The sequence below is a fragment of the Hyphomicrobium sp. genome, assembly GCF_003987855.1.
GTDB lineage: Bacteria > Pseudomonadota > Alphaproteobacteria > Rhizobiales > Hyphomicrobiaceae > Hyphomicrobium_B.
This window is the reverse complement of record NZ_RXIZ01000015.1, coordinates 563795-613332: the sequence shown is the minus strand read 5'-3', so window position 1 is coordinate 613332 and position 49538 is coordinate 563795. Positions and strand designations below refer to the sequence as shown.

At 58.6% G+C, this 49538-nt stretch carries 42 protein-coding genes, 1 tRNA gene and 1 pseudogene; 24 read left to right on the top strand and 20 right to left on the bottom strand.

The window, feature by feature from the left end; all coding sequences use genetic code 11:
- From EKK30_RS15880 to EKK30_RS15860, 5 genes and pseudogenes are all read left to right on the top strand, one after another.
- A pseudogene (locus EKK30_RS15880) lies at positions 1–480 on the top strand (hypothetical protein); the annotation flags it as partial.
- Between the two features lie 467 nt (positions 481–947).
- Positions 948–2627, top strand: coding sequence for a methyl-accepting chemotaxis protein (locus tag EKK30_RS15875; RefSeq protein WP_290986521.1), 1680 nt, complete (start codon positions 948–950; stop codon positions 2625–2627).
- Between the two features lie 36 nt (positions 2628–2663).
- Entirely contained in the window at positions 2664–3119 is a 456-nt protein-coding gene (locus EKK30_RS15870) for a chemotaxis protein CheW (protein ID WP_290986520.1), read from the top strand.
- Between the two features lie 133 nt (positions 3120–3252).
- Positions 3253–6120, top strand: coding sequence for an ATP-binding protein (locus EKK30_RS15865; protein WP_290986519.1), 2868 nt, complete (start codon positions 3253–3255; stop codon positions 6118–6120).
- Between the two features lie 115 nt (positions 6121–6235).
- Positions 6236–7318 (top strand): HD domain-containing phosphohydrolase, encoded by a 1083-nt coding sequence (locus tag EKK30_RS15860; protein ID WP_290986517.1) that lies wholly within the window; start codon positions 6236–6238, stop codon positions 7316–7318.
- 11 nt (positions 7319–7329) lie between these two features.
- Here EKK30_RS15860 and EKK30_RS15855 read toward each other — a convergent pair whose 3' ends face one another.
- Positions 7330–7881 carry a hypothetical protein gene (locus EKK30_RS15855; RefSeq protein WP_290986516.1) on the bottom strand — a complete coding sequence of 184 codons (552 nt, stop codon included), beginning with the start codon at positions 7879–7881 and terminating at the stop codon, positions 7330–7332.
- 116 nt (positions 7882–7997) lie between these two features.
- The gene (locus tag EKK30_RS15850; RefSeq protein WP_290986514.1) at positions 7998–8198 is read right to left on the bottom strand and encodes a hypothetical protein; all 201 of its coding nucleotides are present in this window, start codon (positions 8196–8198) and stop codon (positions 7998–8000) included.
- Between the two features lie 370 nt (positions 8199–8568).
- Between EKK30_RS15850 and EKK30_RS15845 the strand changes: the two genes are divergently transcribed.
- The 3 genes from EKK30_RS15845 (at position 8569) to EKK30_RS15835 (ending at position 10214) form a co-directional block, all read left to right on the top strand.
- Positions 8569–9111: a sigma-70 family RNA polymerase sigma factor gene (locus EKK30_RS15845; protein ID WP_290986513.1), complete on the top strand. Its 543-nt coding sequence runs from the start codon at positions 8569–8571 to the stop codon at positions 9109–9111.
- Complete coding sequence (locus EKK30_RS15840; RefSeq protein WP_290986512.1) at positions 9108–9746, top strand: ChrR family anti-sigma-E factor; 639 nt, start codon at positions 9108–9110, stop codon at positions 9744–9746. Before EKK30_RS15845 ends, EKK30_RS15840 begins: the two co-directional genes overlap by 4 nt.
- Positions 9747–9908: 162 nt before the next feature.
- Entirely contained in the window at positions 9909–10214 is a 306-nt protein-coding gene (locus EKK30_RS15835; protein ID WP_290986511.1) for a hypothetical protein, read from the top strand.
- A 72-nt stretch (positions 10215–10286) separates the two neighbouring features.
- Here the strand turns inward: EKK30_RS15835 and EKK30_RS15830 are convergent, their stop codons facing one another.
- From EKK30_RS15830 to EKK30_RS15820, 3 genes are all read right to left on the bottom strand, one after another.
- Positions 10287–10706: a universal stress protein gene (locus EKK30_RS15830; protein ID WP_290986510.1), complete on the bottom strand. Its 420-nt coding sequence runs from the start codon at positions 10704–10706 to the stop codon at positions 10287–10289.
- 128 nt (positions 10707–10834) lie between these two features.
- Entirely contained in the window at positions 10835–12754 is a 1920-nt protein-coding gene (locus tag EKK30_RS15825; RefSeq protein WP_290986509.1) for a PAS domain-containing hybrid sensor histidine kinase/response regulator, read from the bottom strand.
- A 272-nt stretch (positions 12755–13026) separates the two neighbouring features.
- Complete coding sequence (locus tag EKK30_RS15820; RefSeq protein ID WP_290986508.1) at positions 13027–13527, bottom strand: Crp/Fnr family transcriptional regulator; 501 nt, start codon at positions 13525–13527, stop codon at positions 13027–13029.
- 185 nt (positions 13528–13712) lie between these two features.
- Here EKK30_RS15820 and EKK30_RS15815 point away from each other — a divergent pair, with 185 nt between their 5' ends.
- The gene (locus EKK30_RS15815) at positions 13713–14594 is read left to right on the top strand and encodes an alpha/beta hydrolase (protein ID WP_290986507.1); all 882 of its coding nucleotides are present in this window, start codon (positions 13713–13715) and stop codon (positions 14592–14594) included.
- A gap of 196 nt (positions 14595–14790) precedes the next feature.
- A complete protein-coding gene (locus tag EKK30_RS15810; protein ID WP_290986506.1) occupies positions 14791–15720 on the top strand; it encodes a CysB family HTH-type transcriptional regulator in 930 nt (309 codons plus the stop codon).
- Between the two features lie 79 nt (positions 15721–15799).
- Here the strand turns inward: EKK30_RS15810 and EKK30_RS15805 are convergent, their stop codons facing one another.
- Genes EKK30_RS15805 through ssuD form a run of 3 tightly spaced genes read right to left on the bottom strand, consistent with a single transcriptional unit; the run spans position 15800 to position 18601 of the window.
- Positions 15800–16606, bottom strand: a complete 807-nt coding sequence (locus EKK30_RS15805; protein ID WP_366927352.1) for an ATP-binding cassette domain-containing protein — start codon at positions 16604–16606, stop codon at positions 15800–15802.
- Between the two features lie 25 nt (positions 16607–16631).
- Positions 16632–17432 carry an aliphatic sulfonate ABC transporter permease SsuC gene (gene ssuC, locus EKK30_RS15800; protein ID WP_290986505.1) on the bottom strand — a complete coding sequence of 267 codons (801 nt, stop codon included), beginning with the start codon at positions 17430–17432 and terminating at the stop codon, positions 16632–16634.
- Positions 17432–18601, bottom strand: coding sequence for an FMNH2-dependent alkanesulfonate monooxygenase (gene ssuD, locus EKK30_RS15795; RefSeq protein ID WP_290986504.1), 1170 nt, complete (start codon positions 18599–18601; stop codon positions 17432–17434). The genes ssuC and ssuD overlap by 1 nt, the downstream gene beginning before the upstream one ends.
- A 252-nt stretch (positions 18602–18853) precedes the next feature.
- Between ssuD and EKK30_RS15790 the strand changes: the two genes are divergently transcribed.
- The 3 genes from EKK30_RS15790 (at position 18854) to EKK30_RS15780 (ending at position 20891) form a co-directional block, all read left to right on the top strand.
- On the top strand, positions 18854–19831 hold the full coding sequence (locus EKK30_RS15790; protein ID WP_290986503.1) for an aliphatic sulfonate ABC transporter substrate-binding protein: 978 nt from the start codon (positions 18854–18856) through the stop codon (positions 19829–19831).
- 490 nt (positions 19832–20321) lie between these two features.
- Entirely contained in the window at positions 20322–20525 is a 204-nt protein-coding gene (locus EKK30_RS15785; protein WP_290986501.1) for a hypothetical protein, read from the top strand.
- A 75-nt stretch (positions 20526–20600) separates the two neighbouring features.
- Positions 20601–20891 carry a hypothetical protein gene (locus EKK30_RS15780; RefSeq protein ID WP_290986500.1) on the top strand — a complete coding sequence of 97 codons (291 nt, stop codon included), beginning with the start codon at positions 20601–20603 and terminating at the stop codon, positions 20889–20891.
- Between the two features lie 540 nt (positions 20892–21431).
- Here the strand turns inward: EKK30_RS15780 and EKK30_RS15775 are convergent.
- Positions 21432–21614: a hypothetical protein gene (locus EKK30_RS15775; RefSeq protein ID WP_290986499.1), complete on the bottom strand. Its 183-nt coding sequence runs from the start codon at positions 21612–21614 to the stop codon at positions 21432–21434.
- 412 nt (positions 21615–22026) lie between these two features.
- Between EKK30_RS15775 and EKK30_RS15770 the strand changes: the two genes are divergently transcribed.
- Complete coding sequence (locus EKK30_RS15770) at positions 22027–25401, top strand: AAA family ATPase (protein ID WP_290986498.1); 3375 nt, start codon at positions 22027–22029, stop codon at positions 25399–25401.
- A 172-nt stretch (positions 25402–25573) separates the two neighbouring features.
- Here the strand turns inward: EKK30_RS15770 and EKK30_RS15765 are convergent, their stop codons facing one another.
- Positions 25574–25810, bottom strand: a complete 237-nt coding sequence (locus EKK30_RS15765; RefSeq protein WP_366927351.1) for a hypothetical protein — start codon at positions 25808–25810, stop codon at positions 25574–25576.
- A 344-nt stretch (positions 25811–26154) separates the two neighbouring features.
- On the opposite strand from EKK30_RS15765, the gene EKK30_RS15760 reads away from it, so the two are divergent.
- From EKK30_RS15760 to EKK30_RS15735, 6 genes are all read left to right on the top strand, one after another.
- Positions 26155–27114 carry an MBL fold metallo-hydrolase gene (locus tag EKK30_RS15760; protein WP_290986496.1) on the top strand — a complete coding sequence of 320 codons (960 nt, stop codon included), beginning with the start codon at positions 26155–26157 and terminating at the stop codon, positions 27112–27114.
- Positions 27115–27205: 91 nt separating this feature from the next.
- A complete protein-coding gene (locus EKK30_RS15755) occupies positions 27206–28102 on the top strand; it encodes an alpha/beta hydrolase (RefSeq protein ID WP_290986536.1) in 897 nt (298 codons plus the stop codon).
- Between the two features lie 7 nt (positions 28103–28109).
- The gene (locus EKK30_RS15750) at positions 28110–28448 is read left to right on the top strand and encodes an SH3-like domain-containing protein (RefSeq protein ID WP_290986495.1); all 339 of its coding nucleotides are present in this window, start codon (positions 28110–28112) and stop codon (positions 28446–28448) included.
- A gap of 2 nt (positions 28449–28450) precedes the next feature.
- Complete coding sequence (locus tag EKK30_RS15745; protein ID WP_290986494.1) at positions 28451–29119, top strand: nitrile hydratase subunit alpha; 669 nt, start codon at positions 28451–28453, stop codon at positions 29117–29119.
- A complete protein-coding gene (locus EKK30_RS15740) occupies positions 29112–29435 on the top strand; it encodes an SH3-like domain-containing protein (RefSeq protein ID WP_290986493.1) in 324 nt (107 codons plus the stop codon). Before EKK30_RS15745 ends, EKK30_RS15740 begins: the two co-directional genes overlap by 8 nt.
- A gap of 93 nt (positions 29436–29528) precedes the next feature.
- Positions 29529–30350 (top strand): alpha/beta hydrolase, encoded by an 822-nt coding sequence (locus EKK30_RS15735; protein WP_290986492.1) that lies wholly within the window; start codon positions 29529–29531, stop codon positions 30348–30350.
- Between the two features lie 379 nt (positions 30351–30729).
- On the opposite strand, the gene EKK30_RS15730 is transcribed toward EKK30_RS15735, so the two are convergent.
- On the bottom strand, positions 30730–36459 hold the full coding sequence (locus tag EKK30_RS15730) for an autotransporter outer membrane beta-barrel domain-containing protein (protein WP_290986490.1): 5730 nt from the start codon (positions 36457–36459) through the stop codon (positions 30730–30732).
- Between the two features lie 816 nt (positions 36460–37275).
- Between EKK30_RS15730 and EKK30_RS15725 the strand changes: the two genes are divergently transcribed.
- Complete coding sequence (locus EKK30_RS15725) at positions 37276–37440, top strand: hypothetical protein (protein WP_290986489.1); 165 nt, start codon at positions 37276–37278, stop codon at positions 37438–37440.
- Between the two features lie 133 nt (positions 37441–37573).
- Here EKK30_RS15725 and EKK30_RS15720 read toward each other — a convergent pair whose 3' ends face one another.
- Positions 37574–37975, bottom strand: a complete 402-nt coding sequence (locus EKK30_RS15720; RefSeq protein ID WP_290986488.1) for an ester cyclase — start codon at positions 37973–37975, stop codon at positions 37574–37576.
- Between the two features lie 233 nt (positions 37976–38208).
- On the opposite strand from EKK30_RS15720, the gene EKK30_RS15715 reads away from it, so the two are divergent.
- On the top strand, positions 38209–38568 hold the full coding sequence (locus EKK30_RS15715) for a helix-turn-helix domain-containing protein (protein WP_290986487.1): 360 nt from the start codon (positions 38209–38211) through the stop codon (positions 38566–38568).
- A 374-nt stretch (positions 38569–38942) separates the two neighbouring features.
- Here the strand turns inward: EKK30_RS15715 and EKK30_RS15710 are convergent.
- The 5 genes from EKK30_RS15710 to EKK30_RS15690 form a co-directional block, all read right to left on the bottom strand.
- Positions 38943–39017, bottom strand: a tRNA-Glu gene (locus tag EKK30_RS15710).
- Positions 39018–39128: 111 nt separating this feature from the next.
- Positions 39129–40961: a single-stranded-DNA-specific exonuclease RecJ gene (gene recJ, locus EKK30_RS15705; protein WP_290986486.1), complete on the bottom strand. Its 1833-nt coding sequence runs from the start codon at positions 40959–40961 to the stop codon at positions 39129–39131.
- A gap of 118 nt (positions 40962–41079) precedes the next feature.
- Positions 41080–42081: a class II fructose-bisphosphatase gene (glpX, locus tag EKK30_RS15700; RefSeq protein ID WP_290986484.1), complete on the bottom strand. Its 1002-nt coding sequence runs from the start codon at positions 42079–42081 to the stop codon at positions 41080–41082.
- A gap of 30 nt (positions 42082–42111) precedes the next feature.
- A complete protein-coding gene (locus EKK30_RS15695) occupies positions 42112–43437 on the bottom strand; it encodes a homoserine dehydrogenase (RefSeq protein WP_290986483.1) in 1326 nt (441 codons plus the stop codon).
- A gap of 8 nt (positions 43438–43445) precedes the next feature.
- Positions 43446–44672, bottom strand: a complete 1227-nt coding sequence (locus tag EKK30_RS15690; RefSeq protein WP_290986482.1) for an LL-diaminopimelate aminotransferase — start codon at positions 44670–44672, stop codon at positions 43446–43448.
- Positions 44673–44972: 300 nt separating this feature from the next.
- Here EKK30_RS15690 and phaC point away from each other — a divergent pair, with 300 nt between their 5' ends.
- Positions 44973–46865, top strand: a complete 1893-nt coding sequence (gene phaC, locus EKK30_RS15685; protein ID WP_366927350.1) for a class I poly(R)-hydroxyalkanoic acid synthase — start codon at positions 44973–44975, stop codon at positions 46863–46865.
- 24 nt (positions 46866–46889) lie between these two features.
- On the opposite strand, the gene EKK30_RS15680 is transcribed toward phaC, so the two are convergent.
- From EKK30_RS15680 to EKK30_RS15670, 3 genes are all read right to left on the bottom strand, one after another.
- Positions 46890–47210: a hypothetical protein gene (locus EKK30_RS15680; RefSeq protein ID WP_290986481.1), complete on the bottom strand. Its 321-nt coding sequence runs from the start codon at positions 47208–47210 to the stop codon at positions 46890–46892.
- Between the two features lie 21 nt (positions 47211–47231).
- The gene (locus EKK30_RS15675) at positions 47232–48521 is read right to left on the bottom strand and encodes an O-acetylhomoserine aminocarboxypropyltransferase (protein ID WP_290986480.1); all 1290 of its coding nucleotides are present in this window, start codon (positions 48519–48521) and stop codon (positions 47232–47234) included.
- 83 nt (positions 48522–48604) lie between these two features.
- Complete coding sequence (locus EKK30_RS15670; RefSeq protein ID WP_290986479.1) at positions 48605–48811, bottom strand: hypothetical protein; 207 nt, start codon at positions 48809–48811, stop codon at positions 48605–48607.
- Positions 48812–49212: 401 nt separating this feature from the next.
- Here EKK30_RS15670 and EKK30_RS15665 point away from each other — a divergent pair, with 401 nt between their 5' ends.
- Positions 49213–49434 carry a hypothetical protein gene (locus tag EKK30_RS15665; protein ID WP_290986478.1) on the top strand — a complete coding sequence of 74 codons (222 nt, stop codon included), beginning with the start codon at positions 49213–49215 and terminating at the stop codon, positions 49432–49434.
- Positions 49435–49538: the final 104 nt, after the last annotated feature.

The window sequence follows — 49538 nt, the reverse complement described above, 5'->3', positions numbered from 1 at the left end:
GAGGCCGGCGGTGCCTACGAGATTTGGTCAGGCCGCAATCCGGTCGCTTCCGGATCAAGCGCGTTCGACCTTCTCGGCGGCGTTCGCTACTGGCATCAGGACTCGGACGTCTCTGCCACCACCGTCACCTCGGTGAACACATCCGGACTTGAATTCCAAAACGGCCGGTGGTTTGCAAAGTCAGGATCGGTCGATTGGGCCGACCCATTCGTGGGCTTCCGCGTGCGCAATCACATAGCGCCTGGAGAAGATCTCGTTCTTCGCGCCGACTTCGGGGGATTTGGAGTCGGAAGCGATTTCTCCTGGCAAGTTCTCGCCACCTACAATTGGCACATCTGCATGCTCTACGGACATGCGCTGGACGGCTACGTGGGGTACCGAGCGCTGTCGGTCGATTACTCGCAAGGCTCCGGCACCTCGAAGTACGAATACGACGTGCTGCAGCAAGGTCCAGTGGTTGGTTCGACGCTGCACTTCTGAAGAACGCGGAGACTCGCGGCGTCTATGCGCGTGCGGCACCAGGCCGAGATGACCTGATGCCGCTTTTCTCTGGGTGTTTGCCTCGGTCGCTCCAAGGCGTGTGCTCGCGACGGGGGTGGCGCGAGCTTACCCAGAGATCCTCCGGCGAGGGAAACCGGAGGCCGACTCGCAACCTCATCGCAATAGGATGTGAAGCATTGATTGCAATCAATTTGACCGCGGCGATCTGCAAATCAAACCATACAAATCAGTGACGATGCGGATCTATAATGGCCGCTAGTCCGATTCCTTTTTGCAACGTCCGGGAAATATTACATGTGGAATGTATCTGGATCAGGTTCACATATTGCCCGCCACGCGCGACGCGACATAGAGAAATCTTGACGTGACTTTGGAATTCGGAGGATTCGCTGCGCGATTAGTCTTCAGTTCGCGACGTTGCTCACTGAGCGCCACAAGGATTGAAGATGAAGAACGACGCCCAACAACAACAGAATATTCAAGACCGGCTTGCATTCATTGAACTCGACGATGACGCGTGCGCAAGCATTCGAAGCATCAAGGCCATTTTGGACCGTGAACTTCCGGTCGCGCTCGATCTGTTTTACAAAACGATCCAGAAGACCCCCGAGACGCGGAAGTTCTTCAATTCCCAGAAGCACATGGATTCTGCGAAAGGCTCCCAGGTCGATCATTGGAAATCGATCAGCGCCGGAAACTTCGACCAGCGTTACGTCGCCAACGTCCGCAAGGTGGGGCAAACGCATGCGCGCATAGGGCTTGAGCCTCGGTGGTACATCGGCGGTTACGCGATCGTCGTCGAGCATCTGATCAATAGTATCGTTACCGAGATGTGGCCGAAGAACTCGATGTTGGGGCGCCCGAAAATCGGGCCCGGGCAGGTCTCAGCGAGCCTAAGTGCACTCATCAAAGCGATGATGCTCGACATGGATCTTTCCATTTCGATGTATGTCGAAGCTGCTGAAGAGGCGCGCCGAAAGCTGGAGCGTGAAGCGGCACAAGAAGCGGAGCGCGTCCGGGCGGAAGAAGCGAAGCGCGAAGCCTTGCGCCAAAGCGAAGAAGAGGCGGCCAACCGTGAACGCACAGCCGTTCTGACCGCAATGGGCGCGGCTATCGCCAGGGTCGCCAACAAAGATTTAACCTCGAGAATAAACGAGGATTTGCCGCCGGCTTATCGCGAGCTACAGACGGAATTCAACGCCGCGATAGAGCAAGTCGAGACAGCCATGCAGCAAGTGGTCGCCGGCACTGGAGGAATGGTGTCTGGCACGCAGGAAATCTCCTCCGCGGCTGACGATCTGTCGAGACGGACGGAGCAGCAGGCTGCAAGTCTTGAAGAAACCGCGGCCTCCCTCGAGGAGATCACAACGACGGTAAAAAAGACCGCGCAAGAGTCGGCACATGCTCGCGATACGGTTAGCAGCGCCAAGAGCGCAGCCGAAACAAGTCGCGACGTCGTACGCCAGGCTGTCGATGCGATGGCCGAGATCGAGAACTCGTCCAAGGAAATCGCGAAAATCATCGGCGTTATCGACGAAATCGCATTCCAGACCAACCTTTTGGCGCTCAATGCGGGTGTCGAAGCCGCGCGCGCAGGAGATGCGGGACGAGGATTTGCGGTTGTCGCCTCTGAGGTTCGCGCCCTCGCGCAACGATCCGCTGAGGCCGCTAAGCAAATCAAGACGCTCATTTCCCGTTCGAGCGAGCAGGTCGAGCATGGCGTTCACTTCGTATCCGATAGCGGTCGGACATTGGAGCAGATCATTTCACATGTGATGAGCATCAACGAAATGATCCTGTCGATTGCCCACGCCGCCGAGGAGCAGGCCACGGGCCTGGCTCAAGTCAATGTCGCCATCGCGGAGCTTGACCAGACGACACAGCAGAACGCCGCGATGGTCGAAGAGACGACTGCGGCCTGCCATACGCTTGGTCAACAAACTGACGAGTTGCAGAGGATTGTGAATAGCTTCGCCCTGACGCAGCACGGCACTTCGGCGCTGCGACATACCGCTGATCACATGAGCCGAAAGATCGCGCCAAAGCCCCTGCGGGCGAGCAAGCCAGCGCAACCAAAGTTGAAAGCTGCATCGGGCGGCGAAAAGGCGGATTGGGAAGAGTTTTAAGACGCGCCTTCCGAACAACAAACAAGGATAAATGACATGCAACTCGCCGAAAGAGCGAACGGAAGTTCCGCTGAAGTCTTAGCCATCAAGCTGCGCGATCAAACGTTTGGTATCGACGTCATGTCGGTTCGGGAAATCCGGGGGTGGACCAGTCCCACCCCCCTTCCCCACGCGCCGAACTTCGTTTCAGGAATTATAAACCTTAGAGGTGTGGTCCTGCCGATCATCGATCTGGCAGCGCGCCTCGGATTTCCGTCAACCGAACCAACTTTGCGACATGCCATCGTGGTCGTTGAGGTGCTCGATCAGGTGGTCGGCATTTTGGTGGACGGTGTTTCCGATATCCTTTCGATATCTCCTTCCGACACGCAAGCGACTCCGGAAGTGGCATCCGCGAGTTCAAAAGCCTTCATTCGCGCTGTCGTACCAAGCGACAGCTCGATGATTGAGCTGTTGGCCCTGGATGCCGTCGTGCCGGCCCACTCGTCATAAAGTACGAGAGCCATTCTGATTTACGCCAGAAGTACAAGGTCCGATTAAGCTTTGTAGCGACGTTCAGTATACCGAATTATCCGGTGCTTAATCGAATTCAACTACGGTGCATAGCGGGAGGTTAATACTCGCTATGCCGCACCGTCAGGCGCAGAAGTTCCTTCAGAACTCTGTCGAAATTCCAATATTCGTAAGTCTTGCCGCGGCGGTTATCGTCGTGGTGGGGACCTTTTTTGCTGGCTTGTCCTACTCGCGCCAGCATTCCCGGACGGAAGATGCGGAAGCAATTTCCGGCGTATTTCGACTGTTGGGTGATTCACGAGCCCGAGAGCTCAAGATGGAAACGGTGTGGAGCGACGCATATGTCAACTCCCGTTCTCTGAACCTCGATTGGATGAATTCCTTTTACGGTGCCTACCTCAGCAATCTGTTGGACTATGACGAAATCTACGTTCTGGACGATGGCAACAAGCCGGTCTTTGCGTTTCAAGATGGTCAACGTTCGGAGCCTAGCTCGTTCGACGCGAAGTGGCGCCCGATAGACGATTTGGTCGCAACTCTCAGGTCCCGGAACAGTCGCGTTGCTCACGACAGCCACCCAGCGACCACGGCATTCGACCTGGGCAAAGGCCAGATCGCAGAGCACCGCATCGTCTCAGACGTGAGGCGAATAGGAAATCGGCCGGCACTTGTGATCGTGGAAACAATCGTGCCCGACGCAGCCCAGCCAGGCCAGATTGCAGCTCGGCCGTTCCTTCTCGTTGCCGTGGACTACCTCCTGTCCGATGAGGTGAGCGAACTCGGCCGTCGCTTCGGATTCCAAGATCTTCACTGGACCGAGGTCAATAAATCCGGCCGTGACGAACTCGTTGTTCGCGCCGCCAATGGCACGCCGGTCGGCACGCTGGTTTGGTCAAAAGCGGATGCCAGCGGCAAATTCGCCGCGCAGGTTTCGATTGCCGTTGCGGTGGCTCTGGCTCTATTCGCCGGCATCGCATTCCTTGCTGTCCGCCGAGGACGACAAGGCGCGGCAATTCTGAAACGCAGCCTCAACGCGTTGTCGTCGCTCAACGAGACGCTGGAACGCAGGGTCGCAGAGCGCACGAAGGAACTCGAGGTGACACTCGCCAATATCGATCAGGGCGTCATCATGGTGCAAGCCAACAACGAGTTAGCGGTGGTCAACGCGCGGGCCGAAGAAATCCTGGAGGTTGCCTCCAAGCGAGAAGTTGCCATCTTCCTGAAAAACCTTCGGACCGGCGCTGAGCTGCCGGAATCATTAGATACCAGCGATGACGCTCAGAAAAGCTTCCCTGAAAATTGCCAGTTGCGGCGACCGAGCGGACGGATTGTCGAATGGCGCTGTCATAAGCTCGCCAGCGGGGGCAGCGTCATCACGCTCGGCGACATCACGACCCAAGTGGGCCGTCAGACGCAGCTCGAGGAAGCCATTAACGCCGCGAACGTGGCAATCACCACGAAGTCGCGCTTTCTTTCGACAATGAGCCACGAGATGCGGACGCCCTTGAACGGGGTCATCGGGGCTCTCGAAATCCTCCGCAGAACGAGCCTTAGCCTGGAACAAGCGGAAGCGGTCGAGATCGCCACGGAATCGAGCGAAGCATTGCTCGTCCACATCAACGACGTTCTCGACTTCTCCAAGATGGAGGCTGGCCGGCTGAGGCTGTCTTCTGAGGCTTTCGATCTCGGTAAGCTCGTCGGCAGCGTCTTGGATATCGTCACCCCTCAAGCGGAGGCGCGAGATAACCATCTCGGATCAGAGATGGTCGGCGAACTTCCAAAGTTCGTTCGCGGAGACGCGGTGCGCGTCCGCCAGGTCCTTCTCAATCTCGTTTCGAACGCCAACAAGTTCACACGCCAGGGCTCGGTCAAGATCCGGGTGCTACGAGCAGGTGGAAGCGAAGAGTCGCCCACCATGGAAGTTCAGGTCGTCGACAGCGGCATCGGCATTTCGGAAGAACGGTTGAAAGACCTGTTCCAAGAATTCTCGATGCTTGACTCCACCTACACGCGCAACAGCGGAGGGACAGGGCTCGGGCTCGCGATCTCCAAGCGGCTCATAGAGGCTATGGGTGGCACGATCGGCGTATTCAGCAAGGAAGGCGAAGGCAGCACATTCTGGTTCAAGCTGACTTTGCCTCGCGCGAACGAAGGCGAGGTCAAGAAAACATCCACGGGGCGGCGCATGTCGGGTCCCGTGGAAAAGCGGCTCATCCTGCTCGTCGATGACAACGTGACCAATCGCATCGTCGGCAAGCGGCTCTTGGAAGCTGCGGGTCATCGCGTCCATACGGCGAACAATGGGCGCGAAGCTGTCGAAGCTGCCAGCGCAACCTTATACGACATCATCTTCATGGACATATCGATGCCGGAGCTCGACGGCCTGGAAGCTACGCGTCAGATACGGACGTTGGCTCCTCCCTACAGCGACGTCCCTATCGTGGCGCTGACCGCCAACGCAATCGCTGGCGATCGCGAAAAATTCTTGGCTGCGGGCATGAACGATTACCTGACGAAGCCATTGCGCGTCGGCGGCATAGAGGATGTGCTCAAGTCACTGCCGGCCAAGGCGCAGGCTGAGGGACTCACAGCCAAGAGCGAGCCCCGCGACGACCAAGGCGACTTGCTCGATCTCGCATCGCTTTCCGATCTTTTGCTCGCGACCACGCCAGACACAGTCCGGATGATCGTATGCGAATTCGTCGAGGAAATGCATGATCGGCTCGCCGAATTGACGGTTGCGCGCGCAAATGCCGATGCGCGGGAGCTATCGCGCCTTAGTCATGCGATCGCTGGCGCGAGTGCCAGCGCCGGCGCGCGTCAACTGCGGGAACTGGCGAGAAGTATCGAGCGCCTGTGCGCCGAGGAAAACATGTCGGATGCTTTAAGCGGCAGCTTGGCATTCGAAGACATGCTGCTCCGGACGGAAAAGGCTTTCGCCGATTATCTTGATGGCGTCGCCAGAGAGAAAGCCGCCTAAGTTGACAGCGCAGCGTGACGCAAATCAAAAAGAAACGGATAAGCCTTTGAATACCGATTTGCCCCCTCAAACCAAAAGACGAGCGCCGACGACGGCGGCAGCCGAAGGACCGGTCATGAAGGTTCTGATCGTGGACGACAGCTCCACCAACGTCGCCATGATGAACGCGCTTGTGCGGGTCGCCGGTGCGGAACCGTTTTCATTCAACGATCCGGTCAAGGCGCTCGTCGAGGGCGGGAACATCCAACCCGATCTCGCGATCGTCGATTACATGATGCCGGGCATGAACGGCATCGAACTCACAGCAGCCCTCAGAATGGAGGCATGGGGTCGAGATATTCCCATCGTCATGATCACGGCGAATGAGGAATCGGTGGTCAGACACAGAGCGCTAGAAGCGGGCTCGACCGACTTCTTACGTCGCCCCATCGATCCAATAGAAGTCAAGGCGCGCCTAAAGAACCTTTTGAAATTGCGAGAAGCTCAGAAGAAAATTTCCGACAAGGCGAGTTGGCTGGCTGACGAGATCGAAAAGGCCACACGCGTCATCAGCGATCGTGAAGCAGAAATCATCCTTCGGCTGGCTCGCGCTGCGGAGTATCGCGACGGCGATACGGGCTCGCATATCCTGCGGATGGCCCTTTATTCATCGGTCGTCGCGCATGGGCTCAATCTCGACAATGCTCTTTGCGATTTAATTTATCGCGCAGCACCTTTGCACGATGTGGGGAAGATCGGCATCAGCGATCTGGTACTGCTAAAGCCAGGACCGCTTGATCCTGAGGAGCGGATAGAGATCGAGAAACACACCCTCATCGGAGAAGCCATCCTCTCGGGAAGCACTTGCGGGCTCATCGAGATGGCAAGTGAGATAGCCGCTGCTCATCACGAGCGATGGGACGGCACCGGTTATCCGCGCAAGCTTAAGGGAGAAGACATTCCGCTCACTGCGCGGATCGTTGCGGTCGCCGACGTCTTCGATGCGCTCACATCGAAGAGGCCCTACAAGCGCGCATGGTCCTTGGAAGAAGCGCGGGACGCGATTATCGCGGGCAGCGGTTCGCAGTTCGATCCGGCGTGCGTCGACGCTTTTCTGCAGAACTGGGATGTTATCGTTGGGGTCTTCTTGGCCAACAATACGGATGGGGATACGCCCGCCGGCGACGAACTAAATTCTCTTCAGCAGGCGACGAATTGAAAGAGAACGATCTAACTGACCATCCAATCGATCTGGGAGAGCGTGCGGCAGCTAGGGCAAATCTCATAGACTACGTCCAATATGCCGCCATCTTTCACCACGCCTTTGACATGGCTTTCTTCATTTTCATCTAGGTCTTCCCAGCCCGCTCCCCAGAATACCTGATTGCAGATGCTGCATCGGGGGATCGCCTGCACGAAGCTATCAGCGGCTCTGAATTGCAGTCGGGATGTGAGCGCTCTGTCCTCTATTAGACTATGCGTCAGCAGCAAGCCGTCGCCGGAAATCAAGCTTGCTTCCATGACCCAGCGACGACGCCGGCCAGGCGCGTCGCAACGGTATGGCAATTTAATTCGCTTTCCTCGTCGAGCGCCGTCCAACATGGACTTCACATAGGTCGCTGTCGCGAGGCCGCTAACGTGCCACAGAAGATTCGTACCAACGGCGCGCCTAGCTTCGAGATCTTCTGCGCATCCATACGAACCGGGAAAATGGACACCGACTATGTTGTTATCATAATCTAATCGATAGGCGATGCCGGGAGCCTCGGCCTGTTTCAGCATGTCGCAATCTGCATTTTCTGGATATCAACGGAGCGAGACGGAGCTCAACTCAGCTCCGCCTCGTGCGTTCCTTTACAATATTCTTAGCTCAATCTGCGTCAACGTGGTCGCAGAACTCAAATCTTGTTCTCGCTGGACGCGCCGCAACGCCAACGGGCGATTTGCCAGCCCGGATGCTCCTTGGCCCAGAAGCCGAACTGAAGAGGCGCTTGCATCAGGCATGCCATCGAGCTGCTATCGTCCCCGCTGTCGATCTTGAATTCCCGGCATACGCTCGGATCGCGGAGAAGGCAGGCGGACAAGTAAATCGCGAACATCTTCTGCTCCGTTTTTTCCCATCAATACGGAGCGGCCAGCTTGCAGGATCACCTACGCGGGACTTTCATTTCCTTGGAAGCAGGAGAGAAAAAATGCGGGACCGTGGCAAGACAAGCCCCGCAAGTTGACAGTGACACACCTGCCCGATTTCTCGAGCCAGCGTGACCCCAAATACGAGCGGAGGTGATTGGCGGATCACGACTTGTCAGCCATCGCGCGCGAGCGCCGGCTAATCGATTATCCACTTTCGCAAGGTCTGGTGCCTGCCTCTAGTCGCCCGAGGCGGCGCGATTTACATTACAAGGCGCTAGAAAGCTGTTAAGTGCTGCGCAAAGCCCGCCTCGGGTGCCGCCCAAGATTTGAAAGACGATGTCAGATCGCGAGAAGCTGGAACGGATCGCTGCCAATAATGATCCACAAGCGTATCGCGCGCTTTTCGAAAAATTTGGTCCGATCGTAAAAGCGTTCATGATGCGGCAAGGCACAGACGCCGCAACCGCGGAAGAGCTTGCCCAAGAAACCATGCTGAACGTATGGCGGAAAGCCTCGCTATATTCCCTGGACAAGGGTTCGGTCACCACCTGGATTTTTGCGATCGCACGTAATCTAAGGATCGACCAGCTACGTAAGGAAAAGACATGGGTCGAGTTGCCCGATACTTACGTGGAGCAGGCAAGCTCAGAGATCGCCGCTGATGAGGCAATCTCGAGCGAGCAGGAACGCCAGAAAATAAAGCAAGCCCTAGATGGGTTGCCAAAGGAGCAGCGCGAGGTGGTGGTTCTGTCCTTTATCGAGGGCCTGCCCCATCGAGCTATTGCCGAGCGGTTGCAGCTTCCGGTAGGCACGATCAAATCGCGGATTCGCTTGGCCTATTTGAAACTTCGCACTGCCGTCGGGGATCCGGACGAATGACTATCAAATTCCATCCGGCACCGGAGAACTTGCTGAGCTGCGCTGCGGGCAGCATGCCGGAAGCGCTCGCGGCTGTGATGGCCAGTCACATGGCGATGTGCCCGCGCTGCCGTCATGAGTTGGCGGTTTTCGATAAGGTCGGCGCGACGCTGCTGGAAGAAATGCCTCCCGAGACGGTGGGGACCGCTCCGGCGCTGCCAGGAAGCGCTCCCGTGGCCGCAACAGGCGGCGCCCAGCATGTGGAGCACGGCGACGTCCCTGAGCCGTTGAGAGCGGCCGTCGGTCCGCGCCTTGATCGCATAAAATGGCGGCGCCTGGCACCGGGCGTGTGGTTTCATACCGTATCGTTATCGGAACACTCCAAAGCATCGCTGCGGTTCATCAGGGTCGCGCCCGGGCTCCAGCTTCCAGATCACGGCCATAGCGGCTCCGAGTTGACGCTCGTGCTTCAGGGGGCTTTCAATGACGCGTTCGGATCCTATGGGGTCGGCGACGTCCTGGAGATGGATGAAGGCATCGAGCACTCGCCTGTCGCCGCGCCAGGCGGCGATTGCATTTGCCTGATCGCTTCCGAGGGTCCGGCCCGTTACAATGGTTTTCTGGCGCGTCTTGTACAAAAGCTCACGGGAATCTAAAGCGACGCCCCCCGGCCAATGCGTTGGCCGTGATCCAATCCCAGCTATCCCTCGTAGGTTGGCTAGGTCGATGGACGTGGGGCAGCCATGCTTAAAGCAATACGATTTGCGTTTTTTGCTATGGTTTTGAGCTGTTTGCCTGCGAGCGCGCAGGCCCCTCTCATGAGTGCGCGCGATGCGGGAGCCCGGTACGCTCAGGCGCAGGGGGCTGCTGAGACGTGTCCTGGTTTTCGCGTCGGTAAAGCAGCTGAGGGGTTGAAGGCGAATTATCAAGGCGACGATCTTAAGGCGTTCAATGATCAGAGCGCTAAGATCTATGAGGCTTGGCAGAAAGTGAAAAACTGCTCACGCCCTCTCGACCCGAACCCGTGCCGCATCATGATCCAGATGAGCTGCCAATCGGCGGCTGCAGAGATCGGCCCCGGCGGCACTGCGGTTCCGGATCTCATTGAATTGAATGCTCAGTAAAGCACGTTTGCGCCGCGGGTCTCGGCGCCCCTTATCGAGCGCCAAGTTGTCCCTGCAGCATTCCGCGTTCGGCTACCTAGCAATCGTTACGGGGCAGTGCGCGCGGGCGACAACGTCACTCGACACCGAACCCAACATGAAGCGGGTTATGGCGCCCTTGCCGCCGGTGCCAACGACGATGTGATCGATGCCATTGTCTTCAGCGTAAACGACAATCGAGCGAGCCGCATCGCGCCCCTTGACCGTAATTGTCTTGGCTCCCGAAACGCCTGCTTTCTTCGCTACCGCGGCGGCATCGCTCAGCACGCGATTGGCATCGGCATCTTCCCAGGAGTAGATCTTGATGCCGCCTCTTCCCTCGCCGCCGACGGGCAGGTTGACGGCGAGGATCGTCAGCTCCGAGCCAGTCGCCTTGGCGAGTTCAGCGGCTTGAGCAACTGCACTTTTTGAATGCTCGGTATCGTCGACCGCGCACAACACCTTATGCGTCATTTGCTTTCTCCTTAGACTTTAACGAGGAGTTCGATGACTGCAGGATGGCGCTTAAAGCCGTTGATCGACTTGATTGTAGTCAAAACTTCGCCAGGCCCCGCCCGCGGCCGCGACGAGATGGCGATGCCCTATCCCACGGATACCGGGCTCGCGGTTTCGGACTTTAGGACTTGCGCCGTGCCCTGAGGCGTCGCCCGGCCAACCTCAATCTGCGCAAGCGTTCGGGCAATGTCGCGAAGCCTGACGGGCTTCGCCAAGTAGCCATTCATCCCGCGGGCGAGGAAACGCTCTCTGTCGCCGACGACGGCGTGAGCCGTCAACGCGACGATCGGAGTGTCCGCGTTGTAGCGCGATAGCGATCGGATCATGCGGGTCGCTTCAAGCCCATCCATATCGGGCATCGATATATCCATGAAGATCGCGTCGTACTTGCTCCGGTCGGCCAAATCGACTGCCTCCTTGCCGCTCGATGCCAACACCACCGAATGGCCGGCCGAGAGAAGAAGCTGGCTCGTTACGAACCGGTTCGTGCGGTTGTCGTCGACGAGCAGAATGGCGAACCTGCCAACCGGCTCAGCGGAAGTCGTCTCGACTTCGCTGGTCTCGTGGTCCTCGCCATTCGCGCACGGCAGAGACAAGCGAAACCAGAACCGACTGCCGACTCCAGCTTGGCTGCTGACCCCGATCTCGCCGCCCATCATCTCAATCAGCCGTTTGGAAATCGCGAGGCCGAGCCCCGTTCCGCCGGTGCGCCGCGTGTACGAGGAGTCGACCATCGAGAACTCGCGGAACAGGTCGTTCAGGCGTTCCTCGGGAATTCCTATCCCAGTGTCGCGCACTGCAAATTCGAGCAAGGGACGTGCGTCATCGCCGCCGATCCGTGCGACGGACACGCTGATTTCGCCTTTACGGGTGAATTTCGCAGCGTTCGAGACGAGGTTGAGCAGTACCTGCTTCAGTCTTATCGCATCACCAGACAAGCGCTTGGGTAAGCCCTCGTCGAGAATCAATCGAATTGTGTTTCCAGCCTTTTGCGTTTGCGGCTCGACAATGTGGCTTACGGAATTCAGAAGCGCGACCAAATCGAACGCTTGCGGATCTAGATCAAGCTTGTCAGCCTCGAGCTTCGAGAAATCCAAGACGTCGTTGATATGTACCAGGAGCGCTTCACTCGACTCCTTCGCACGCTCGACGAGGTCCTTCTGCCTTTCCGTCAATCCCTCTTGATCGAGCAGTTGGAGCGCGCCGAGCACGCCATTCAACGGTGTGCGCATCTCGTGGCTCATGGTGGAAAGAAAGCCCGACTTGGCGCGGCTGGCCGCTTCGGCAATCTCAATGGCGCGGCGAAGCTCGGTTTGCGCTTTCCCGAGTTCTTCCTCACGCAGCTTTGTTGGCGTGATGTCGGAGCGAACGCTGAAATATCCCGTCAACTTTCCTTCAGCGTTCTTCTCGGCAACGTTGGTCGCTTGCACCCAGTATAGCGAGCCGTCCTTTTTCCGATTACAAACTTCGCCTTGCCAGACGCCATCGCGCTTCAAGGTTTCAATCATGTTGGCCCAGAACGCTTTGGGATGCGTGCCGGAATTCACGATGCCATGGGTCCGCCCAATGATTTCCTCGCGGGAATACCCGCTCATTCGAATGAATTGGTCATTCGTATAGATGATGCGGCCGCGGGTATCCGTTTTCGTATACGAGCAATGCTGATCCAAGACTCTCTTCTGTAGCTCCGCGTCCGCCAGGGCCGCGGTAAGCTCTTTTTCTCGCGCTCGACTCGTCTCCAAGGCACTCGATAGTGCAGCTTCCGCAGCTGCCGTCCGCAAGATGAAGGGTTTCAGCAAGATGAAATAGGATAGAGGCGCCGCAATCGCCGTCAGCGAACCGGCGTCAATGGCGGCCTCGATCAACGGATAATTCGAAAAATCGACGTTAGCCAAAAGGACCATGATTAGCCCTTCTGTCACGAAGATGATCGCGGCCATGCCGAGGATCAGTCGCGTCGCTGCCCGGAGGTCATGATGTGAGCCCAAGGTGGCTTTGTATGACATCGTCGTAGAGCGTTTCCGAACTGATAATCTCCGCGCGCGGCTTAGCAAGCACCAAGCAGCCGAAGCCAGGCCCTGATGCAGGCTCATCAAGCCGGCAAATCGCTACGCATACTGAAGATCAATGCTTACCACATCATTGCCCCGTCGCTGTTTGAACAGCGAAAACTGCAGTAAGTCTGAGTTTCCTCAGCGTTTCAGACTTTCGCAATATTCGTAAACGACCCCTCACCTGCAGGTGGCTTTGGCCGCCGAGGCCATTTGCTTCAAAGGGTTCAGACCCAGGCGCGATCCGCAGTCCCTTCCCCGCTTTCGGGCAGAAATTCTGTTCGCTGATTGAAAAGCATTTCGTTTGCCTGCCGAAGCCGTCTGCAGACCTCGCGGCCCATGTTCATCTGGATGAGCGCAAACTGCTTCAGGTCATGCGCATAGAGGCGATAGAGATTTGAGGCTGTAATTTCGATGGCAGCACTTGCCTCTAACGCATATACGGACGCGCTGCGCGAACAGTGATCAATGACCGCCATCTCGCCGAAGCAGTCGCCAGCCTTCAACGTACCCAGCACATAGTCCCGCCCATTGTGTTGCTTGGCCACCGCGACGGTCCCGCTTTCGAGAACGAACATCGACTCGCCGTTCTGGTGCTCGCGAAAGAAATAGTCGTCTTCGTCCACCCGAACAATTTGGCAGCACCCCAATAGAAATTCCAAAACGTCACTTCGGACACCGCCAAAAATCGCCATCTGCTGAAGGAGCTCAATCCGTCGCGCGTCCATGGGCGAACACCTACGCTAAATCGTTGTGCAGCGCGTACGCGCTCCGCTCATATGGCCTGGGAAGATAGCTCGTGAGCAGAGACTTTCGCGTGAAATCAAACTAGCATTGCCCGACATCACAAGCGAGCCTGTAACCATTGCGGTTAGCTACCGGAAACTGCAGCAAGATCACCGAGGAGCTGTCTTTGTTTGAAGGATTTAGCTCGGATCTGATCGATGTCGGTGGCGGTATGCAAATTTTTTCGCGGGTGAAAGGGTCCGGGCCGCCGCTTCTTTTGCTACATGGCTATCCGCAAACGCACGTCTGCTGGCACAAGATAGCCGAACCTCTGGCAGAACATTTCACCGTCGTCGTCACCGATCTCAGAGGCTATGGCGCATCGAGCAAGCCTGCCGATGGGCCAGCCCATGTCACCTATTCAAAGAGGTCCATGGCCGATGATCAGGTTCGGGCGATGGCCTCGCTTGGCTTCGAACGATTTTATCTTGCTGGACACGACAGAGGGGGCCGGGTCGCTCACCGCCTTGCCCTTGATCATTCCGACCGGGTTCTTCGGCTCGCGGTCCTCGATATCGCGCCTACGGCAACCATGTACGCGAACACGAACCGCGCCTTTGCCGAAGCCTACTATCATTGGTTCTTTCTCATTCAGCCCTTTGATATGCCTGAACGCCTCATTGGCGCGGAGGCCGAATATTATTTGCGCAGAACCTTGAGCAGCTGGTGCAAGCGCGAGGGCGCGATCAGCGAGGAGGCGATGGGTGCTTACATTTCCGCATTCACCAGGCCGGGTGCCATCCACGCGGCCTGCGAGGATTATCGCGCGGCGGCCACTATCGATCTTGAGCACGATCGCTCCGACGACCTAGCATCGCGCCGAATTTCATCGCCTATGCTCGTGTTGTGGGGTGGTCGCGGAACGGTTGGGCGCCAGTTCGACGTGGTTGCGTGCTGGCGCGAGAAATCTACAGCGCTTGTCCACGGCGAAGCATTCGATTGCGGACACTTCCTACCGGAAGAGGCGCCGGAAGAGACGCTAGCGGCCTTTATGAAGTTCTTCGGTTGAAAGCGAGAGGCATCGATGCCGGCTTACGATAGGCGCTTCAGATCGCTCAACTTGTACCGAAGCTAATGCGTGGGGCACGTTCGTAATCAGCATTTGTTATAAGCAAAGCAAAATATATTCATTCCGGCCTCTGCAAAGACGGATAATCTGCAAACATCCCGGACTGTCCGCCGAGAAGCTGAGGGCCTACACAGGCATGAACTTTCAACAGCTGCGCATTATTCGCGAGACCGTGCGGCACCGCTTCAATCTAACCGAAGCAGCTAACGTGCTTTTCACGTCTCAATCAGGCGTCAGCAAGCATATCCGGGACCTGGAAGAAGAACTCGGGGTCGAGATTTTTGTGCGGCACGGCAAGCGTCTTCTTGGCCTGACGGAGCCCGGGAAAGAAGTGTTCAAGATCGTCGAGAGAATGCTCGTCGATGCCGATAACCTCTCGCGAGTTGTCGCGGACTTTGCCGAAGGCGAGGACGGCGTTCTGAGAGTCGCGACCACTCACACGCAGGCGCGCTACACGCTGCCGCCGGTGATCGCGAGGTTCAAAACAGCCTTTCCCAAGGTGAGACTCAATCTTCAGCAGGCGAGCCCCAAGGATTTACCCGGCATACTGCTGGAGGGCGACGCGGACATCGCAATCGCAACCGATACTCTGGAAGATCATACCGGTATCCTCGCATTTCCCTACCACACATGGGACCATGCCATTGTCGTTCCGCGCGGCCACGCATTGACCAAAGAAAAGCCTTTGACGCTCGCCGCTATCGCCGAGTGGCCGCTCATTACTTACGATGATGGGTTGACCGGTCGTCGCCGCATCGATGAGGCCTTCGAGGCGGCGGGTTTGACACCCGACATTTCCATTACTGCTCTCGATGCGGACGTCATCAAGGCATACGCGGAACTGGAAATGGGCGTCGGCATCATTGCCTCAGTTGCATATGATCGCGAATATGACCGCAAGCTCGTCAAGCTCAGCGCAGACGACCTGTTCAGGCCGAGCACCTCGAGCATCGCGATCCGGCGTGGGCGTCTGCTCCGGAGATACGCTTACCGCTTCATCGAGCACTGCAATCCGTCGGTCACTGAAGACGTTATTCGAGCTTCGGACAATAGCGTCGCAGAATAGCCGAGAACTTCACATGCTGAAGCGTACGCTCGTGCCTCTCCAACGGCGCTTTGATGAGGCCGGCACCTTCACCGGATCGCTAGACTCCCTGAAGAATTCGATCCTGTAGCGCCGATAATTGCACGTCGCTCCTGCGGCGCGGCCTTTCCACGGTGATGTCCACGTCGAAGGTCACCCTCCCCTCGTTCATCACCACAACCCTATCGGCAAGCGCGACAGCTTCAGCGACATCGTGAGTGATCAGCACGGTCGTAAATCCGTCGCGGAACCATAGTTTCTCCAGTAGCCCGTGCATTTCTGATCGCGTGAGCGCATCGAGAGCACCGAAGGGTTCGTCAAGAAGCAGGACGCCCGGTTCTCCGACGAGCACACGCGCCAGCGCGACGCGCTGGCGTTGTCCACCAGATAGAACAGCGGGCCAGTCGTTGGAGCGATCGGCAAGACCAACGTCGCGGAGTGCTTCCAATGCCTTGTCGCGCCAGCCGGGGGTGCGGGCGATGCCAACGTTGCTCAACACTGTTTGCCAAGGCAGAAGACGAGCGTCCTGGAAGAGCAGCTTGACTGTGCGCTGAACCCCTTCGACTGCGGCACCTCCAATGGACACTCGACCCTTTGTCGGACGGTCGAGTCCAACGATCAGGCGCATCAACGTAGACTTTCCGACGCCAGAGCGACCGACGATCGCAAGAAACTGTCCTGCCGGCACTTCGAGATTCAAACCTCGCAGGACCTGCCTTGTGCCAAAGGAAAGATGCAGATCCTCAAGTACGAGCCTTTCGCCTTTTCGCCGGCGCTCGTCCAAGTGCGAGCGCGTCGATCCCGCTTCAAGACGGTCGACGGGCTGTGAGACAAACGCGCCGTGGACACTCTGAACTCGTTGCAACATGATGTCTGCTCCGCAGCCCGCTCTCTCAATTTGTAGAGGCCGAGGCGTGATAGGCGGGATGCCAAGCGAGCACCCGATGTTCGATCAGTTTTGTGGTGGCGTCTGCCGCTTTCCCGAGAAGCGCATAGATCAGAACGCCGAGAACCACGATGTCCGTCTGGAGAAATTCGCGCGCATTCATTGTCATGTATCCGATGCCCGATGACGCCGAGATCGTTTCTGCAACGATGAGCGTCAACCACATGATGCCTAGCGCATAGCGCAAACCGATAAGAACTGAAGGCATCGCGCCTGGCAGAAGCACTCGCCGGAAAATTGCGAACTTTCCCAGGCCGTTCACTTCCGCCATTTCGATCAACCCGCGGTCGATCGTGCGCATGCCGTGATAGGTATTGAGGTAAATGGGAAAGAAGGTCCCTACCGCCACAAGGAAGATCTTCGCGGTCTCGTCAATGCCGAACCAAAGGATGACCATCGGGATGATGGCAAGATGCGGCACGTTACGAAGCATCTGCAAGCCCGAGTCGAGCAGCAATTCCGCGATGCGCGAAACGCCCGTAAGAACGCCAAGAAGAAATCCGAGACCGCCACCTATCGCCAGACCAAGCATCGCCCGCTCGAAACTGATTACGACGTTGCGTCCAAGTTCGCCGCTCTTCGCGCTGGCCCAGAATGCAACCGCGACTTGGCTGGGAGCAGCCAATGTGCGTGCCTCTATGAAGCCCAAACGTGCGCAAAGTTCCCATATGACCAGGACTGCGAGCGGCACAAACCACGGGACGACCTGCGCAGCCGCTTGCCGGAACGGCAACTGCCCGAAGCGCATCAGGATTGCCCTCGCTGACGTTCTGCCGGCGAGAAGTCATTGGCAATCGTCTCCCCAACGGGTCCGCGTCTCTTGCGAGTTGTTCGCATCGTTGGCGCAAGCGGCAAAAGCGGAAATACCAACTCGGAAAACCGATAGGCTTCTTCCAGATGCGGGTAGCCCGAGAAGATAAAGGTATCGATGCCGATCCGCATGTACTCCTTGATGCGCTCGGCGACCGTTTCCGGATCGCCCACGAGGGCGGTTCCAGCTCCGCCGCGAACGAGGCCGACTCCGGCCCAGAGATTTGGACTGACTTCCAGTTTCTCGCGCCCGCCGCCGTGCAACGCTAGCATGCGCTTCTGGCCGATAGAATCCATGCGTTCGAAGGTCTTCTGCGCGGAAGCCAGAGTCTCGTCATCCACGTGTTTCAGGAGGTCGTTCGCAGCGCGCCAAGCTTCATCGTTGGTTTCACGAACGATCACGTGAAGACGGATACCAAAAGAAAAGCTGCGGCCTTTGGCATGCGCCGCTCTCTGCGCCGCATTGATTTTCTTTGCGACTTCCGCAGGCGGTTCACCCCACGTGAGGTACTTGTCGATCGTCTCGGCCGCAACGGCAATGCCGGCCTCCGACGAGCCGCCGAAATACAATGGCGGGTGCGGCGTCTGCAGCGGTGGAAACAGCAACCGACCGTCTTCTATCTTTATATGCCGGCCCTCGTAATCAACACGGCCGCCTGCGAGAAGCGCCTTGTAGACATCGAGGAATTCCTTGGTGACTGCGTATCGTTCGTCATGGGCAAGGAAGACGCCGTCGCCCTTGTTTTCGACGGGATCACCGCCCGTGACGACGTTGATCAGAAGTCGTCCATCCGAAATACGATCCAGCGTCGCGGTCATTCGCGCAGCGACTGCCGGCGATAGCAGCCCGGGCCGCACGGCGACGAGAAAGCGAAGATCACGCGTCTGCGGCAGAAGCGCCGCCGCAATCACCCAGGAGTCCTCGCAGCTTCGGCCCGTCGGCAGAAGCACCCCATAATAGCCGAGCTTATCGGACGCGTCCGCAATCTGGCGCAGGTAACTCAGGTCGACTTCTCGCCCCCCGAAGGATGATCCGAGATACCGGCCGTCGCCGTGTGTCGGAAGAAACCAAAGTATGTTGGCAGTCGAAGAGGGCGTAACTGTCACGCACGTTGTTCCTGATGTCGTTCTTGCATCCAACCATGGCGGCCAACGCAAAATGCGCCGAAGAGTGATCGCCTCTCCGTCGCGCTGGCCACCGTTGGCTGCAATCTTGGACGGCTCTCCGATTGGGAACAAACAACAAAAAGAGATTAGCTTTTCCAAATTTATTGGTGGCCATGGATCGATCGCGCCTCGACAACACCAGCCAGTTCAAACGATCGGCAGCATGGGCTGTCAAACAAGAAGGCTATGACCATGGATCGTCGTCAACTGCTGCAAGGCGCGGTCGTGCTCGGCATCGCGCTCACGACCTCTGCGGGCGTCTCATCAGCGGCAGATCAATCCTCAACCGTCAGGATCGGGTATCAGAAATCTTCGACGCTCATTGCGATCCTGCGGAGTAACGGCGAGCTCGAAAAGGGCCTTGCGGAACTCGGCATCGCCGTCAAATGGTCGGAGTTCTCGAGCGGCCTCCCCCTGTTGGAAGCACTGAACGTGGGGGCTGTCGATCTATCAGGTGATGTTGCAGACACCGTGCCGATTTTCGCGCAGGCTGCCGGTGCGAAGTTGACGTACTTCGCAAGCGAAGCCCCATCACCAGCGGCGCAGGCACTTTTGGTGCAGGAAAGCTCACCGATCCACTCGGTGGCCGAGCTTAAAGGAAAGAAAGTCGCCGTTACGAAGGCATCAGGCAGCCATTATCTCCTGATCGCGGCCCTATCGAAAGCAGGCTTGAAGTTTTCCGATATTGAGCCCGCCTACCTTACGCCGGCAGACGGTCGCGCCGCGTTTGAAAAGGGCGCAGTGGATGCCTGGGTGACATGGGATCCCTACGTCTCGGCTACGCTCAAGCAGACGCAAGCCCGCGTGCTAGCCGATGGAGCCGGCATAGCGAACTATCGACGGTACTATCTGGCGTCGACGAACTTCGCTTCCTCCCGCCCCGATGTCCTAAGGCTGGTGTTCGCCAAGCTTCAAAAGACCGGTGAATGGGTGAGGAAAAATCCCGAAGTGGCAGCGCAGCTGTTGGCTCCCACATGGGGGCTGGATTCGGGTGTCGTCTCACTTGCCAACAGCCATCGGAGCTACGAGGTCCGCCCCGTAACTTTGGAGAGTCTCGCGGAAGAGCAGAAAATTGCCGATGTATTCTTCGAGCAAGGCGGCCTTCCTAAGCGGGTGGATGCTGAATCCGCCCAGATATGGTCGCCCGACAAGCAAGCGTCGGTGCGATAACGCAGTTGCGCCCGACTACACCGTTGAACACCGCGTCTTGCGCGGCTTCGGGCCTAGTGTGGCTTCCGCACTGGTGTTGAGTTGACTTGCTGTCCGTGTCGACAAACGGCTGGGAGAACGCCTGAACGTCTCTCCGTGACGCCATTTGTGCGTACTTACCGGACATCGCAGCGGCCGGCTTGATCGGGATTAGCGTGTCCGCGAACACCAAAATCGCCCTGTCGGACCGAAGCCCCAGCTCTTGAACCCCAAGTATAATTTCAAGTATTAAGTTGTTCCTCTATGTATTCACATTTCAATCCGCTTTATACTTCTGTATATTTCAAATGTATGCGTTATGTATTCGCGAATACATCAGCATGAATTATTTCAATAAAAAGCACGATTATTCTTGCTATATGCTAGTGGAAGGCCCATCTATGTTCTCGGATGGTTTGGATAATTCTTGTTCTAATCGTTCTTTTTCTGTGAATTTTTTAGGAGTTTTGATATGTCTGAGAACATCGCAAACGCAACACACCCCATCGGCATGCGATCTGAAATCGCAGCAAAGTGGTCGAAGTTCAGTGCGTCCGACGTAGCTGCGCTCAAATCCAAGGACGACCTCGTGGCTCAGGTTCAATCCAAGTACCAGTTGGATAAGGCCCAGGCCGAAAAGGACGTCGATGCATTTGCCAAAGGCCGCGCGCTCTAACTCCCGTCGCCCGTCGCCTCTGGCATCAGCGCTAGAGGCGGCGGATCACACGAAGCGACGCAATGGGAGGTTAGCTTGCTAGGCCGAACCACGCGCAAATCCATAACGTTCTCTCGCCCGTTCGAACTTGCGGGTGTCGATGAGAAATTTGATGCTGGGACATACGAAGTCGAAACTGTCGAAGAACTGATCGAAGGCTTATCCTTCGTCGCTTACAGGCGTTTGGCCACGACAATAGAAATGCCGGCGAAAATACTGGGCAGCGTTGCGCGACAAGTGCTGACCATCGATCCCAAAGATCTAGAAATTGCCATTGGTGCAGACAGCCAAAGCGTTGTGCCACCTAGCATCAAAGCTAGTTCTTAGAACCGATATTTCTCCCAAGCTCGAAGTGCGAGCGGAGAAGAAAGTTCAAGATGATTGATCGAGATGGGAATGGGTCGCTCACATTAGAGCCCGACCAGCTCCGAGTGCTGCAAGAAATTATATTGTTTGGTGGTGTGCAGACGGTGAGACACAATCGCAACCACGCGTCCTATGCCGAGCTTCTCAAGAAAAAGTTCATTGAAGCGATGCGGCTGAGCAAAAACGAAATGCGATACAACATCACGATTTCGGGGCGTCTGTTCATAGCAAGTCAAACTTGAAATCAATTTTTGCGATGGCACCAAGCCATGCATAGCGAGGGCTCTAATGCGCAGCGCGCTGTTTGACAACATTTCCAAACGATTGCGAATTGCGTCAAACGCGACGCTCAGGCGACGTTATTTACAACGCCTAAGACGGCACAGATCCACTGATGTTCGATCGGTCGCCCAGGCGCTTGAAACTTCGTCGCCTAACGCGGCCAAGCCATCATCTGCCAATTTAGCGCTTTGATGCATCTTCGGGCTCGATCGCGCTTTCTCACCCATACTCTTTGCTGATGGCATATTTGATCAACAACGCCACGACAGCTCCCGTGACAGCGGAAACAACATTCGCCCATGGCCCGTCTATGATGAACGATCCAGCGTGAATTGTGAAACCTAGCCAGACCACGGCATAGCCGAAGATGGCGCCGACAAGCGCAGTTAAAATGTTTGCCATGAGAAGCCCCGACATCAGCTCGGTCAGACGCTCCAGCATACACGATCTGATGAGCCCGCGGCCTTCGCATTTCTGTCGGCGAGTGTCCCACTGAAATAGTCGTGCGCTTAGCGTGCCACGCGTGCACAGCAGAGCGGGTGCGGATCTGTCGTCCATAAGGCGGTGAACGCTGCAGCGGACTATACCTTGCCCCTCGGGCCCCTGCTCGAGCTTCCGCTTGAGATAATAGTATGATTGGCCGCCCAAGCGTGATGCACTGGCATCCTATCTGAGCTTCACCAGGTAGGGTTAAGCCTTTCGGTTCAAAAGCCTCATCTTCTTGGAGGCCGCGCCATTGTGCGCGGGCCAGTTGACAACCGTGCGGGCGGTTCTGCTTTTTCTCTTCCCGAAAGCAGGGCGCTCGGAGAGTTCGGTGGATCAGATCCTTGTACTGTTGTTCTGGACAATCATCGGAGGGATGATCGTTTTCCGGCTGCGCGGCGGCACCTGGGCTGATCTGAAGAAGTTCCGGCATTTTGGAAAGAGCGCGCCCGAGCCACGGCTCGGCACCAAGTTGCACAAGATCAGCCAGACGCTCGAACCTTTTGCGCGCGATTCCGCTCACACCAATGAGCTCGCGGAGAACGAAGACTTCAAGAGCGCGGTAGTCCTTCTCGTCGATCCAAAAACGCCCATCGATACGCTCTTCGACTACGCCTTCGGGCAGAACTGGCCGCTGTCATGCGCCGCCTTTGCTGCTCTGGCGCAACGACCAGACGCTTGGGGATCCGCATCGCGTGTGCCAGCACGTTTCGACGGCCTGTCCGTATGGCAGATGACATTCGCCTTTCAGTATCTCCGGAAAGCTGATCCCCGCCCCGCGACGGGCGCGTTCCTTGTCGGCTTCCGCGACTGGTGGCCGGACAACGTCCTCCTCCGCCACCTGCTTGCCGAGCATTTTGCGGCTCTTGGCGACGACGCGCCTGCCGACGCGGGGCCCGACGTCATGGCCTTGCCGCTCTGGAAGCGCGAGCAGATCAGGGATTTCCTGGCACTGGTCAGTCACCCGATCGCGGCCCGGCTCGGGGCAGAGATAGCCCCGCCCACCGTCCAGCAGAATCCGGCATCAACGGCAGAAAGCTCGTCATCGCAAGCGCAATCACCCTTCCTGGAGTCGATCGGCCGGTTCTGGAACAACTCCGAGAACGGACTTCTCATTGAGGCTGACGCTTGGAAGGACGCGCTCGACGCCGCGCAACAGTTGCTTGAGGGCGGCTCGTTGCGCGTCCTCCTGGTCAGCGGCGAATCCCATGTCGGAAAGACATCGTTCCTGAAGCTTCTGGCCGAGCGCATCGCAGCAAGTGGCTGGCGCGTGCTCCAAGCCAGCGGAGCCGATCTCCAAGCCGGGCAGATGTACATCGGCCAGCTCGAGGGGCGCATACGAGACGCACTGCAGGAACTCGACATCAGCAAGAAATTGATCTGGTACGTTCCGGACCTTCTTGGCCTTGCGCTAAGCGGAGCGCACCAGAGCCAGAGCGCGAGCATTCTCGATCAGATCCTTCCTGCGGTGTCGGCCGGACGGGTCCTGATCTGGGCCGAAGCCTCGCTTGCAGCGACGAGGAAGCTGCAGCAGCTGAAGCCCGCCTTGAGGCGCCATCTCGAAATCGTGCGCATGGAGGACATGGATGAAGCTGATGCCATCGCGCTCGCGGAGATCCTTGCCAGACGCCTGGAACAGTCGGCGCGAATACCCATCGAACCGAGCTTCGCCAGAACGTCCGTCGATGCGGCGCAAAGATACTTGACCTCGATGCATCTTCCGGGGGCAGCCCTTTCCCTCATGAAAATGACCGCCGCGCGCTCGGAGAAGGCGAAGAGCAAATCCCTCGGTGGCCGGGAAGTCCTCGAGACACTTTCGCAGATGACTGGTCTGCCGCTTTCGATCCTCGATGGCGCCGAACGCCTGAGCCTCGATCAGGTTCGTGAGTTCTTCCAGGCTCGGGTCATTGGACAGCCCGAGGCCGTCAACGCGCTGGTCGAGCGCATCGCAATGCTCAAATCCGGCCTCAACGATCCGGGGAAGCCGATCGGTGTCTTTCTGTTCGCGGGCCCCACGGGGACCGGCAAGACGGAGCTTGCGAAGACTGTCGCCGATTACCTTTTCGGCTCGACCGATCGCATGATCCGCCTCGACATGAGCGAATACCAGACCTACGAAGGCGCTCAGAAGATCCTCGGCGGAGGTAATGTTCCGGCAGACGCCGAGACGCTCGTCGCGCGTATCGGGAAGCAGCCGTTCTCGGTTGTGCTGCTGGACGAGTTCGAGAAAGCGCATCCGCAGATCTGGGATCTTTTTCTCCAGGTCTTCGACGAGGGCCGGCTAACCGATGCCACCGGACAGACTGCGGACTTCCGACACAGCATCATCATCCTGACCTCGAACCTCGGCGCGACTACGCATCGCGAAACGGGAAGCATTGGTTTCAGACCGTCCTCGTCCGACTTCAAGGATGAGCAGATCCACAGGGCCATCTCGCAAACGTTCCGTCCCGAGTTTCAAAACCGGCTCGACAAGGTCATCATCTTCAAGCCGCTTACCCGCGAATTGATGCGGGGAATCTTGATGAAAGAGCTTGCTCGCATCTTTGAACGGCGCGGCCTGAAAGATCGCGATTGGGCTGTCGAGTGGGACGCAAGCGCGATCGAATTCCTGCTTGAGAAAGGCTTCTCCGCCGAGATGGGTGCCCGGCCGCTGAAGCGTGCAGTCGATCACTTTGTCATCGCTCCTTTGGCCGAAACGATCGTCGAACGGCGTTTCCCCGAAGGCGACCAGTTCGTTTTCGTCCGCCGCGACGGCAATGCGCTGCGCGCTGATTTCGTCGATCCGGATGGCGATGGCGCCGTCGCGACACCGGCTGAAGAGCAAACGAGAGCCGGTGCCCCATCGAGCCTGTTCGACATGATACGCGCGCCCTCCGGCGACCGCGAGGAAATCGCCGTTCTGGCCGCTGCCCGCGAACCAATTACAGACCGGCTTGAGTCCGCCGAATGGGCGGCAGAGAAATCACGATTGACCAGCGAGATTGGCGCTCCCGAGTTTTGGTCGCGGGCGGATCGGGCGCAAACACTTGTCCGGCTCGAATTGATGGACCGCCTGGAGGTCGCGACCGAAACGGCAACTTCACTTGCGGGACGTCTCGAACGGCAGATTGGAGCGCGGGGAAAAAGCTTCCGGGAGCTCGTCTCCCGGCTTGCGATGCAAATTCACCTCGTCAATGAAGGTTTGAAGGATCTCGACGAACGGGCGCCGGTGGAAGTCGCACTCGTCGTAGAGCCGGCCTTCGTGACGGACATGGATGCAAGCGAGGCCGCATTCGCGTGGTGCGCCGAACTCGGCACAATGTACCGGGCCTGGGCACGTAATCGAAACATGAATGCAACGGAGCTCGGCCCTGGACCGGGCGGCGCTAATTCGGTGTTGATCGTCTCGGGCTTCGGAGCCTATCGGGCGCTCGCACGCGAAGCCGGATTGCATATTCTCGAGAGAAGCGAGGTCGGAGGCAGCCGTGTCACGGCGCAAGTTCTCGTCGCCGCATTGCCGCTTGGCAACGCGTTCAAGGCCGAAACCGCTCATGATCTTGCGGAAGCGTTCGGCGACAAGGCCAAACGGTCCACGCACATCGTCCGGCGATACCGGCGGGGAGCGACCCCGCTGGTTCGCAATGGAGACGGCAGTGTTCGCAGCGGCAGAGTCGAAGACGTGCTGCGCGGCAACTTCGATCTCTTTGCGCTCGAGCGGACCTAAATTGACCGGGTCTATAGAAACCCCCGGAGCTGTACCGCTCAGCGTTGGCCTGTCAGGGTCTTATTGACTTTGTGAATGGTGGCCAGAAGAGGTTCAACCCCAAATTGGGCATCCGGCTTTGTTATTTTGGGGGTGCTGCCGTGAGCGGCGCTTTCTGGACCGTACCGCTTTTTCACACGGGCAACCGCAGCTGCTTGCGAAGGCCCTTGTCGAAGATCTCGGCGGGGGACAAACGACACAGCAAGCTAATCTGGCGAGCGATCTTGCCGGCGGTATAGCGCCGACGTGGGCGGGTGGAGGTCACGGCCCTTAGAACCACGTCAGCCGGTGGATCGGCTTTGGGCATCACGTGAGACGCGGATGTTGCCTCGAGCTCGGCGAGCTTACGGCTCACAATTACCAGCGGCATGCCTAGACGCCGCGACGCTTCCGAGAAGCTTCGGCCTCGACGATTGTCATAAAGACGGACATAGCGTCCAGCCGATCTATCGGCGTGATTGCGTTTATAACGAACCATATTTCCAATTTGGCGCATTGAACAAAGACTGTCGGAACTTCACTCTCGTTAGATCTATTTATTGTTGGGCCCGCACTATTCAGAATTTCGATTGATTTGGAATTGTAGGGATTAATCACCGACCTTGTCTGCTGCATGTATGGCAGATTTACAGGTAATAATGGTCTTCCAACCTTCATCGAAGCCTGATCTAACTATTGAACCTAATCGGTTCATTGGCGGGCGCAGAGGATACGATGGAGAGATCTCATATCTCGCGACGTGGCTTCTGCCTTTGCTGTATCGGAGCAGCGCAAGCGGGGTTGGCTGGCTGGTTGACGCCGCGCGAGGCCTACGCTGAGGCGCGTGGTCTCGTCAGCCTGATTAAAGATAGCGCGGCCGTCGCGCCCATCGTGACCCACAAGCTTCGCGATAACATAACCGCCATCGAAGGGTCCGGCGGGAATATCGCGGTTCTCACCGGCCCCGACGGAAAGGTGCTCGTGGACGCCGGCATCAGAGTATCCGAGGCGCATATCCGCAAGAGCCTTGGCGAACTCGGCGCCGATCCTATTACGCATCTAATCAATACGCACTGGCACTTCGATCACGCCGACGGCAACGAGTGGCTGCACGCTGCGGGCGCCAAGATCATCGCACAGGAAAACACACGAAAATATCTCTCCCAGGTGCAGCGGGTTGAAGACTGGGACTACAATTTTCTTCCGCTTAGCGCCGGTGGCATTCCCGATGATGTTTTCGCGACGGATCGAACGCTAAAGCTCAACGGCACGACTCTGGGGCTCAATTATTACGGCCCCGCACACACGGATAGCGATATTTCCGTGCATTTCGCGGAAGCCGATATCGTGCACGTCGGGGACACTTTCTGGAATGGCGCTTACCCGTTCATTGACTATTCGACGGGCGGCAGTATCGACGGCACGATCGCGGCTTGCGATGCCAATCTCGCCCTCGCCACTGACAAGACGATCATTATTCCAGGTCACGGTCATCCCGTGAGCAACAGGGTCGAATTGCAAGACTGGCGCAATATGCTCGTGACAATCCGCGAAAGCGTCGCCGCACTCAAAAAGCAGGGTCGCACGCGCGACGAAGTCGTCGCCGCAAAACCAACCGCTGCGTTCGACAGTAAATTCGGAAATTTCGTCATCGACCCAGGCTTTTTTACGCGATTGGTCTACGAGGGCGTCTAACGGCGTTCGGTTCAAACCGACATGAGGAGATAAGTTTATGTCTGCGTGCGCGCGCCACCTTCGGACCTGGATGACACTGTTGGCCCTCTTGATGGGAACCGGGATCGCCGAAGCGGGGATGCCTGTGACCCACTATCGCAATGCCGACATCGACGGCATCAATATCTTCTACCGAGAGGCCGGCCCTGCCGACGCGCCTGTTGTGCTCTTGCTGCACGGATTTCCAACATCCTCCCATATGTTTCGCAATTTGATCCCGGCGCTCGCCGATCGCTATCACGTGATCGCTCCCGACTATCCGGGCTTTGGCGAAAGCGCCGCTCCCGATCATAAGCAATTCGCCTACACCTTTGCTCACTACGCCGATCTGATGGATGGGTTGGCAAACAAGCTCGGGGTCCAAAAATACGCCTTGTATCTGATGGATTACGGCGCGCCCGTCGGCTACCGACTGGCACTCAAGCATCCGGAGCGTGTCACGGCGCTCATCATTCAGAATGGCAATGCCTACGAGGAAGGCCTTAAGAAATTCTGGGACCCCATCAAGGCCTATTGGGCCGACGGCTCAGACGCTCACCGCGAAGCCTTGAGTTTTCTCGTCAAGCCGGAAACCACGAAATTTCAATATACGGACGGCGTCAGCGACGTCACCCGGATCGATCCGGACAATTGGGGTCATGATCAACGCCTGCTTGATCGACCGGGAAACAAGGACATCCAACTCGATCTGTTCCTCGATTACGGGACGAACGTGCCGCTTTACCCGAAGTTCCAAGCTTTCTTCAGGGAACGCCAACCGCCCGCGCTGATCGTCTGGGGCAAGAACGATACGATCTTTCCGGCAGACGGCGCCTATCCCTATAAGCGCGACTTGCCCAAGGTTGAATTCCATCTCCTTGATACCGGGCATTTTGCACTTGAGGACAAGGCGGATGAAATGGTGCCGCTGATCCACGATTTCCTTGATCGAAATCTTGTTGCGAAGTGAGTCAGCGATGACTGCGCGTCCCGCTCCAAAGTCCTTACAAATCGTATCGGCATTCGGCGAAGCACCGATCTTCAAGGCCGGGGACGAGGTTCGCATCGCCGACCGAATGCCCGTCGGACACTACCGCGTGCCCCGCTATCTCCGCAAAAAGATCGGGCGCGTCGAGGCCGTCGTTGAACCAGCTTTCGTAGACAACGAGGAAGAAGGCTACGGCCGCAACGCCGGCTCACGGCGTCATTACTATCGGATCGCGTTCCCTATGATTGAGCTTTGGCCCGATTACACCGGTTCGCCGAAGGATGGATTGCGCATCGAGGTCTTCGAAAGCTGGATCGAGAGGGTGTGAAGATGACCCACACGGAACACGATCATGATCATAATGAACACGACCATCCGCACGCGGAGATCAACCAAACTGAGAAGCCGACCTACTACGACATGCTAGAGACGGCCATCCGAGAACTGCTGATTGAACGAAAGCTTTTTGAGGCCGACGAGATCCGGCGGCAGATCGAGGTTCTGGATTCCCGCACACCTGCGCTTGGCGCCAAGGTCGTCGCCCGCGCTTGGATAGATCCGAACTTCCGCAAACGCCTCCTAGCCAACGGCCGCACGGCGTGTGAGGAGGATTTCGGTATTACATTCTACGATGACACTGAGCTGATCGTGCTCGAAAACACCGACAAGGTTCATAACCTTATCGTCTGCACGCTCTGCTCCTGCTATCCGCGCCCCGTGCTCGGTCTTCCACCCGACTGGTACAAACTGAAGCCTTATCGCGCGCGCGCCGTGTCGGAGCCGAGGAAAGTGCTCGCCGAGTTCGGCACCACCATTCCCGATGACGTCGAAGTGAGGGTTAGCGATTCGACCGCGATGGTCCGCTACCTTGTGTTGCCGAAACGGCCCAAAGGCACCGAGACTTTCACCGAAGAGGAGCTCGCGGACCTCGTCACTCGAGATGCTATGATCGGTGTGGTCGAACCGAAGCTCGAAAACGGGAGTGCCGCGCATGTCTGATAGCTCCGAGCTTGTAATTCGCTTACCCAATGACATCGGCGGCATGCCTGCCGACCCCATCAACCCTATCGACCATGATTTGGCGCCCTGGGAGAAACGTTGCCACGCGCTGGCCGACGTTCTCGACTTTCACAAGATTATCAATACGGAGGAGAAGCGCTGTGGGGTCGAAGCTCTCGGGGCGGAAATGATCGGAAAGCTCAGCTATTACGAGCGTTGGATCGTCGCCTTCTCCAACATCCTTTTACGTAAAGGCATTCTAACCCCAACGGATATCGCCCTCAAAATGAAGGAAGTTGCGGCGCGATACTCCTAAGCGTTCGAGATCTCAATGGAGAACGGCCGGATCAGTCTCAGCCACTCGGACGGCTCGTCTATTCAATTGTCCAACAGCTAAGGAACGCGTCCCATGCCCACGGTCAAAACCAAAGACGGCATCGAGATCTTCTACAAGGATTGGGGAGCCGGTCAGCCTATCGTGTTCAGTCATGGCTGGCCGCTCTCGGCTGACGATTGGGACGCGCAGTTGCTTTTCTTCCTGAATAGAGGCTATCGCGTCATCGCCCACGATCGGCGCGGCCACGGTCGCTCGACACAGACCGCCGATGGCCATGATATGGATCACTATGCCGACGACCTCGCGGCGGTGGTCGCGCATCTCGATTTGCAGAATGCAATCCATGTCGGGCATTCGACGGGCGGCGGCGAGGTCGTGCATTACATCGCGCGGCACGGCGAGAGCCGCGTCTCGAAGGCTGCGATCATCAGCGCTGTGCCACCGTTGATGGTGCAGACGCCGACCAATCCGAACGGGCTGCCGAAGAAGGTGTTCGACGACTTCATGGTGGCACTAGCAGCCAACCGCTCGCAGTTCTACCGCGACATCGCGTCGGGCCCATTCTATAACTACAACAAGACCGGCAAGCCCGCCGAGGCTACCATCCAGAACTGGTGGCGACAGGGCATGATGGGCGGCGCGAAAGCCCACTACGACGGCATCGTCGCGTTCTCGCAAACCGATTTCACAGAGGACCTGAAGAAAATCACCGTGCCGGTGCTTGTGATGCACAGCGAGGACGATCAGATCGTGCCTTACGTTGCCGCCGGTCCGCTGTCGGCGAAGCTTTTGAAAAACAGCACGTTCAGGAGCTACAAGGGCTTCCCGCACGGGATGCCGACGACGGAAGCGGAGACCATAAATGCCGATCTGCTGGCGTTTCTGGAATCCTGACGGCCGCCTCAACAACGGAGCACTGGCCGAGCGATGTCAGCGGATGGCCGTAGCCGCAGCCGCTCACCTTGCCGGCATATTGTAAAAGCTGATTGGCGCTCCCTACGGGAGCGATCGTGCGCGTTCATTCAATGGCTTACTATTCCTGCAACTTTGCGTCCGGCTTGAAGGATTTCCTCTCCGCTCGAAAGAGCTTGTTGGTCGCATATTCACGGTATGCAGCCGAGGCGCCGGTGATGGCCGCACTCCGAAAGCACCGCACTTGTAGAGCACATGGCGACCCGTCGTCTTCAGAGCGTACGAATACCGCAGAGCAATTTTTGTGGCTTGCAACCGTGTCTCTCGTGGCGGGGCATTCACGATGTTTGAGATCCGTAACTCAGAATTTAAGTGCTGCCTTTGCACTCAAGGACTGGATCTGCGACGTGGGGCCCATATCACGCTCGCATTGCAAGCGTGATTCTAATTGATCAGACCAGTCGATGATCAGGCCGCCTGCGATCGTTCCTACCACGCGGTCGCGCTGATCGGTCAATGTTGTGGTGAAATCGGAATCAAATCCATCTGCCAAGCCGACCCGGACTGTCGGGTCTAGCTCTTGGAAGCGGACACCGGGTTCGACATACCCGCGAATGTCGGTGCCTCTATATTGGACATGACTGCCGATCTGTACTGAGGGATGCACATCCACCAGCACGTTCGTGACGGCATCCGACCGCAAGTCGAATTGGCCGCCGCCACGCTCGCGATAACCGAAATCGTGAATCACGGGGATATCAATATCGGCCATCGGCGTCACATCGAATGTATTGAAGTCGAAGGAGTATCCAAACCTCAGGCGGGTCGCGACCGTTACTGCGGCGTGGTTCGACCGCGCAATGTGCGTTGAAGAAACGCTGGGATCCTCTGGCAAATTGAATAGGCGGGTTCCGTCCGCCCAATCATAGCTGGCCACCATGGACACTGAACCGAATAGACGGCCGTCGACGTATTTTGCGATGCCGCCGGCGGCAAACCGCGAGCCTTCGCTCGATGCGTTCGCGCCACTAAATTCAAATTGGTCATAGTCGCCGCTCGCGCCCAAATAGATATGCGGCGCGAATTCTTGCTGACGTCCGAAGGTCAGGCCGTTGGATCTTTCTTTTTGCCCTCCGCTTTGGCGCGTGCCATCTGAATAGGTGTACCTGATCCAGTCGCAGTTACCCTGTGCAACGGGATTGAGGCTGGCCTTGTCAGCCCCCTCGCCACCGCAGCTTTGCATATTGGTTAAAGCGTTGGACGCCGAAGTGGCGCTCGATTGGGTATCGGAGTACTGTTTGGTCGCGTCGAAGATCGCGAGATCCTTCTGGAGAGTGGCGGCGCTACTGGTGTTGGCCATCGCAACAAGAAAATTGTCCAACGGAGAATTCGGCTGGTTGGGATGCGCTCCCGAAGAAATGGCTCGCGCCTGGGCATTCGCCAGAGCCGCCGCATGGCCGAGATTTCCGGTCAGACCCGCTCTGCTGTAATCGACAGACGCTCCGGTAATAGCCACCGAATTAGATGTCACCGCATAACTGTATTGAGTCGACAGGGTTCCCGACTCCAAACCGATTGACGACGCAGTGCTGTCCGGCGGTAAATTCCCAGCCGTGATGATCGTGCTGGGTGCGAAATCGCCGATCGGCAATGAGGTCAATTGCGGGATGATCGAGTTCCTGACTGCAGCCAAAGACCCTACATTGATCGAGTTACTCGCATGCCCCTGAGGATCGACGGCGAGAAAATGCTGGCCATAGTTGAAATACGCAGAGACATCAGCGACCGAACCGGTCATAGATCCATAATTGATGACGCTCACAGGGGACGCGAAGCCGGCACCCTCGGGTCCCGAAATATTACCGGTAACACGGCCGCCATTTTCGATCGTGATCATCCCGAAACCAAGCGTATCGTTCACCGAGATCGCCCCCGCGGAGGCACTCCCAGCGGAAACCACGCCACCCGGTTCGATCGTTATGGCGGTAGTCGCCTGGCCGGAGGCGGAGAGTCCGGTGTTGTTGCCATTGTTCGTCTGAATGCCCCAGGCCCCCGAGCCCGATACCGCGATTGTGCCACCGATGTTCACCGTCGTGGTTCCAGCAAGTATGCTGTTAGTATAGGTCACGACACCATCTGCGTTGCTGCCCGTCGTCGTCACGGAACCGTCTATTGTAACACTTACGGCCCCGGTGCTCGTGCTTCCTCCTACAAGTGCCTGCCCAGAGAGGTTGGTGATACCGTCCGATTGGAAAATCGACATGCCATTCGTCATGCTTTCGGCAACGATGCCGTGAGCGCCGTTTCCACTCGTTGTGATGCTGCCGTTCAAATCGACCGTGACATCTCCTCCCGACCCAATAAGTGGCGCAGTCAGATTGCCGAGGTAGTCGATGTTGGTCGCGAGAGCTGGCAGATCCGTTATGGCGCTGCCACCGCCGCCACCGATGGATTGCGCCACGATGCCGTCGGCGCCGTCTCCGGAAGTAACGATCGAAAATTTCGCGCTTGTACTGTCACTGACAGCCACATCGCCGCCACTGCCGTTGCCGTTGCCATTATTGCCCCTGGCAAGCAACTGCACTTGGCCGCCGATCGGGACATTCAGGCCCACGACCGAACTCAGGCCGCCCCCGCCGCCAACCGATTGCGCCAGGATGCCGATGGCTGTGGTCCCGGTAGTGAAAATGTTGTTGGTCGCGCCGGAAGCATTCACTGTCACTGTGCCGCCGTCGCCGCCAGTTCCGCCAACACCGCCAAAAGCAAGGCCGACTGCTAAGGGGGCGGCATTCACCTCGGACAGCAATGCGGATGACGGCTCCCCAGCGGCGCCGCCGATGCCGCCTCCACCGCCAACTGACTGGGCGACGACACCGACTGCGCCAATCCCGCTCGTTGCGACTGTGCCTTCCAGATTGACCTCTACGGCATCGCCGTTACCAGCTTCGCCGCCGTGACCGCCGACCGTGATGTTGACCCGGCCACCCGCTGTTGCGGAACTCCCGGAGCCGCCGCCGCCGCCAATGGATTGCGCGACGATGCCATAAGAACCGATGCCCGTTGTGAAGACGTTGAGGTTGGGACTGACAGTCACTGCGCCACCATCGGCGCCAGTCCCACCCTCGCCACCAATTCCAATGCCGACGTTGAGCTTGCTCGTAGGATTTAAAAGAACGTTCGATGCGACTGCCGCGCCCGCGTTGCCGCCGCCGCCTCCGATGGACTGAGCAAGGATCCCAAAAGACTGACTGCCCGAAGTCAAGATATAGCCGTGGTCGTTGTAGGCTTCGCCGTTATTGCCAATCAAAACCGTTCCGCCTTGATTGCCAGATCCGCCCTGACCTCCAACAGCCAAATTGAGAGCATAGGCGCCGATACCGGAGAAGCCCGACGCGTCGCTTTGGCCGCCGGTGCCTCCCCCGCCGCCGATCGATTGAACGACAAGGGCGTCTGAGTGTGCGCCGCTTGTGGAAATAATGCTGCCCGCACCCAAGTTGGCAGTCGCCGTGCCCCCAATTCCGCCTGAGCCGCCGTTGCCGCCGACTGAGACGCTCGCCTGAAAATTCTGCCCGGAGACCAGATTGGGTAGGCCCGTGACAATTCGGAGCTTGGACAAATAATTGATGAAAAGGTCTGACGCGCGATCAAAAAGGCTAGAGCTATTTGGAATAGCGGTGGCCACCGCGAAACTTTCGGCGTCACCACCATTGCCGCCGCCACCACCGATGGATTGCACCTTCACACCGACGGAGTTCTGACCATAGGTTTGGATCGAACTGGTGTCGCCCATAGTGAAACTTGCAGCGCCGCCGGAGTTTCCCGAGCCGCCGCTTCCCCCGACGGCAACAGAAGCCGAAATTGACGGTGTCGTCGAAGACCCGCCACCGGATTTCGATTGGTCGAGCGAAGCTGAAACAGCCAATGCAAAGACGCTACCGCCATTGCCGCCGCCGCCGCCGACTGACTGGACAAGCGCGCCATCCGACTGGTCACCGTAGGTTACGACGCTACCGTTCGAAATGAGAGTCGCGGAGTCGCCGGTGCCGCCGGCACCACCGCCGCCACCCACCGCAACAGTCGCCGCGAGCGCTCCCGAACTGCTCGAGCCCCCGCCAGATGCTGCGAATGAATAACTGTGAACGCTACCGCCGTTGCCGCCGCCGCCACCGACCGACTGCACGATCATCCCATCCGACTGCGCGCCTGCGGTTATAATGGTGCTGCCGACACCGGTGTTCACGATGGTTTGTCCGCTATCGCCGCCGCTGCCGCCGCTGCCACCAACGCCGACGTTCAGCGAAACCGACGTCCGCCCGACCGATGCCGCCACGCCGGTTACGTTCCCGCCGCTGCCGCCGCCGCCGCCCACGGATTGAGCGATCAGACCCGCCGACTGCTCGGCAAGAGTGGTGATGCTGCCGTCCTGAGCGACTGAAACATTGCCGCCGTCTCCTCCAGTACCGCCCGAACCGCCGACGCCGACAGGAGCCGAGAGAGCAAAGCTGCCTGCAGCCGCCGCGACCGAGACGACATTGCCACCGCCACCACCGCCACCGCCAACGGATTGAACGAGCATACCCGGCGCCTCGCGACCGCCAGTGGTGATGGAGCCGATATTGGTGACGCTTACATCGCTGCCATTGCCGCCGCTGCCGCCCGAACCGCCAAGGCCCACAGCAACGGATACCGAGCCATCCGGATCGGCAGTAGCGGAAACGGAGTACGCGTTGCCGCCCAGGCCGCCGCCGCCGCCGATCGATTGCGCCATGATGCCGGCGGACAGATCGCCTGGTAGCGTCAGACTGGGATCTTGATCCGGACTCAATACTGTCCCGGGGCCCGTGACGATGACACCACTGTTGATCACCGTGACAGTACCGGAGCCACCGCCGCCACCGCCGCTACCACCGATACCGACAGAGATCGACGCCACGGGGACGTCCGCGCCGAGTGTCGCCGCAACGACAGTGGCGCTGCCGCCGTCGCCGCCGCCGCCGCCGACCGACTGCGCTCTGACGCCATAGGAAGTCGTTCCGGACGTTTGGATCGTACCAGAATTGGCGACGGTGACGTTGGCGCCATAACCGCCGCCACCACCGCCATCGCCGATTGCCACGGAGACAACGGGGCCGAAGGCCACGGCCGCGCCGCCATCGCCACCGCCGCCGCCGATCGAAAGAGCGCTGATGCCTTTTGAATTGTTTCCTGATGTGACCAGCGTTCCGCTGTTGCCCGCGGATATGGTGCCCCCATTGCCGCCGCGTCCACCAGTGCCGCCGAGCGCAAAAAAGAGCCCGCTTTCGCTGCCGCCAGCACCACCGTTGCCACCGACGCTGTGCACGGAGATCGCGGAGGAATCATTGCCCAATGTGGCAATCAAGCCGGAATTGACGCCCGTGACATCCGCACCGGAATTGCCGCCTGTGCCACCAGAGCCAGCATGCGCCCAATCCAACGGCGTCCCATCGCCTCCTGGTCCTGCTTGACCGCCAATGCTTTCGCCGGTCATACCCGGCGCGTGCGACATGGACGTTAAAATGGTGCCGGCGTTTGCCACGATGACACTACCGCCATTGCCACCCATTCCACCGTTGCCGCCGCTGGCGACTGTGCTGCTGCCACCCTCGCCGCCATTGCCGCCCTCACTGGTAGCAATGATGCCGAAGCCGGCGACAACTCCGGGCGATGAGAGGGATCCAAGGATGCCGCCCGCAACGTTCTCGACGATGACGGCGCCGCCATTGCCGCCCTGGGCGCCGTCATGCGCGTCGAGGAACTCATCGTGGCCGCCGCCGCCCTGACCCCCGGCACTCGTCGCGAGGATGCCCATCGCCGGTACCGGGCCGGCTCCGCAATTCAGGACCGTCATCGCGGGAGTCGACGGTCCCGTATCACTCTCGTGTGCGGTTTCTCCGAGCAGCGAGAAAGTGAAATTTGGATACGTTACGGTTGTGCCCGATGGTAACTGCACCGTGACCCCAAAGTTCGAGACATTACTCTGGATGCCGTTGTTGTTGGTCGAGTTGAAGGTGCCCAGCGGCACATCGTGGGGCAGATTATAAACTTGTCCCAGTGTCGTGATCCCGGGCACTGCAGTGCAGGAACTTGGCGCCTGTTGCGCGGCTGCACCTGTTGCCGTGGCTAGACAAATGACAATTGCACGAGTGGTTGTTTTTAAAACAGGAAAGCACTCTTGTATGTCCATTTATTCCGGGCTTCCACGCTATTTCAAAATTGCTGTTGATTTTCCTCGCTTTCAGAAGCTGAACATTGATTCTTGCGGATAATATATATCCAGTGAGCATTCACACTTTCAACTCGCTCATTGCGCGGCTTTTACGTTACAGATCTAACCCGTGATCGGGAGATACAATGACTTAACCGTGGTCTTTTCCATTCGAGTCCTGACGTTATTATCTTATTGGTCTCCCACCCTCGCTGAAGGCGCTTTTGGTATTTGTATACACTCCGCCAATCGATTGCCGAATTAGCTTGAGGCATCTAATTGCCGAAAATTGCGAGTTGAGTGCAATCTTGAGCGCTAGCGAATTCAGTCGACATTCGCAGCTTTCTGGTAAATCCATCACGAGCGTGAGAGAGCTGAAGCCATCAAAAGGGCATTCCGCAGGCGCTTGTGGCTCGACGACGTTCACCGCCTTGAAATCGCGGACATCGACACCGGCATATCGCTTGCTGCGACCGTCTAATGCGATGACTGTGAGAGCGTCCTTGGCGCTATGCGCATCGCGTGCGGGCGGCGCTATCGCGTTGGCCGCCAGGCAAGGGCTCGAAGCGATGCCGATGCGACACGCTCGCGTGAGCTTTCTTCAGGATAGCAGCGCTTTACACTCCGCAAGTCGGAAACCTAAAGGTCCGAAACAAGCCTTGCGCGAGCCATCGAGAAGCAATGACGGCTCTTTCACCGAACAGTATTCGAACATGGTACGGCGTCTGCATTGCCGAGTTGACGGACATCCGCCGCTCGATCGCAGATGCCGATCATTCCGGTAGGCTGCGCGTCAGCAGCTCTCCGGAAGCGGACAATGATGGTTGGTCGACTGAGGGCCAATAACGGACGTCGAAAAGGACCGTGGCAAACGTTCAGCCGGAAATTGTGGACTTCTTTGGTGCATCACGGAAAAGCGGCGCCGACGAATCTGCTCCGTAGGAGAACCGCGCAATGCGATTGCGCGGCTAAGAAGGTGTTATTTGATGGTACCCAGCTGCTTGAATAAATTGTAGACGTCGAGCACATCCCAATGCTCGGCGAGTTTGCCGTCCTGAATGCGAAAGATATCGACTGCGTCGAACTTGTACGCCTTTCCGGTGGCAGGGATGCCGAGCCAGTCACCCTTGTGCGTTCCGGAGTAGGTTCCGTAGACCCACACCTTGTCACCTTCTGATACGATCTGCTTCAGCTCGAACTTGAAGTCCGGAGACGCCTTGAACCAGGCTTCGAAGAAATCCTTGAAGCCTTTGCTCCCCTGTCCAACGAGCGGATTGTGCTGAATGTAGTCGTCCCGCATCAGGCCACCGACAGCGGTAAAATCCTTCTCTCCGAAAATTTTGGCACCAAACTGCGCCAGTAGTGCCTTGGGATCAGACATCTGTCCTCCTGTGTTTGCTGGGTTCGAATTTCATCAGCGGCAAGCGCGTCAAGAGACGCCGAGCCTCGGAGAAGCGCGCAAGCGTGGCGGCGATCATTTTCATGTTCTTTCCTCTCATGCGTGCAACTCGGCTCAACCGCCGATAGAGGAAATTTTGGCGCAAAGGTATCTTTTGTAAAGAAGGCACTGTATGGATATATAGGTACCTATTGGTAACCACATGGTCATTAGATATGAAATGGAACCTCTACGCCGCGAAGTGCCCGACTCGTCAGCTGCTGGACCGCATCTCGGACAAGTGGGTAGTGCTCGTACTCTCTCTACTTGAGGATGGGCCAAAGCGTTTTAGTGTGTTGAAACGCGAGATTGACGGTATTTCGCAGAAGATGCTCTCGCAGACGCTTCGCGCGCTTGAACAAGACGGGCTTCTGACCCGTCGCGCGTTTCCGACCGTGCCCGTAACGGTGGAATATGAACTGACAACTTTGGGCAGGTCATTGAACACTGCCATGGCGCCTGTTGTTGAATGGGCCACCACGAACATGAGCCGCGTTCTGAAGGCACGCGACACCTTCAGAAAAAAGCCGGACTAGCTGCTACCGTGTGCAATGTCGGCTCTGGGTCAAACGCGGTTGTCGATGTCATCAGGAACGCTTCTGATTGACCACTGAAAGCCGACGTCGTGGCAGTCGCCGACGACAACCTTCCAAAACCACCTGCCAGTCCGCTTCTGGGATGATGTGGACATACTCGACAGATGATCGTCGCGCGGTTGCCGTAGGCGGCATTTTGTAGAAATGCGGACATGATGCCCAGTGCATTGGAGATTATCGAGACGCTTACGCGACGTTCGGTGAAGTCATTCGACAATCATTCGTCGGGTGATGAGAAGTCGAATGACACTCCCGATTTTCGCGGCGGACAAAAAGCCGCAAAAACCAATAAAATCAATTCTAAAAAAGATAGCTGGCGCTCCCTACGGGAGTCGAACCCGTCTTTTCAGATTGAAAATCTGACGTCCTAACCGATAGACGAAGGGAGCGTCCGTCGGCAACAAGAGGGACCGTATAGTCGGCTTTGGCCACCTTTGGCAACTGCCCTGGGAGCGCTCATCCTGCGACAGGATGGGCTGCGTGGCGGCGCGCCGGATTTCCTACTGATTTCGAGGGTTGGCGGCGTCCTCGATCTGCAGTTCGATGCGCTCGCGGCCGCCCCATGTGTCCTTGCGCAGGTGACCGGCAACATGCAGCGGCATCCCGCCCGCGGACATCAAAAGATCGCCAAGCGGCTGGCCCACGGCGCGGAAAGCCACGCCGTCGACGCGCGAGCCGTCACCACCTTCGAGGATGACGCGGACATGCGCGTCGGCGATGACCTTTCCGAACTTCACACGGTGCGCCGGCAGGGCGAAACGCGCTTCCGAGTTGCCTTGCCCGAACGGGCTCACCCGATCGATCAGTTCTATCAACTCAGGAGTCGCGCCGGAGGCCACAAGCGAAGCGTCGATATCGAGATGCGCCGCGTCGCCGATGCCCCGGGCTGCCGAACCGAGATGGCCATGCAGAAAGGTCTCAAGAGCGGCAAGGCCGTCGCGGCTGACGGTCAATCCGGCTGCCATCGCGTGGCCGCCGCCTTTTGCCAAAAGGCCAGCCGCCATAGCGGCGCGAATGGCAGCGCCGAGATCGATGCCGGGAACGGAGCGGAGCGAACCCGTTCCCATCCCCGTCGCTTCCCAAGCAATGACGCAGGCAGGACGGCGAAACCGCTCGACAAGGCGGCTTGCGACGAGACCGACGACGCCTTTGTGCCAGGCTTCGGAGCCAACGATGAGGATGGGGCGAGCGGGATTTTCGCTCAGCTGCCGATCCGCGATCGCCATCGCTTCTTCAAGCACTGCACTTTCGATATCCTTGCGCTCTTTGTTGAGCCGGTGAAGCAGCTCGGCGATGCGTTGCGCTTCGACCGGATCGGATGTCGAAAGCAGCGTCGCTCCCAGCGCGGCATTGCCGATACGGCCCCCGGCATTGATGCGCGGACCGAGAATAAAGCCCAGATGATAAGGGGTCGGCGCGACTGACAGGCCCGCCGCGTCGGCAAGTGCGGTCAGTCCGGCGTTCTCTCTCGCGCGCATGACGGCGAGACCCTTCTTTACGTACGCGCGATTGAGCCCAACGAGCGGCACGACGTCGGCAACCGTCGCCAGCGCGACCATGTCGAGAAGGCTGAGGAGATCGGGCTCGCGCGAGCCGCTGTAATAGCCGCGACGACGGAGCTCGCGCGTCGTAGCGACGAGCACGAGGAACACGACCCCTGCGGCGCAGAGCATGCCCTGGCCCGAGATGTCGTCCTGCCGATTGGGATTGACGACCGCGTTGACATCGGGAAGGCGTTCGTCGGCCTGATGGTGATCGATCACAACGACGTCGGCGCCGAGTTTTCGCGCAGCGGCAAGCGGCTCATAGCTCGTCGTTCCGCAATCGACGGTGACGATGAGCTTGGCGCCCTCGTTGACGAGGGTTTCGATCGCGGCGACGTTTGGACCATAGCCTTCGAAAATGCGGTCGGGGATATAGATGCGCGCCGGTGTCTCGTGGAACTCGAGAAACCGCTTCATCAACGCCGACGAGCATGCGCCATCGACGTCGTAGTCGCCGAAGATCGCAACGTTCTGCTTGGCTTGAACAGCGTCAGCCAAGCGCGCTGCGGCTTTCTCCATGTCGCGCAGCGTACTTGGATCGGGCATCAGCGACTTGAGTGTCGGATCAAGGAACGTGGGCACCGCGTCGAGGCCGATGCCGCGGGCAGCCAGCACGCTCCCCATGAGATCGGGCAGACCGTGGCGCTGACTGATCGCAGTCGCCAACTGCTTCATGTGCGCGGGAAGCCTCTCGCGCCAGGCGAAGCCGCGCGCGCTTTTGGTCACTCCGAGGAACGGACGCGCGGTTGCACCGCTGTCCGCTTCCACTGTCGCAAGATTCAAACGCAATCGGTTCCCACCTTAACTCGTGGACGCCCTTTGATCGCCTCAGGTTGTAGGTCGATTCGGGCGTCGGCGCGGCGTTCGCTCGCGTTGTCTCCACAAGTAGGTTTGAGGAAGCCCGCGATCAGATGAAGCGCGCGCCGACGTTGCGAACCGTCGACCTGATGCGGCGGACGGTTCCTGTCTTGGCGCGCATGACGACCGTTTCCGTTTCCGCAAAGTCGCCACGGACGCGAACGCCCTTGAGGAGCGAGCCGTCGGTGACGCCGGTTGCGGAGAAGACGACGTCGGCGGACGCCATGTCCTCGAGTTTGAACTTCCGCTTGATATCGGCGATGCCCATCTTCTCGGCGCGCTCGCGCTCCTCGTCCTTCATCGGCATCAGGCGGCCCTGGATCTGGCCGCCGATGCAGCGCAGAGCGGCGGCTGCGAGTACGCCCTCAGGTGCGCCGCCGGACCCCATATAAATATCGATGCCGGTTTCTTTCGGGTCCGTCGTCCAGATGACGCCGGCGATGTCGCCATCCGGGATCAGCTGCACGCCGGCACCGGCTTCGCGCACGGCGCGGATGAGATCGGCATGGCGGGGACGGTCGAGAATGCAGGCCATGATCTCGTGGATTGGCACGCCCTTCGCCTTCGCCAGCGCATTGAGATTTTCATGGGGAGACGCATCGAGATCGACGATGCCCTCGGGATAGCCCGGACCGACGGCGATCTTGTTCATGTACATGTCGGGGGCGTGGAGCAGGCCGCCCTTTTCTGAAATGGCAAGCACGGCAAGGGCGTTGGGCATCGCCTTGGCGCAGATGGTCGTACCTTCGAGCGGATCGACGGCGATGTCGACTTCCGGTCCTTCGCCCGTGCCGACCTTTTCGCCGATGTACAGCATCGGCGCTTCATCCATTTCGCCTTCGCCGATGACGACCGTACCGCGAATTTCAACACGGCCGAGTTCCTTGCGCATGGCATCGACCGCGGCCTTGTCGGCGGCCTTTTCGTTGCCGCGTCCGCGCAGCTGCGCGGCGGCGATGGCTGCAGCTTCCGTCACGCGCGCCAGTTCAAGCACCAGAATTCGGTCGAGACCCGGCCCGTGCGTGCCGTTCGCCTGTTCAGCCCTGCTCATGATCCATGTCCTTCCACGGTGCCCTAAGGTTCAAAGCTCTTCGATGCGTATCATCTGCGGTCGCTCGGTGACGTTGCCGTCTGCTTCTATGGTTTCGAGCGCTTTACGCATGGCCTGTTCGGTCGTCTCATGCGTGATGATGATGACTGGCTGGTCGCGGTCTTTCGGCACGCGTGCAGCATGGCGCGGCGCGTGAAGGGTCTGCGGCCGGTGCTGGACAATGCTTTCCAGCGATATGCCTTGGTCGCCCATGCTCTTGGCGACGTTCGCCATGGCGCCGGGCTTGTCGTACAGCGCGAGGCGGACGTAGTAGGAGCCGTAATGCTGATCGAGCTTGGCGCGCTTGTGCGCCTTGAGCTTAGCGGTCGGCGTCACGAACGGCGGCACGATCAGGCCGCGCGCGATGTCGAGAATGTCTCCCGCGACGGCGGATGCCGTTGGCTTAGCGCCGGCGCCCGGACCAATAAGAAGGATGTTGCCGGAGAAATCTCCATCAATGGCGACCGCGTTGGTCACGCCAGATACTTCGGCGATCGCCGAGTCCTTATAGACGAGCGCAGGCGAGACGCGGGCCTCGATGCCTGTCTCGGTCTCGGTCGCGACGCCAAGGAGCTTGATACGGTAGCCAAGGCTATCGCTCGCTTCGATGTCGGCCTGGGTAATCGACTGGATACCTTCGACATGAATTTGCTCGAAGGCGACGCGGGTTCCGAATGCGAGACTCGTCAGAAGTGCGAGCTTGTGTGCGGCGTCGAAGCCGCCGATGTCGAACGTCGGATCGGCTTCCGCATAGCCCAGCGCCTGCGCTTCCTTCAGCACGTCGTCGAAGGCACGCTTCTCGCTTTGCATTTGCGAGAGAATGTAATTGCAGGTGCCGTTCAAGATGCCATAGACGCGCTTGACCCGGTTGGCACCCAGCGCCTCGCGGAGGGTCTTGATGACGGGAATGCCGCCAGCAACGGCGGCTTCGAAGTTCAACGCTACGCCGTTTTTCTCTGCGAGGCGCGCCAACTCGATGCCATGCTTGGCGAGCAGCGCCTTGTTGGCGGTGACGACGTGCTTCTTGGCATTGAGCGCGGCTTCGACGGCTGCCTTCGCCACACCGTCTTCCCCGCCGATCAGTTCGACGAAGACGGCGTTCGAGGGATCGCGCGCGAGGGCGACTGGATCCTCGAACCATTCAACGCCATCGACCGCTATGCCGCGCTCTTTCTTGCGATTGCGCGCCGAGATGCCGGTCACGATGATCTCGCGTCCGACGATATTTGCGAAGTGGGGGCCGTTTGCCTGAAGCAGTCCAAGCAGTCCGCCGCCAACCGTGCCTAGTCCGGCAATTCCGAGTTTGAGAGGTTCCATGGGGGTGATTATCGGGTGGCGGACTTTTGCAAGCGGGGAACGGGAGCCGGCGCATCAGCCGTCTCGGAGAATAGTTTCTTGATTGAGCGCGCGGCCTGACGGATGCGCTGCTCGTTTTCGACGAGGGCGATACGAATGAAGCCTTCGCCGTATTCGCCGAAACCCACTCCCGGCGAAACGGCAACGTCGGCTTTTTCGATCAGCATCTTCGCGAACTCGACCGAGCCCATCGCGCGATAGCGTTCCGGCACGGGCGCCCAGGCGAACATCGTTGCCGGCGGCGGCGGGATCGGAAATCCTGCCTTGGCGAAGCTATCGACAAGCACGTCGCGACGGCTCTTGTACATGGCGCGGATTTCGTCGACGCAATCCTGCGGGCCATTGAGCGCTGCTGCGGCGGCGACCTGGATGGGCGTGAACGCACCGTAGTCGAGATAGGATTTGACGCGCGCGAGGGCGCCGATCAACCGCTCGTTGCCGACGGCGAAGCCCATCCGCCAGCCCGGCATGTTGTAGGTCTTCGATAGCGACGTGAATTCGACGGAGATGTCCTTCGCTCCCGGCACCTGAAGGATCGAAGGCGGCGGGTTGTCGTCATAATAGAGTTCGGCGTAGGCGATGTCGGACAGGATGATGAGGTCGAGCTTTTTCGCGAGCGCGACCGCCTCCTGATAGAAGTCGAGGCCGACGGTCATCGCCGTAGGATTAGACGGATAGGACATCACCACGGCGAGCGGCTTCGGAATCGAGTGCTTCACCGCGTGTTCCATCGCGCGCAGGAAGTCTTCGCCGTTGCTCGCGGGCAGATGCCTGATCGCCGCGCCGGCGATGATGAAGCCGAACGAGTGGATCGGGTATGTCGGGTTCGGCACAAGCACAATGTCGCCCGGAGCGGCTATGGCTTGCGCGATGTTGGCGAAACCTTCCTTCGATCCCAGAGTCGCAACGATCTCGGTTTCAGGATCGAGCTTCACGCCGAAGCGGCGCTCGTAATAGGCGGCTTGAGCCTTGCGCAGGCCCGGGATGCCTTTCGATGCCGAATAGCGATGTGTGCGCGGCTTGGTGATCGTCTCGACGAGCTTGTCGACGATGTGCTGCGGCGTCGGCATGTCCGGATTGCCCATGCCGAGATCGATGATGTCGGCGCCACGCGCGCGGGCAGCCGCCTTCAGCCGGTTCACTTCCGCGAAAACGTACGGTGGCAGACGCTTGATGCGGTGAAATTCTTCGCTCAAAGATCTCAATCCCTCGGCACCGCAGCAATGGCGGTAAATCCGTTCGCCCCGGCAACAAAGCCTTTCGACTTTGCTTAACCAAGCACGTCCGGCGAAAATGCGTGGCTGACTGCCCTCTTTACGCTCGCCCGCCATGGTCCGTCCAGTACTGCGGCGCGACGGCGGGGGAAACGGCGTTAAAGACGTTTCCGTCGCACTATTTTCGCACTGCGGAAGCAAACGTGACGCGGCCACGCTGGTGCCATGTCATCCTACCTAATGGCTGGGCCAGCATGACCGATTCGCGCTTGATTGGCGGCCATGTTCGCCGCACTGTCGACCGGGTTATGGCGATATCGCGCTCGTGCCGACGGGACAAAACATAAGAAAGCTTTCAAAGCCGCCATGCCGCAGGACAGTCACGACTTTTCCTCCCTCTTCTCGGCCTACCGGATTCCAGACCCCGAGGCTTTCGCAACCAACATCCTGAGGGCATTCGAGCAGGGCAGCGCGGCGCTCGCTCAGCTGGCAGAACGTCCCGACGCCAAACTCGGCCCCTACACGCCTGCGAGCGAATTTTCGGCCGCGACCGAGACGCTGACCGCGCTCGTGCGGAAGTGGCTGGCCGATCCCGTGAAGCTGTCTGAGGCTCAGGCGGAATTCTTCCGGCAGTTTGCCGCGCTTTGGAATAACGTCCTGACACGGATGATGAACAAGGACGTTCCACCGCTCATCGCTCCGGCGCCCGGCGACCAGCGCTTCAAGGATCCGGAGTGGACGTACAATCCGTTCTTCGATTTCTGCAAGCAGGCCTACCTGCTCGCCTGCCGATGGGCCGAGGACCAGCTTGCCTCGACGCCAGGGCTCGATGCGATGGAGCGGCATCGGGCGGAGTTCTATCTGAAGCAGCTGACGAGCGCCTATTCGCCGACGAACTTCCCGGTCACGAACCCGGAGGTTCTGCGCGAGACGCTGGCGTCCAACGCCGAGAACCTTCTCAAGGGCGCAAATCTTCTCGCCGAGGACCTGAAGCGGTCTGGCGATCTGATGAAGATCAGCCAGACGGATCCGAATGCCTTCGAACTCGGCCGCAATCTCGCGACGACACCTGGAAAAGTCGTTTTTCAGAACGAGCTGTTCCAGCTGATCCAATACAGCCCGACGACGGAGCAAGTGCGCGAGCGGCCGCTCGTCATGATCCCTCCGTGGATCAACAAATATTACATCCTCGATCTCACATCATCGAAGAGCTTGATCAAATACGTGGTCGACCAGGGCTTCACGGTCTTCATCGTATCGTGGGTCAATCCGGACGAGACGCTCGCGGATAAAACATTCGAGGACTATGTGCTCGAAGGCATTCTCGAGGCGGTGCGCGCTGTCCAAAAGGAAACGGGCGTCGAGAAGATCAACGTGCTCGGCTACTGCGTTGGCGGCACGGCGCTGGCGACCGGCCTTGCCTATCTCTCGCAGCGGGGCGAAGAGCCGTTCCAGTGCTGCACGCTGCTGACCACGCAGGTCGATTTTTCGCTCGCGGGCGATCTTTTGCTTTTCACCGACGATATGCAGCTCGCGAGCTTAGACGCGTTGATGACCGAACGCGGCTTCCTCGACGGCTCGCGCATGGCGAACGTGTTCAACATGATGCGGCCGCGCGACCTCATCTGGCCGTACGTCGTCAACAATTACCTGCTCGGCAAAAAGCCGTTTCCGTTCGACCTGCTCTACTGGAACCAGGACTCGACGCGGATGGCGGCAGCCAATCACAAGTTCTACCTGCGCGAGTTCTACAATGAGAACCGCTTGGCGCGCGGCGAGATGACGATCGGCGGCATTCGCCTCAACCTGCGAAAGATCAAGCTGCCTATCTTTGCCGTCGCGACGCGGGAGGACCACATCGCGCCGGCGCCGTCCGTGTTCCACGGTATTCAGATGTTCGGCGGGCCGGTCGAATTCGTACTCGCAGGATCGGGACACATTGCCGGCGTCGTGAACCCGCCGGACAAGGTCAAATACCAGTATTGGACGGACGGCACGGCGATGACGAGCGTCTCTGATTGGCAAGCGACGGCGAAAGAGCATCCCGGATCGTGGTGGCCGTACTGGATCGAGTGGCTGGCGCAGCAGTCGGGTGGCTGGATACCGGCGCGTGCTCCGGGACAGACACTCGGCGTCATCGAGGCGGCACCGGGATCGTACGTCAAGGCGCATTAGCGGGCGCCTTGGACGCGGTGTCGATCAGGCGAGTTCGAATTCGCCTTCGTAATCGACTGGCCAAAGAACCGTGAAGTCGTCGCCGTCGAGCGCTCGGAATGCGACGGCGTTGATATCGAGATCGTCGGACGCATCCTCGACGATCGGCTCTATCTTCTCCCAGACCTTCGCCGCATTCTTCGCGAGCAGCATGAGATTGGTTACACCGTCGCCCTGCTCGTGACCATCGACCTCGGCTGACGTGGAGCCGTCGAGAGCCTCGATCAGGCGATCCTCGAGCGAGATGACCTTCTCAAGCGTGTCATCGTCGTCGCCTTGAAATTGAAGAACTAGCTGGTGGTTCATGGTCCCTTTCCCCTGGGGCGTCTAAACAGCAGCGAGCGCCTGTTCGAGATCGCCAACGATGTCGTCGATGTCCTCGATGCCGATCGACAGCCTCACGACATCCGGCCCCGCCCCGGCCGCTATCCTCTCATCGTCCTTCAGTTGCCGGTGCGTCGTGGACGCCGGATGAATGACGAGGCTCCGCGTGTCGCCGATGTTGGCGAGAAGGCTGAACAGCTTCAAGCCCGAAACGAGCTTCACGCCCGCTTCATATCCGCCTTTGAGGCCGAAGGTGAAGACGGCCCCGGCACCTTTTGGACAAATCTTTTGCTGCAGCGCGTGGTTGGAGCTGGTCTCCAGCCCCGCGTAGTTGACCCAGGCGACTTTCGGATGCCGTTCGAGCCACCGCGCGACAGCCAGCGCGTTGTCCGACTGGCGTTGCATGCGCAGCGGCAATGTCTCGGCGCCCGTCAAGATCAAGAAGGCATTGAATGGGGAGATTGCGGGCCCGAGATCGCGCAGGCCGAGCACACGGGCGGCGATCGCAAATGCCATCGGACCGAAAGCGTCGGCAAGAACCAGCCCATCGTAGGACGGGTTCGGCTCCACCAGCGACTTATAGCGGTGGCGGCTGCCGGACCAATTGAAGGTGCCGCAATCGACGATGGCGCCGCCGATCGAGTTGCCGTGCCCGCCGATGAACTTCGTCAGACTGTGAACGACAATATCGGCTCCGAATTCCTTAGGACGGCAGAGGTATGGCGTCGCCAAAGTGTTGTCGACGATGAACGGCACTCCGGCCGTCATCGCGATCTCGGCAATGGCGGGGAGATCGACGATGATGCCGCCGGGATTGGCGATGCTTTCGCAGAAAATCGCTCGCGTTCGGGGGGTGATCGCCTTGGCAAACGAGGCGGGGTCAGTCGCATCGGCCCAGACCACGTTCCAGCCGAACTTCTTGAACGAGTGATTGAACTGATTGATCGAGCCACCGTACAGCTGACGACCGGCGACGAATTCGTCGCCAGGCTCGAGCAGCGTATGGAAAGCGAGAAATTGCGCCGCGTGACCGGATGCCAACGCGAGCGCTGCCGAGCCGCCTTCGAGAGCGGCGATGCGCCCTTCCAACACCGCCTGAGTGGGATTGGTTATCCGAGTATAAATATTGCCGAACGCCTGCAGCCCGAACAGCGCGGCAGCGTGATCGACGTCCTCGAAAACGTAGGACGTGGTCTGGTAGATCGGGGTGGCGCGGGCGCCCGTCGTCGGATCAGGGGCGGCCCCGGCGTGAACGGCGGCGGTGGCGAACTTCGCGGTTGGAGGTAATGACATCGGCGTTGCTCCCAGCGGCAATTTGGCCGACAGGGAGACGACGACAGCCAGCAAGTCAACTGGCCAAACGCTTCTAAGCTATCTCAGAGGTTCGCAGAGCGCCCGGCGACACCGCAATGCCAATTCTGGATGACCCAGTTTGGATGATCGCCGATCCACTTCGCCATCTCGATCTGGCCGTTCATCATGCACTGAGAGGCGTTTACGCTCTGTCCTTCGAAGTTCAGCGTGACGTCTTTGCAACGGTTGGGCTGATCGATCAGGCAAACTGCGACGACGAGTTCAATCATAGGACCTCCAGGTGTCAGTCGTGCAATCGCTGGTGACAGCGATCGGGTTGCCTGGGCGGTTCCTCGAAATGACGTTTCTTGTTCTTGCTGCGAACTAATGACGAGTATGAGGGAAAACTTCCCGTGCACAAGAACACGGCTGTCGCACTCCCTGCCTAAACGCTAATCAAGATCATTTGCCGCAAGGATGTGATATTTCATCCTCAGATCGCCACGAAAGCGTAGCCCATTCGACACAGTTTGGCCTTGCCAGCATCACGCTCCAAGCGGATAAGCTGCCCCGGGGCCACAATCGATTCGATTTCCGCTTCGTTGGCGAACAGCCGACTTGTGCGCGGGGTGTCGACAGGGCGATGTGAGCGTGTGAGTCGCAGAGGCAAGTTAGGGCGGCAGATCAGCATATGACCAGTCACGGAGCCCAGGGGGCCCAGGGCGCAGCGTGGGACGAAGCGCGTGCGTCCGGAGTACCAACAGTTGGATGGTTCGTGCGCCGTTCGGCGCTTTGGATGGGCATCATGGTCGTCGCCCTCGTTTTGGCGTGCACGCTTTATGCGGTCGCCAGTCAGGGCGCGAGCGACATCAGGGGCATCCCTAAAAATCCCGCTCCCGAATTGAAGGTTTAATTCGGCATCACCACCTAAGCTTTCCCGGACGCCGGGCTGCCGCAGACCCTGGCGTATGGGTCTGCGCTAACAGCGTTGCGGGCCGGCTAGGACTTTCGGACGAC

Coding starts and splice junctions, on each gene's coding strand:
- phaC (WP_366927350.1), top strand. CDS start 44,973: ATGTTCGCCGCACTGTCGACCGGGTTATGGCGATATCGCGCTCGTGCC.
- EKK30_RS15695 (WP_290986483.1), bottom strand. CDS start 43,437: ATGGAACCTCTCAAACTCGGAATTGCCGGACTAGGCACGGTTGGCGGC.
- EKK30_RS15830 (WP_290986510.1), bottom strand. CDS start 10,706: ATGACGCATAAGGTGTTGTGCGCGGTCGACGATACCGAGCATTCAAAA.
- EKK30_RS15715 (WP_290986487.1), top strand. CDS start 38,209: ATGAAATGGAACCTCTACGCCGCGAAGTGCCCGACTCGTCAGCTGCTG.
- EKK30_RS15870 (WP_290986520.1), top strand. CDS start 2,664: ATGCAACTCGCCGAAAGAGCGAACGGAAGTTCCGCTGAAGTCTTAGCC.
- EKK30_RS15865 (WP_290986519.1), top strand. CDS start 3,253: ATGCCGCACCGTCAGGCGCAGAAGTTCCTTCAGAACTCTGTCGAAATT.
- EKK30_RS15755 (WP_290986536.1), top strand. CDS start 27,206: ATGGGAACCGGGATCGCCGAAGCGGGGATGCCTGTGACCCACTATCGC.
- EKK30_RS15750 (WP_290986495.1), top strand. CDS start 28,110: ATGACTGCGCGTCCCGCTCCAAAGTCCTTACAAATCGTATCGGCATTC.
- EKK30_RS15855 (WP_290986516.1), bottom strand. CDS start 7,881: ATGCTGAAACAGGCCGAGGCTCCCGGCATCGCCTATCGATTAGATTAT.
- EKK30_RS15745 (WP_290986494.1), top strand. CDS start 28,451: ATGACCCACACGGAACACGATCATGATCATAATGAACACGACCATCCG.
- EKK30_RS15790 (WP_290986503.1), top strand. CDS start 18,854: ATGGATCGTCGTCAACTGCTGCAAGGCGCGGTCGTGCTCGGCATCGCG.
- ssuC (WP_290986505.1), bottom strand. CDS start 17,432: ATGCGCTTCGGGCAGTTGCCGTTCCGGCAAGCGGCTGCGCAGGTCGTC.
- EKK30_RS15850 (WP_290986514.1), bottom strand. CDS start 8,198: ATGTTCGCGATTTACTTGTCCGCCTGCCTTCTCCGCGATCCGAGCGTA.
- EKK30_RS15825 (WP_290986509.1), bottom strand. CDS start 12,754: ATGTCATACAAAGCCACCTTGGGCTCACATCATGACCTCCGGGCAGCG.
- EKK30_RS15735 (WP_290986492.1), top strand. CDS start 29,529: ATGCCCACGGTCAAAACCAAAGACGGCATCGAGATCTTCTACAAGGAT.
- EKK30_RS15820 (WP_290986508.1), bottom strand. CDS start 13,527: ATGGACGCGCGACGGATTGAGCTCCTTCAGCAGATGGCGATTTTTGGC.
- EKK30_RS15720 (WP_290986488.1), bottom strand. CDS start 37,975: ATGTCTGATCCCAAGGCACTACTGGCGCAGTTTGGTGCCAAAATTTTC.
- EKK30_RS15680 (WP_290986481.1), bottom strand. CDS start 47,210: ATGAACCACCAGCTAGTTCTTCAATTTCAAGGCGACGACGATGACACG.
- EKK30_RS15675 (WP_290986480.1), bottom strand. CDS start 48,521: ATGTCATTACCTCCAACCGCGAAGTTCGCCACCGCCGCCGTTCACGCC.
- EKK30_RS15860 (WP_290986517.1), top strand. CDS start 6,236: ATGAAGGTTCTGATCGTGGACGACAGCTCCACCAACGTCGCCATGATG.
- EKK30_RS15845 (WP_290986513.1), top strand. CDS start 8,569: ATGTCAGATCGCGAGAAGCTGGAACGGATCGCTGCCAATAATGATCCA.
- EKK30_RS15840 (WP_290986512.1), top strand. CDS start 9,108: ATGACTATCAAATTCCATCCGGCACCGGAGAACTTGCTGAGCTGCGCT.
- EKK30_RS15775 (WP_290986499.1), bottom strand. CDS start 21,614: ATGGCAAACATTTTAACTGCGCTTGTCGGCGCCATCTTCGGCTATGCC.
- EKK30_RS15740 (WP_290986493.1), top strand. CDS start 29,112: ATGTCTGATAGCTCCGAGCTTGTAATTCGCTTACCCAATGACATCGGC.
- EKK30_RS15760 (WP_290986496.1), top strand. CDS start 26,155: ATGGAGAGATCTCATATCTCGCGACGTGGCTTCTGCCTTTGCTGTATC.
- EKK30_RS15785 (WP_290986501.1), top strand. CDS start 20,322: ATGTCTGAGAACATCGCAAACGCAACACACCCCATCGGCATGCGATCT.
- EKK30_RS15805 (WP_366927352.1), bottom strand. CDS start 16,606: ATGTTGCAACGAGTTCAGAGTGTCCACGGCGCGTTTGTCTCACAGCCC.
- EKK30_RS15725 (WP_290986489.1), top strand. CDS start 37,276: ATGACGGCTCTTTCACCGAACAGTATTCGAACATGGTACGGCGTCTGC.
- EKK30_RS15765 (WP_366927351.1), bottom strand. CDS start 25,810: ATGCCGCTGGTAATTGTGAGCCGTAAGCTCGCCGAGCTCGAGGCAACA.
- EKK30_RS15835 (WP_290986511.1), top strand. CDS start 9,909: ATGAGTGCGCGCGATGCGGGAGCCCGGTACGCTCAGGCGCAGGGGGCT.
- EKK30_RS15665 (WP_290986478.1), top strand. CDS start 49,213: ATGACCAGTCACGGAGCCCAGGGGGCCCAGGGCGCAGCGTGGGACGAA.
- EKK30_RS15810 (WP_290986506.1), top strand. CDS start 14,791: ATGAACTTTCAACAGCTGCGCATTATTCGCGAGACCGTGCGGCACCGC.
- glpX (WP_290986484.1), bottom strand. CDS start 42,081: ATGAGCAGGGCTGAACAGGCGAACGGCACGCACGGGCCGGGTCTCGAC.
- EKK30_RS15670 (WP_290986479.1), bottom strand. CDS start 48,811: ATGATTGAACTCGTCGTCGCAGTTTGCCTGATCGATCAGCCCAACCGT.
- EKK30_RS15875 (WP_290986521.1), top strand. CDS start 948: ATGAAGAACGACGCCCAACAACAACAGAATATTCAAGACCGGCTTGCA.